Below are 57,671 nucleotides of genomic sequence, written 5' to 3'. Positions count from 1 at the left end.
GTGGTCGACGAGCTGGATGGTCAGGCCGCCCGCGCCGACCCGGACCATGGTGAGGCCGCCGGGCACCGGGTAGTACCGGGTGCCGGTGAGGGTCTTGGTCACCGTGTCGTAGGTGACCTCGTCACCGCCGAGGTTGATGGTGGTCCTGCCGGGGTTGCGCCGGATCAGCTGGTTGCCGTCGGCGTCGTAGACGTAGCTGGTGGCCTGGTTCGGGACGGTCCACTTCTGGCCGGCCGGCACGGGTGCCGTGCAGTCGCCCAGCACCAGGTCGGTGCCGTTGGTGGTGACGTCGCCGGGCACGGCCAGGCAGCGGGTGGCGGCCGGGTTGAGCACGGTGCCGTCCGCGCGGACCGTCCAGTTCTGGGCGGCGGTGCCGTCACAGGGCTGGAGCTGGACGAGCGAGCCCGCCGCGGTGCCCATCGCGGTGATGCACTTGTTGAACACCTTGAGCAGGCCGCCGTTGGTGGCGAAGCGCTGGCCGCCGCCCGAGTTGCAGGTGTAGATCTGCACCGGGGTGCCGTTGGCGGAGCTGCCGCCCTGCATGTCCAGGCACTTGCCGCCGATGCCGGTGATGGCGCCGGCCTGGGCGAGGGTGCCGAGCTTGCCCTCGCTGTTCCAGGTGAGGTCGGTGGTGCCGGTCTTGGAGGTGTACGTCGTGGTGGTGTTCCCGGCCGCGTCGAACCTGCTGCTGCCCGAGACCGTGGTCGCGGCGTTGACCTTCGTGGTGGTGCCCGTGAGGGCGTGCGGACCGCCGCTGCCGCCGCCGTTGTTGACGGTGCCGGCGCTCGGGAAGGTCTGCGTGGTGACGGCGTCCTTCGTGGTGTCGCCGCCGATGTCGTGCTGGACGAACCGGGTCCGGTTGCCCGTCACGTCGTAGCCGTACTCCTGCCAGTACGGGGTGCCGCCGCCGACGTTGGTCAGCGAGGGCGCGACCGCGCCGCTGGTGGGGCTGGTGTTGGTGCACCGTCCCTGGTCCTGGGTCTGGTGCTCCAGCGGGTCCGGGACGGTGACGTTCCCGGTGTCGGTCCATGCGGTGGTCAGCCGGCCGAGGCTGTCGTAGCCGAAGCACTGCAGGTCGCGGTTGGCCGGACTGTTGTCGGGGGTGCTGCTGATGGAGGTGACGCGGCCGGAGCCGTCGTAGGTGTAGCCGGTCTGCTGGACGGCGCCGACGGTGGAGGTCTGCTTGTCCAGGAACTGGTTGCGCAGCCGGCCGGTGGCCTGGTCGTAGTCGTTGGTGACGACCACCTGGGTGGCCCAGGGGTTGACGGTGGAGCGGATCACCCGGCCGAAGGCGTCGTACTCGGTCTGGGTGTCGTAGGTGGTGGCTCCGGCGTACTTGAACATCTGGCCGTAGTCGTTGTACGAGTACGCCATGTCGTCCACCGGAAGGCCGCCCAGGGCGGGCAGCAGCGTGGACTTCAGGTTTCCGGTGATCTTGTCGAAGGTGCTCGACACCGTGTACGTGAAGTTGCCGCTCGCCAGGCCGACCTCACTGCCCGGGATGGTGATGGTCATCCCGGTGGGGCGGTAGGCGTCGTCGTAGCCGGTCACGGCCGTGGTGTAGGCCTGGCCGGCGGCCCCGCCGACGTAGCGGGTGGCGGAGGCCGTCCTGCCCTTGGCCACCGTGTCGTAGGACCAGCCCGCGAGCTGGTTGGCCGGGGCCACGCTGCCCTCGTACACGCCGGTCTTGCGGCCGGTCAGGTCGTAGCTGAAGACGAGCTTGCGGCCACGGCTGTCGGTGGTGCTGGCCGGCCGGGAGGCCGCGTCGAAGGTCTGGACGACGGTGCCGGTGTCCGGGTCCGTCGCCGAGGTCTGCCGGTTGCGCTGGTCGTAGCCGTAGGACCAGCGGTTGCCGGCCGCGTCGGTGCGCGTCTGCGGTTTGCCGTCGGCGGTGTAGGTGTACCGGGAGATCACCGCGTCGGCCGGGTTGCCGGTCGCGGTGGCCGTGTTGTACTGCCAGCGCTCGACGGTGTGGTTCCGGGCGTCCGAGAGGGTGCTGGTCGGCCAGGTGCCGGCGGGCGGCAGCAGGTCGACCCGGTCGACGCCGGCGTAGACGGTGGTGGTGCGGTTCTGCTCGACCCCGAGGGACCAGGAGGCGACCGAGGTGGCCCGGCCCTGGCCGTCGTAGGTCGTGCGGGTCTGCGCCGGGATGGTCGAGTCGGCGGCCTGCACCAGGGTGGCGCTCGGCCCGGAGACGTTGTTGTACCAGGCGGCGTCGGACGTCTGGACCCGGCCCTGCGAGTCGTACCGCGAGTCGCTGATCATCCGGCCGGTGTAGGCCGGGTTGGCGGGCGAGGCCTGCGCCTGCCGGGTGCGGCCGAAGCCGTCCAGGATGTCGATCCGGCGGGTCTGGACCGGCATGGCCAGGTCCCGCTTGAGCACCGAGGTGGTCACCGAGGACGGCACCCCGGCCTGGTTCGACAGGTTGTAGGTGTACGAGACGTTGGCGTTGGCGTTGGCCGCCGGGGTGCGCCCGGCCAGCCAGACGCCGCTCAGCCGGCCGAGGGCGTCCCAGACCTGGGTGCTGGTCTTGTTGTTGGGGTCCTTGACGGTCAGCGTGTTCCCGCGCCGCGGGTCGATCGTGGTGACGGTGTCCCAGCTGCCGGTGGCGACGCCGGGGATCGGCGCCGAGGAGGTCAGCGTGGACGGGAGTTCGCCCGCCGCGGCCGCCGCGTAGCTGGTCCGGGTGGTCGCGCCGTTCGGGTGCTGGGTGTCCTTGACGGTGGCAGCGGTGACCGACTCGGTCCGCCCGTACCTGTCGAAGGTGGTGCTGGTCTTGGTGGTGAAGGTGGCGCTGCCGTCGCTCTCGTAGCGCTCCAGCTCCTGGGCGCCGGTCGGGTTGGCACTCGCCGCGGCCTGGCCGAAGGGCAGGTCGTCGTAGAGCACCCGGCTGCGGGAGGTGGTGTTGCCGGCGTCGGCGGTGGCGGTGCAGGCGCCCGGGCCGGAGACGTTCAGGGTCTCGGCGGCGAGGTCGGTGCGCTGCGGGTCGGGCCCGGCGGCGTAGGCGGTGCGCGTGCACAGGTCGGGCAGGCCGTCGGCCTGTTCGAGCGAGGTGACGACGCGGTTGGCCTTGTCCGGGTCGGTGACGGTGGTCTTGGTGGTGGTGCGCCAGGTCTGGTCGGCCTTGAGCCCCTGGGTGGTCACCGTCCGGGTGGTGGCGGTGTAGCGGGCGACCAGGTCGGGCAGGCCGCTGCCGCGCGGGTGGGTGGCGGTGGCGACCTCGCCGGAGGCACCGTTGACGGTCCGGGCGGTGACCTTGCCGTCGGCCTGATCGAAGGTCTCGGTCTGCAGGGCCTGGCCGGCCAGCCAGTCGGCGTCCACGACGTCCCGGCCGAGTGCGTCGGTCAGGTGGACGCTGCGGGCGCTGCCGTCCTTGCGGACGTCACCGTCCATGCCCTGGCGGTAGGTGGTGCGGGTCTGCGCCCTGGGGCCGTCGGTGCCGCTGCCCACGGTGGTGGTGACGGCCTTGAAGCCCCGGAAGTCACCCCAGGTGCGGGCCTTGGTCTCGGTCAGTTCAGCGTCGTCGCGGTGCCAGCCGGCCGACTCGTAGGTGTACTTGGTGATCTTCTGCGGGGCGTCGGTGGCGGTGTCGTTCTCGGTCAGCGAGGCGACGGTGTAGTGGTTGAACCAGTCCAGCACCGGGTCTGCGTCGGCCACCGAGCCGGGCGGCAGCCAGCGGACGGGGTAGCAGCCCGAGGTGTTGTCGTCCTCGGCGGCCGGCATCACCTTCTTGATCCGGGAGCAGGCCGGCAGGTTGTAGTCGACGTTGAGGACGCCGCCCATCTCGTTGTGGATCTGCTGGATGCGCGGGCGGTTCATCAACGGCGGCGCGGGCACCAGGTCGGTCCCGTCCACCCGGTTGGGCAGCATCACCGGGGTGAAGGTCACCGCGGGGGTGGCGAGTTCGGGGGTGGCCGTCTTGCCGGTGCGCTGGACGGAGTCCAGCCAGAGCGCCTTCTGGCTGGTGTTGTCGTTCGGGTTGGGGAAGGAGTGGCTGAGCTTGTAGGAGTCGACGTCCTTCCACGCGTTGTTGATCCGGACCTGGGTGGTGACGGTCGCCAGCCGCTTGGTGGTGAAGTAGCTCGGGCTGTAGTGGGTGCAGGTGCCGTCCTGCTTGCACTCCTGGTCGACCGGGACGTCCGGCCAGTTGTTCTTGTTCGCCACGGTGCGCTGGGCGGGGTCGCAGGTCGCGGTGTCCAGGCAGCGCTCGGCGGTGGTGAAGGCGATCCTGGCGGCAGGTTGCAGGGCGCCCTTGGCGGCCACCTGCTCGTCCAGGCGCTGACCGTACGCGATCGAGGCCGGCAGGTTGGCGCGGGTGTAGACGGTACGGGTGCCGTTGCCGTTGTTCTGGCCGCCGCCGCGGGCGTACCAGTTGGTCTCCGGCGCCCAGGTGTAGCTGGTCAGGTTGCCCTTCGGGTCCACCACGTAGTCCAGCGAGAGCCGCTGCCACATCTGGCACCAGGAGGCCTTGCCCTGCGCCGAGTCGTAGCAGGGGTCGCCACTGTTCGGTGAGTACACGGGGACGGTGGACACCGAGTTGGCGGCCGGGTCGCTCTTGTCACCGCCGGGCAGGTGGTTGAGCCCGAAGTAGTACACCGTGCCCGAGCTGTCGGTGACCTTGGCGTACGCGCCGTCCCGGGCGTCGTTGCCCGCGCCCGAGCCGAACTCGATCTTGGTCCCGTCGTCGTCCTTCGGGTGCCACACACCGGTGGCCGCGTCCGTGGTGGCGCCGGACGAGCCGGCGTTGCGGTCGCGGACCAGCTGGCCGGAGTGCGCGCCGAGCGAGAGCGTCGCGTTGAAGCCGCCCCAGCACTGGTCGCCGGAGCCGGTGATGCCGCTCTTGTCGCAGGGCTTGAAACTGCGCTCGATGAAGCCGGGGTTCAGCTCCCAGCCGTCGCCGGCCCAGGACGCCTGGGCGTTGGTGGCCGAGGTCTTGCCGTCCACCGACGAGGAGTTGTAGGAGAGTCCGACCGTCGGGGTCGCGCCACCGAGCGAGGGCGGCACCTGAACGGGGAAGCTGTACGTCAGCGCACCCGAGGCGCTGCCGGCGGCCCAGGCCGAGGAGGGCGAGAGCGTGGACGCGGCGTAGCTGCCGCCGCCGCCGGCCGGGCCGGTCTCGGCGGCCAGCAGCAGCGGCGCGGCCGCGGGCGCGGCGGTCTGCTGCGCACCGGCGGCGAACGCGGCCCGGACGGCGCCGGTGCGCGTGGGCGCGGCAGAATCGGCGGCGGACCGGGTGGTCGATTGAGCGGCGGGCAGCGGCACCTCGGCCACCATCCGTCCGGTGGCCTGTTCGTAATGGGCCGTCACGGGAGTGCGGACCTGGCAGGCGGGCGACTCTGGGGTGGTCGCGGCGCAGGCCGGCAGCGTCACCAGGCGCCCGCGGGAGGCGAATTCACCACCGGTGGCGGCATCGAGCGCGGCCACGTCCACGCCGACCAGCACCGGGGCGACAGCCGCCGGCTCCTGCGGCGTGCCGGGGGCCACGGAGGCCACGGGGGCTTCCTGCGGCTGCGCGGTCAGGGTGAAGAGCAGCCCGTTCACCCCGGCCGCGTGCGCGGCCTGCCCGTCGCCCTGGACGACCGTCACGGCCTGCGGCGCGGCGGGCACGCCGGGCTTGGGCGCCACCCAGACGGGCAGCTTCCCGGCCCGCGACGGCGATTCCGGTCGGGCACCGGACAGTTCGGCGGTGGCGGACTCACGCTGGACGGGCGCCGGGGCAGCCGTCTTGCCGGCCCGCGGGGGCACCGGATAGTGCGGCGCGATCGCGGTCGCCTTGGCCACGTCGGTGGCCTTCACCGGGGTGCTGCCCGGCAGCGGAGTGCCCGGAGGCTGCCAGACCTTGGAGAAGTCGGGGCCGGCCGCGGCCTGCGCCGCCGGACCGATCAGCGAGCCCGCGACCGCGAGGGCCACGGGCCCGACTATCCATCTCCAGGGAAATCCCGTACGGCTGGGTCTGTCCGGATTTGACACTCTGCCACCCCGTCGTCTGTGAAAGATATTTGATGATCATCAACACAATCGGACGGGAAACTAGCAGCCCCACCACGACGATGTCTGCACCGTGGGCGATCATCGCCCGGCGTGACACATCTCACAGGCCGTCCATTCGGTTTCTTTAGCGGCCATATCCGGACAACCGCGCTCCGGCCGCTTTGGAGACAGCCCGTCAGGACTGCCAGGGTGCCGCTGACCTCTGCACATCCGCATCGCGGAGCGCCAAACTTCGGGGAGCTCGATGCCCAGCACGCCCAGACCCGCCCGGCCTGCCAGACGGCCCGCATCGGTCGCGGTCTCATTCGTCCTCGCCACCGGCCTACTGACGGCCACTCCGCTCGCCGCGCACGCTGCCGCGGGCACGCCCGCCCCGGCCAGGCCGGCCGAGCAGCCGGCCGCCCCGCCCGTTCGGGACGCGGTCCAGCAGGCCCTCGCCCGGGCGAAGAGCGCGGGCAAGGACATACCCGTCCCCGAGCTCACCGACGAGTACACCACCGTGGTCGCGACCGCCGGCGGCAAGCTGCGCTCCGAGCAGCACCAGCAGGCCCAGCGCATCAAGCGCACCGACGGCTCCTGGGCCGCCCTCGACGACACCCTGGTCAAGCGCGCGGACGGCACCGTCTCGGCGAAGGCCTCCAGCGGCGACCTGGTCATCTCCGGCGGCGGCGACGGCCCGCTGGCCACCATGACCACCAAGGACGGCAAGCAACTCGCCGTCTCCTCGCCCTTCTCCGGCCCGCTCCCCGCCCCGAGGCTGAGCGGCAACGGAGCCCTGTTCACGGACGTGGCCCCGGACACCGACCTTCAGGTGACCGCCACCAAGTGGGGCGGCTACACGACGGTCGTCGTGCTGCGCACGCCTGCGGCGGCGGCCAACCCCGCGGTGCGGACCCTCGTCTTCCCCACCGTCACCAAGGGCCTGGAGCTCACAAAGAACGGCGAGGGCGCGCTGACCGCGACCGCCGACGGCGAGCCGGTGTTCACCGCCCCGGCCCCGCAGATGTGGTCCGCGGGTGAGGCCCGGACCCCGGCCGCCCGGGCCGCCGCGAAGTCCGCCGCACTGGACGCCCGGTACTCCGCGAAGTCCGCCACCCTGGACGCCGGGTTCTCCGCACCCGCGGCGCCGCAGGCCGCGGCGGCCGCGCCCGGCCAGGGCGACACCGGCGCAGCGACCCGGACGGCACCGGACGCGCCGAGCACCACCGCCGGCCCCGGCGGCCTGGCCACCGTCGCCACCATCCCCGTGGCCGAGGCGAAGGTCCAGGGCAACGGCGACCACAAGCAGGGGTCGATCGCCCTGACCCCGAGCCCGGATCTGCTCGACGGCGGCAACACCTCGTACCCGGTCTACGTCGACCCGTCCTGGTCGCAGGACGCCCGCGGCAAGCAGCACCACGCCTGGGTGATGCAGGCGCACAACACCACCGGCAACTTCGATCGCACCGGCTCCACCGACCGCGACCGGCCCGGCTCGGGCTTCCAGGGCTGGGAGAGCGCGACCGGGATCGAGCGGGCGCTGTTCGAGTTCAACCTCAACGGCTACGCCGGTGCCACCATCAACTACGCCAACCTGCGGATCAGCCAGTACATCTCCTCGGACCACTCCTGCACCACGACCTACCCGGTCAACCTCTACCGGGCGCGGGAGTTCGACTCGTCGGTCTCCTGGAACAACCACGAGGTCCGGGAGTGGCTCGACGGCAAGTCCGTGCCCGGCAACGGCACCCTGTCGCAGTGCTACAACGACATCCCGATCGACTTCAACATCACCAATGCCCTGCGTGACGGCATCCGCAACACCAACGTGCCGCTTGCCTTCGCCGTACTCGGCCAGGAGGGCAGCGGCCAGCGGATGGGCTTCAAGCGGTACTCCTACGACGCCACGCTGAGCAGCGAGTACGACTTCCCGCCCGGTGTGCCCGGCAACCCGCACACCGTCCCGGCCCCGCACCGGGTCACCACCGCCGACACCGACGCCTGCGCCAGCGTGCCGCTCTCCGCGTACGGCTACATCACCGGCACCACCACCACGCTCAGATCCACCGTCAACAGCCCCAACCAGGGCCAGTTGACCGAGTGGGTCAACGTCTGGGACAACACCACCGGCGGCAACTCCGTGCACACCGGCTGGTCGGGCTTCGTGGGCAGGGGCAGCGAGGCCTCCTACACCCTCCCGATGGGCACTCTCCAGGACGGCCACCACTACGGCTGGCAGGCCTCCGGCGACGACGGCCTGCTGCGCGGATCGCCCAGCGCCGTCTGCCACTTCGCGGTCGACGCCACCCCGCCGGTGCTCGCCTTCGGCGCCTTCACCGACCCGGCCACCCAGTTCCCGCCGTCCGGCAACGGCCAGACCACCAAGCTGCACCTGGGCGACACCGGCCACATCCCGGTGGTCGCCTCCGACCCGAGCCCGGGCGCCGGCCTGATCTCCTCCGGCCTGTCGTGCATCCACTGGAGTTTCGACCCGCAGATGTCGGGCTTCGAGCAGAAGTGCACGCCCACCTCGGGCACCCCGCTGGTGGTCGACGACCTCGCGGTCAAGCCGCCCCACTGGGGCACCAACACCCTCTACGCCCGGGTCTTCGACGAGGCCGGGAACTCCTCCCAGACCGTCTCGTACTCCTTCTACGTGCCGTGGGCGGAGGGCCCGATCGCGTTCGGCGACACCACCGGCGACGCCCGCCCCGACATCCTGGTCGCGGACCAGGCCGGCAACCTGGTCACCCACGGCCGCGCCACCGACCCGGGCAACACCAGCGTGCCGCCGACCGGTACGGCCGCTGCCGCCGCCCAGGCGCCCGGCGCCGACTCCCCGACCAGCCCCCGCACCTGGAAGGACTACCGGGTCACGCACCGCGGCGCGCTCGACCCCACCACCAATCTCGACGACCTGTTCGTCCACAAGGACCCGAGCAGCCCCGGCGCCTCCGACGGCGACGACGCGCTCTACTACTACTCCGACACGCTCTCCGACCCGGGCCGCTTCACCCGCGGCACGATGACGCCGATCGACCGGCCGGACTGCGACACCGCCTTCGCCACCTCCTGCGCCGGCCACCACGACGGCGGATCCTGGGCGCAGGCCCGCCAGATCACCCCGATCGGCTCGGCCAAGGACACCCGTACCCCGAGCCGCCAGGTCACCGACGCGACCGGTGTCTTCGCCATCGACTCGGGCAACCTCTGGTACTACCCGGTCAAGACCAACCACACCCTGGCGCCGCCCGCCCTGGTCTCGGCCGGTGGCTGGGACGACAAGGACCTGATGGTCCCGGGCAACACGCTGGCCATCGGCGCCACCACCGCCACGACACCCGCTCTCTGGGTGCGCAACCGGACCAACGGCGACATCTTCCAGTACGCGCTGACCACCGCCACCCGGCCCGACACCTCGACCGAGGTCAGGGGGATAGCCGTCAATCCTGTCGCCAAGATCGGCGGTGGCGTCACCGCGACGGCCTTCCCGACGGTCGGCGCGGACGGCGACCTCACCGGTGACGACGTGCCCGACCTCTGGGCCACCGACGCCTCCGGCAACCTCCACGTCTGGCCGGCGGCCGTCACCGGCACGAAGGTCACCGGCTTCGCGGGCGACCACTTCCGCGGCACCACCCAGGCCCCGTACGTCCAGTGGCCGCTCACCGGCGACGCCAAGGCCAACCCGGTCGCGTACAACGGCACCGCCTCGAACGTCACCTGGAACGAGGAGACCGTCGACGGCCGCAAGACCAAGGTCGCGGTGTTCGACGGCACCGTCAAGTCCACCATCACCAGCACCAAGGGCGTGGTCGACACCCGTAAGAGCTTCACCGTCAGCACCTGGGCCTACCTGGCCAAGGACGACGCGGGCATGGTGGTCAGCCAGGAGACCGTGAACGGCAGCTCGTTCATGATCTACGCCGACCACGGCACCTGGAAGTTCGCCATCGCCCGGGGCGACGCCGACAACGACTGGCCGTACGACTACTCCGGTGCGACCGGCCCCGCCGCGGCGTACCAGCTCAACACCTGGACCCAGCTGACCGCCAGCTACAACGCGGACACCGGCCAGATGAACCTGTACGTCAACGGCTCCCTGGCCGGCACCGGGCAGCACGCCGCCTCGGCCGGCCCCACCGCGGGCGGCACCCTGGTCCTCGGCCGGTACCGGAACAACAACACCCCGAGCAACTACCTGAGCGGCCGGGTCAGCAACCTCGCCGTCTACAACACCGCCGTCGCGGCGACCACCAGCAACGGCCCGATCCGCTACTCGGCCCACGTCGGGCGCTGCATGGACACGCCGAACGGCAACACCGGCAACGGCATGCACCCCCAGCTCTGGGACTGCAACAGCACCGACGCCCAGCGCTGGAGCATCAACGCCAACGGCACCCTCACCATCGGCGGCCAGTGCCTGGCGGCCAGCGGCAACGGCACCGCCTCGGGCACCGCCATCATCCTGTGGAACTGCCTGGCCGAGGGCGGCCAGCAGTGGCGTGCCCGCGCCGACGGCACGCTCTACAACCCGCAGTCCGACAAGTGCCTGGACGTCCCGTGGGCCAACAGCGACTCGGGCACCGTGCTCCAGCTCTTCACGTGCAACGGCAGCGCCGCGCAGCGCTGGAGCATCCCGACCCTGAACACCCCCGTCCTGCCGGTCAACCCGTAGCCGCCTTCGCGGAACGGTGAAGGGCCTGCGGCGCGCCACGCGCCGCAGGCCTTTCGCATGCCCGGGCACAGGCCCTCGGGCCGGACCGGGTACGGGCCGAGTCCGGGCCGCGGCCCAGCCGTGATCGAGTCGGGATCTCCCGAATGGGTCCGATCGGACGCCGCGCCCGTCGAATGGTCTGAGCGCCCGGACCCGGGCGCCGGAGCAGGGACGTGGGGAGGGCTCGGTCATGCCGGGAGGACGAGGTGGAGCAGGGGTGCTGGCGGCCGGGGCGGTCGCGGTGGCGGTGCTGGTCGGGGGGTGCGGCGCCTCCGCGGGAGACGCGGTGAAGAACAGCGACGGCGTCGCCCAGGTACCGCCCGCGCCGGCCGCGGCGGCCGACGGAGCGGCGGCGAGCGCGGGCGACGGCAAGGCCGCGGTGGGCGGGGCCGCGGTTCCCGCCCTGCCGGGGACGGGGGCGCCGCCCCCGCCGGCACCCTCGGCCGTGCCGACCGCGGACACCCGGATGATCGCGTACACCGCCCAGGTGACGCTGCGCTCGGACGACGTGGCGAAGACGCTGGCCGAGGCGCGAACGCTGGCCGAGGCGGCTGGCGGGTACGTCAGCAAGGAGTCGGCCAACGGCACGGGCGGGGCTCCCGGCGGGGCCGGCGGAGCCGGCGCCGAGCAGGGCCGGGGGCCGAACAGCGGGCAGATCGTCCTGAAGGTGCCCTCCGCCGCGTACCAGCGGACGGTGGAGCAGCTGGCCGGGCTCGGCGAGGTGCTGTCGCGCAACAGCCAGGCCGACGACCTGACCCAGCAGGTGGTCGACGTGGCCAGCCGGGTCCAGAGTCAGCAGGCGAGCGTCGAGCGGGTACGGGCGCTGATGGCGCAGGCGAAGTCGCTGGCTGACATCGTCTCGCTGGAGGGCGAGCTGAGCCGGCGGCAGGCGGATCTGGAGTCGCTGCTGAAGCAGCAGCAGGAGCTGACGGCCCGGACCTCGCTGTCCACCGTCACGCTGGACGTCCGGAGTAAGGCCGCGCCCGCGCCGCCGGAGCCCGGGAAGAAGAAGGAGGGCTTCTGGGCGGCGGTCGGCTCGGCGCTCGGCGGCGGCTGGCACGTGCTGACGGCCATCGTCCGGGGGCTGCTGATCGCGCTCGCGGCGATCATGCCGTTCCTGCTGGTGCTGGCACCGGCGGGCGGGCTGTTCTGGCTCCTGACCCGGCGGCGGGCGGCACTGCGGCCCGCCGTCCCCGGCCCCGGGTCCGGCCCCGACGCCGACCTCACCGAGGAGCTCGGCCCGCAGGAGCCGGGCGGGGACGAGCGACGCGAGGCCGAGCCGGACGCCCAGGAGTGACGGCGCACCGGGCGGCCCGGCCTTCGGGCCGCCCGCCCGGCGTGGTCGGCGAGATCAGCGGGCGCTGGTCTCGTGGACGAACTCCACCAGCCGGCTGAGCGCGTCCGGGTCCATGCTCGGCATCACGCCGTGGCCGAGGTTGAAGATGTGGCCGCTGGTGCCGAGCGCCTGCGCGGCGTGCAGCACCTCGCGGGCCTTGCTCTCGACGGCGTGGGTCGGCGCGTAGAGGACGGCCGGGTCCAGGTTGCCCTGCAGCGCCTTGCCGTGGCCGACCCGCTCGGCGGCGACGTTCAGCGGCACCCGCCAGTCGACGCCGACGACGTCCGCGCCGGCCTGGCCCATCAGCCCGAGCAGCTCACCGGTGCCGACCCCGAAGTGGATGCGCGGCACGCCGTAGCCGGCGACGGCGTCGAAGACCTTGGTGCTGGCCGGCATCACCGAGCGGCGGTAGTCGTCCGGCGCCAGCGAGCCGACCCAGGAGTCGAACAGCTGGACGGCCGAGACACCGGCCTCGATCTGCACCTTGAGGAAGGCCGCCGTGATGTCGGCGAGCCGGTCCACGAGCCGGGCCCACAGCTCCGGCTGGCCGTACATCATGGCCTTGGTGTTCTCGTGGTTCTTGGACGGGCCGCCCTCGACCAGGTAGCTGGCCAGTGTGTACGGCGCGCCGGCGAAGCCGATCAGCGGCGTGCTGCCCAGCTCCTCGACCAGCAGGCCGACCGCCTCGGTGATGTACGGGACGTCGTCCGGCTCCAGGTCCCGCAGCCGCTGGAGGTCCTCGGGGGTGCGGATCGGGTCGGCGATGACCGGGCCGATGCCCGGCTTGATGTCGACGTCGATGCCGATCGCCTTGAGCGGGACGACGATGTCACTGAAGAAGATCGCCGCGTCCACCTTGTGCCGGCGCACCGGCTGGAGGGTGATCTCCTTGACCAGCTCGGGCCGCATGCAGGACTCCAGCATGGGAATGCCCTCGCGGACCTTGAGGTACTCGGGCAGCGAGCGCCCGGCCTGGCGCATGAACCACACGGGGGTGTGCGGCACCGGCTCGTGCCGGCAGGCGCGCAGGAACGCGGAGTCGTACGCGGCGCCGCGGCGCGCGGGGGGCTGCTGACCGGTGCTGTCTGCCGTTGTCTCACTCACGGTTCAAATCTTCGCATGCGCCCCGGGCCGCCCTTCCCTCGCCCGCTGGTGGATTCCTCCAAGATCTGGCCCGGACCGGGCCTTCGGCACGCCGCTCAAGCAGAAGTTGCAGGAATTGCGCCGCCGCTCGACCTAGTCTTCGAGGCATGGCAGCGGTCGGCGGGCACCCCGCACAAGGTGGCGGAACGGGTGGCGGAACGAGCAAGGAGTCGGCGCCGAGTGAGTTCCGCGCCGCGGTCGAGGCACTGAGCGGCGCGAGACTCCGCCCCGAGGTGCTGCTCTCCCCCACCCCGGCGCCGCGCAGGCTGGCGCCGTACGCCTTCGCCCTGAGCGCCTCGGTGGAGGTCGAAGGCGAGGAGCTGGCGGACGGCCGGCTGGTGCTGCTGCACGACCCGGCCGGGCAGGAGCCGTGGAACGGCGACTTCCGTGTGGTCACCCTCACCACCGCCGAGCTGGAGCCGGAGATGGCTGGCGATCCGATGGTCTCGGAGGTCGGCTGGGCCTGGCTGCTGGACTCCCTCCAGGCGCACGGCGCCGGGTACGGCCAGCCCAGCGGCACGGTCAGCATCAGCGCCTCGCACTTCTTCGGCGGCCTGGCCGAACGGGCGCCGTCCACCGAGATCGAGATCCGGGCCTCCTGGACCCCGGCCGACGGCCGCTTCGAGCGGCACCTTGCGGCCTGGGGCGACCTGCTGTGCATCAGTGCCGGGCTGCCCCCGGCCGCGCCCGCCCAGCAGCCGTTGCAGGACGCGCCGTCACTCGGTGGAGTGGTCCCGATGCCCGCGCGCCGTCGTCCGCGCTCGCACTGAAGGGTGGCGGTGGCCCGGCCGGGGCGGCACCACCCCCAGGGCTGACGGAGTGTGACTTCACCTCCGCTCTCCGTCAATTCACCGACCAGAACTGATCGATCAGTGTCGCATCTGATCGATTCTGTGCGATTCCCCGAGCATGTCTCGTCAGTCATCTGCTCGATTTGTCCGTATTGTTACTCACTAGATCGTGATCATTCGCTAAAGCCGGGCACGGTTACTGCCGAAGCAGACTGTGACCCTTTCCAAACGCGGAACACTCCGACCGCCCCCATCGGGGTTCCGTCCGCCACTCCCCGCAGGAGGCCTGGTGTCGGTCCTTCTTGAGCACCCCGCAAACGTGGTCGCCTACCGCCCGACGAAGCCCACCGCCATGGTGGTCATCGCTGACCCCCGAGTCCGAAACACCGTCACCCGCCACCTGTGGGCGCTCGGCGTCCGCGACGTCATCGAGGTCTCCTCGATCGCGGAGGCCCGCCCACGGGTCTCCACCCCACGCGACATCTGCGTCGCCGACGTACACCTCCCGGACGGCTCCGGGCTGACCATCCTGGCCGAGACCCGCGCCGCGGGCTGGCCCAACGGCCTGGCGCTCTCCGCCGCCGACGACATCGGCGCGGTCCGCAGCGCGCTGGCCGGCGGCGTCAAGGGCTACGTGGTCACCGGGACCCGCACCAATGTCGCCATGCCTGGCCGGCCAGGCCTCCCGCTCGGCGCCGGTGGCCTGGCCGGCCGGATGCGCCGCCCCGGCATGCCCGGTATGCCCGGCACCGCTGGGGCTCCCGGGGCCCCAGGTGCGCCCGGGGCCCCGGGAGTCCAGCAGTCCGCCTACCGGGAGCTCTCCGGCCGCGAGGTCGAGGTGCTCCGGCTGGTCGCCGAGGGCCAGTCCAACAAGGCGATCGGCGTGGCCATGGGCCTGTCCGCACTCACCGTGAAGAGCCACCTCGCCCGGATCGCCCGCAAGCTGGGCACCGGAGACCGCGCGGGCATGGTCGCGGTCGCACTGCGCACCGGAATCATTCACTGAACAGCCCTCGATACCGCTGAGGCGGCCCGGAGGAACGTTTCCTCCGGGCCGCCTCATCTTGTTTGGGGCGCCCGCTCGCCTCCGGGGCGCTCCTCTCTTTGGGGCGCCCGCTCACCTCCGGGGCGCTCCTCTCTTTGGGGCGCCCGCTCACCTCCGGGGCGCTCCTGTCCGGTGCCGACGGTCGTCACTCCCGCGCTCCCTCGTACCTCGGTCGCTTCCTCGCTCCTCCCTTTCGGCACCGGCGCGCCCCTTCGGCTCGGGGCGGGGCCGGCGGGGGCGGGGGGCTCGCGCGGCGCCTTGGCTCGGGCCCGGTCGGCCGAGGTTCGGGGGTGGTGGGGGTGGGTCCGGTTACCGGTGGCACATCCGCTGACCCGGTCTGACCAGTCCGACAACACTCCCGGGTTGGGGTGCCGTCGTACCCTTGGGGGGTGACCGAAGCCGTAGCAGCCATCCCAGAAGAGACAGCCCCGGTCCCGCTCCTCGAACCGCGGGAGGGAATCCCCCCGGTCGTGGCGGACGAGCGGGCGCTCGCCGCCACCATCGCCGCGTTCGCGGCGGGCAGCGGGCCGGTCGCCGTCGACGCCGAGCGAGCCTCCGGCTACCGCTACGGGCAGCGTGCGTACCTGATCCAGTTGCGGCGGGAGGGCGCGGGAACCGCGCTGATCGACCCGATCGCCTGCCCCGACCTCGGTGCGCTGGGCGCGGCCCTGGCCGACACGGAATGGGTGGTGCACGCGGCCACCCAGGATCTGCCGTGCCTGGCCGAGGTCGGGATGCGTCCCGAGCGGCTGTTCGACACCGAGCTGGCCGGCCGGATCGCCGGGTTCGCCCGGGTGGGTCTGGGCCCGATGACCGAGAACGTGCTCGGGCTGACCCTGGCGAAGGAGCACTCGGCGGTGGACTGGTCCACCCGCCCGCTGCCCGAGCCGTGGCTTCGCTACGCCGCTCTGGACGTCGAGGTGCTGGTCGAGCTGCGGAACGCACTCGAACAGGAGCTGGACGCCCAGGGCAAGCTGGGCTGGGCGCTGGAGGAGTTCGCCGCGATCGCCGCCGCGCCCAAGCCCGCCCCGCGGGTCGACCCCTGGCGCCGGACCTCCCAGCTCCACAAGGTCCGCCGGCGCCGCCAGCTGGCCGTCGTCCGGGAGCTGTGGCTGGCCCGGGACCGGATCGCGCAGGACCGTGACGTCTCGCCGGGCCGGGTGCTGTCCGACATCGCGATCGTGAACGCGGCGCTGGCCGTGCCGACCAGCCTGGCCGCGTTGCAGGCCCTCCAGGGCTTCGGCCCGCGGATCCACCGCCGGCAGTTGGAGCAGTGGCTGGCCGCCGTGCAGCGCGCCCGGGAGATCCCGGAGGCGCAGCTGCCGCCGTCCGCCGCGCCGCACGAGGGCCCGCCACCGCCGCGCGCCTGGGCCGAGAAGGATCCGGTGGCGGCCGCCCGGCTGTCCGGGGCGCGGGCCGCGGTAAGTGAGCTGGCCGAGGAGCACAACGTGCCGGCCGAGAACCTGATCACCCCGGACCTGGTCCGCCGGGTGTCCTGGGAGCCGCCGGCCGACGCCTCGGCGCCGAACGTGGCGGCCGCGCTGCGCCGCCTCGGCGCCCGGCAGTGGCAGGTCGACCTGGTGGCACCGGTGGTCGCGGCCGCCTTCGCCAAGGCCGCCACGGCGACACCGCAGGACTGACGCCCCAGGGCGAGTGCGAACGAGGGCCACGGCCCGGGCACCCGCCCTGACCGTGGCCTTCGTCGTCGCGGGCCGTCCGGCGGGCCTGGTGGGCACGTGTCGGGGGACACATCCGTTGATCCACCCACCGGGCCTGGGCAAGTTAGTTACCGGCGGGTAGCATGGCCGTGAGGCAGCGCTGCTCCACCCGTGGGCGGCGGTCTGCGCATAACGTCCTGTTGGTCCCTGGGAGGAGAGCCCCCGTGCCTCGTACCGCGAGGGACGTCGTCTTTGTCGATGGCGTCCGCACCCCGTTCGGCAAGGCCGGCCCGAAGGGCATCTACCACGAGACGCGAGCCGACGACCTGGTCGTCAAGTGCATCCGGGAGCTCGTGCGTCGTAACCCGAACCTGCCCGTCGAGCGCATCGACGAGGTCGCCATCGCGGCCACCACGCAGATCGGCGACCAGGGTCTGACGATCGGCCGTACCGCCGCGCTGCTGTCCGGCCTGCCGAAGTCCGTCCCCGGCTACTCGATCGACCGCATGTGTGCCGGCGCGCTGACCGCCGTCACCGCGACCGCGGGCGGCATCGCCTTCGGTGCGTACGACGTGGTCGTGGCCGGTGGCGTCGAGCACATGGGCCGCCACCCGATGGGTGAGGGCGTCGACCCGAACCGGCGCTTCGTCTCCGAGAAGCTCGTCGACGAGTCGGCCCTGTTCATGGGCATGACGGCGGAGAACCTGCACGACCGGTTCCCGCACATCACCAAGGAGCGCTGCGACGCGTACGCGGTGCGCTCGCAGGAGAAGGCCGCCAAGGCCTACGCCAACGGCGACATCCAGCCGGACCTGGTGCCGGTCTCGATCCGCAACACCAACCCCGACGCCGGCGAGACCGGCTGGGGCCTGGCGACCACGGACGAGCCGATGCGCCCGGGCACCACCATGGAGTCCCTGGCGAACCTGAAGACCCCGTTCCGCCCGCACGGCAACATCACCGCGGGCAACTCGGCCGGTCTCAACGACGGCGCCACCGCCTCGCTGCTCGCCGCCGAGGACGTGGCCGAGGAGCTCGGCCTCCCGGTCAAGATGCGCCTGGTCTCGTACGCCTTCGCGGGCGTCGAGCCCGAGGTGATGGGCATCGGCCCGGTGCCGGCGACCGAGAAGGCGCTGGCCAAGGCCGGCCTGACGATCGACGACATCCAGGCCTTCGAGGTCAACGAGGCCTTCGCCGTCCAGGTGCTGGCCTTCCTCGACCACTACGGCATCGCGGACGACGACGAGCGGGTCAACCCGTTCGGTGGCGCGATCGCCTTCGGCCACCCGCTGGCCTCCTCGGGCGTGCGCCTGATGAACCAGCTGGCCCGCCGCTTCGAGCAGCGCCCCGACGTCCGGTACGGCCTGACCACTATGTGCATCGGCTTCGGCATGGGCGCGACCGTCATCTGGGAGAACCCGCACTTCGAGGGTGGTAAGTGACCATGAGCACCACTGAGCTGCTGAAGCGCGCCGCCGAGCTGTTCCCCGGCGAGGTCGTCACCACCGCGCACGTACGGCACCTGGACCTGCCCCTGCAGGCCGGCAAGCTGGCGCTGATCACCCTGGACAACGGCTTCGACCACACCAAGCCGACCACCTTCGGCCCGGGTTCGCTGGCCAAGCTGTCCGAGGCGCTGGACCAGGTCGAGGCCGAGGCCGCCGAGGGCAAGATCGTCGCGGTCGCCATCACCGGCAAGCCCTTCATCTTCGCGGTCGGCGCCGACCTCAAGGGTGTCGAGGTGCTCAAGGAGCACAGCGACGCGCTGGCCATCGGCAAGGGCGGCCACGACGTCTTCAAGCGGATCGCCGCGCTGCCCGTCCCCAGCTTCGCCTTCTACAACGGCGCGGCGATGGGCGGCGGTGTCGAGGTCGGCCTGCACGCCACCTACCGCACGGTCAGCACGGGCGTCCCGGCGTTCTCGCTGCCGGAGGTCTTCCTGGGCCTGGTCCCGGGCTGGGGCGGCTGCACCATCCTGCCGAACCTGATCGGCCCGTCCAAGGCGATCAAGGTCATCATCGAGAACTCGATGAGCCAGAACAAGCAGCTGCGCGGCAAGGACGTCTTCGAGCTCGGCATCGCGGACGCGATCTTCGAGCCGGCCGACTTCCTGGAGCAGTCGCTGCTGTGGGCCTCCAAGGTCCTCAAGGGCGAGACCGTCGTCGAGCGCGAGGCGATCGACCGTGGCAAGGCCTGGGACGACGCCGTCGCCTGGGGCCGCCTGGTCGCCGACAGCAAGGTGCACGGCGCCGCCCCGGCCGCCTACAAGGCGCTGGACATCATCGCCCAGGTCAAGGACAACGACCTCCAGGCGGGCTTCGCCGCCGAGGACGCCGCGCTGGCCGACCTCATCATGAGCGGCGAGCTGCGCGCGGGCCTGTACGCCTTCAACCTGGTGCAGCGCCGTGCCAAGCGTCCGTTCGGTGCGCCGGACAAGTCGCTGGCCCGCCCGGTCACCAAGGTCGGCGTCGTCGGCGCGGGCCTGATGGCCTCGCAGCTGGCGCTGCTGTTCGCCCGCCGGATGGAGGTGCCGGTGGTCCTCACCGACATCGACCAGGCGCGCGTGGACAAGGGTGTCGGCTACGTCCACGCCGAGATCGACAAGCTGCTCGACAAGGGCCGCATCGGCCAGGACAAGGCCAACCGCCTCAAGGGCCTGGTCACCGGCTCGCTCGACAAGGCCGCGGCCTTCGGCGACGCCGACTTCGTGATCGAGGCCGTGTTCGAGGAGATGGGCGTCAAGCAGAACGTCTTCGCGGACCTGGAGAACGTGGTCTCGCCGACCTGCGTGCTGGCGACCAACACCTCCTCCCTCTCGGTCACCGAGATGGCCTCGAAGCTGAAGCACCCGGAGCGGGTCGTCGGCTTCCACTTCTTCAACCCGGTCGCGATCCTCCCGCTGCTGGAGATCGTCCGCGGCGAGCAGACCGACGACGCCTCGCTGGCGACCGCCTTCGGTGTCTCGAAGAAGCTGAAGAAGACGTCCGTCCTGGTCAAGGACGCCCCGGCGTTCGTGGTGAACCGGATCCTGACCCGCTTCATGGGTGAGATCCAGAGCATCATCGACGAGGGCACCCCGATCGCGACCGTCGAGGCGGGCGTCGAACCGCTCGGCCTGCCGATGTCCCCGATCGTGCTCCTGGAGCTGGTCGGCCCGGCCATCGCGCAGCACGTCTCGGAGACCCTGCACGGGGCCTTCCCGGAGCGCTTCAGCGTCTCCGAGAACCTCGGCCGGGTGGTCAAGGCCGGCAAGCGCGGCTTCTACACCTGGGTGGACGGCAAGCAGATCCTCGACCCCGAGGTGCTGGAGCTGCTGACCCTCGGCGACACCGTCCTCACCGAGGAGCAGGTCCGCGCCCGCGCGCTGGACGCCGTCGCGCAGGAGATCGGCCTGATGCTGGAGGAGGGTGTCGTCGCCGAGGCGCAGGACATCGACCTCTGCATGATCACCGGTGCCGGCTGGCCCTTCCACCTGGGCGGGATCACCCCGTACCTGGACCGTGAGGGCGTCTCGGAGCGGGTGAACGGCAAGAAGTTCCTCGCCCCCGGCGTGGCCTCCATCCCGGCCTGAGCCTGAGCACACCGCAGCGCCGGTGACCACCCCCCGAGGGCGGTCACCGGCGCTGTCGCGTTGTCCGGGCGAGCGGGCGCCCGACACCCGCACGACGACCCGACCCCGACCCCTGCCCCGGCGCTCTGACGTTCACCCCTCGCCGGCCGCGCCCCGAGCCGAAGGGGCGCGCCGGTGCCGAAAGGGAGAAGCGACAAGCGAGCGAAGCGAGCGCCGGAGCGCCGACCGTCGGCACCGGACCAGAGCGCCCGGAGGCGAGCGGGCGCCCCAAAAGTGATCAGTGCTTGAGGCGGTACACCACGGTGTCGGTGAAGACGCCGACCATCTCGTAGTGGGTGTCCAGCAGGGCCTCGATCCTGGGGACCAGGTCGGGCTGGTACGGCGCGCGTCCCGAGTCGTCCACGACGACCTCGGGCAGGCCCTTGTCCAGCTCCTTGTCGAAGGTCTGCCAGGCGTCGGTGACGCTGTACTGCTCGCCGACGTTCGGGCTGCCGTCCTTGCCGCCGCTGTAGTTGGTCAGGAAGCCGGCCGTGAGGTAGCGGGTGGCGGGCTTGCGGTCGGCGAGCCAGTACAGCTCGGGGTGCATGCCCCAGACCAGCACGGTGTCCTTGGGCGTGGTCTGCGCGGCGACGGCGGTGGCGACCTCGGTGGTGCGGTCCAGCCGCTCGCCCGGCCAGGCCATCGCCAGCACCCAGAAGACGGTGGCGGCCGCCGTGCTGTAGACCAGGACGGGCTTCCAGCGGATCGCCGAGGTGCAGACCGCGCCGACGCCCAGCAGCACCAGCGGGGGCATCAGCTGGAGGTAGTAGTGGCCGAAGAAGTGGAAGCCGACGCTGACCGCGACCACCGAGGAGAGCAGCCAGATCCAGAGGTCGGTGCTGGAGCCGCGCTCGACGCCGGCGGCGGGCAGTGGGCGCCCGCGGTACCTGAGCCAGAGCCGGTGGCCCAGCGGTACCAGGAAGCCGAGCCCTGCGCCGAGCAGGATCGCCGAGTTGCCCAGCGCCCGGCCGGTCATCTGCAGCCAGGCGCCGCCCAGCGAGGCGTAGTCGCCGCTGCCGGTGACCACCCAGAACAGGAAGCCCTTGGGCTTGGTGAGGATCACCGCGACCAGCGCTATCGGCAGGACGAACCCGAAGCCGATCTTGAAGAGCGGGGGCAGCCAGCGCACCCCGCGCCGGCGGGCGTCCTGGAGCAGCATCCAGAGCACCGGCAGCAGCACCGCGCCGCCGGTCTGCTTGGTCAGCGAGCAGAGTGCCACCGCGATGCCCGCGGCCAGCCAGCGGCGGCGCTCGGCGTACCGGAAGGCCGCCACCATGGCCGGGAGCATGAAGACCTCGAAGGTCGCCGCCTGGGTGTCCTCCGGGGAGAGCCCGATGGAGACCAGCAGGTACAGCGCGCCGGTTGCGGCGCCGGCGCGGTTGCCCCAGCGGCCGCGCGCGATCGAGGCGAGCAGGATCGCGGTGGTGAGGTGGGCGACGATCGCCAGGGTGCGCAGCGGCCACAGCGAGGTGGAGCCGAAGAGCGTGAAGCAGGCCTCGTACAGCCAGGGCAGCAGGGGGGGCTTGCGGTCGACCACGGTGTCGTAGAGGACGCCGCCGTCGGAGAGCATCCGGGCCTGGGTGGCGAGGAAGCCCTCGTCGGGGCTCCACACCTGCCGGGTGAAGGACGGGATGTGGGTGAGGACGGCCAGCAACGCCAGCACCGGGACCACTCTCGTCCAGTAGCCCGTGCGGATGCGCGCGGGCAGACGCTCGGTGAGCGCGGCGAGTCTGTGATCGGTGGGGGTGGGCACGAGTGACAACCTACCGGGCGGGACCGGCACCGGACGCGCCGGTCCCGCCTTTAGGTGCGATTATCGGGCTTGCCTGTGACGAGCTGTTACAGAACTGCTGCGAACGGCCGGGACGGCCCGGGCCCGGGCACTCAGGCCTGGACGGTCGCGAGGTCCAGCCGGGAGACCAGCGCGGTGACCTTACGGGCGATGTCGGCCGCGGTCAGGCCGATCTCGGCGAGGATCTCGGCGCGCGAGGCGTGGTCCAGGAATTCCTGGCGGATGCCGAAGTCCCGCAGCGGCACGTCCACGTCCGCGTCGCGCAGGGCCTGGGCGATCGCCGAGCCGACGCCGCCGGCCCGGCCGTTGTCCTCGACCGTGACGACCACCCGGTGCTCCGCCGCCAGGCCCGGCAGGGCCGGGTCCACGGGCTTGACCCAGCGCGGGTCGACCACGGTGCTGGTGATGCCCTGCGCGGCGAGCAGGTCGGCCGCCTCCAGGCAGGTGGTGGCCATCGCGCCGACCGAGACGATCAGGACGTCCGCGCGGCGCTCGCCCGAGGGCTCCTGGGCCTCGCGCAGCACGTCCATGCCGCCGATGGTGCCCAGCGCCGGGACGGCGGGGCCGACGGTGCCCTTGGAGTAGCGGACCACCGTCGGCGCGTCCTTGACCTGGACGGCCTCGCGCAGCTGGGCGCGCAGCTGGTCGGCGTCGCGCGGGGCGGCCAGCCGCAGCCCGGGGACGACCTGGAGGATCGACATGTCCCACATGCCGTTGTGCGAGGCGCCGTCGGTGCCGGTGACGCCCGCGCGGTCCAGGACGAAGGTGACGCCCAGCTTGTGCAGCGCGACGTCCATCAGGACCTGGTCGAAGGCCCGGTTGAGGAAGGTCGCGTAGACCGCGACGACCGGGTGCAGCCCGCCGGTGGCCAGGCCCGCGGCGGAGACGGCCGCGTGCTGCTCGGCGATGCCCACGTCGAAGATCCGCTCCGGGAAGGCCTTGGCGAACGGCGCCAGACCCACGGGGTGGAGCATCGCGGCGGTGATGCCGACGATGTCCTCGCGCTCGCGGCCGAGCGCCACCATCTCCTCGCCGAAGACGGAGGTCCAGTCCTTGCCGGCCGACTTGATCGGCAGGCCGGTCTCCGGGTGGATCACCCCGACCGCGTGGAAGCGGTCCTCCTCGTTCTGCTCGGCGGCGCGGTAGCCGCGGCCCTTCTCGGTGAGGCAGTGCACGATCACCGGGCCGCCGAAGCCGCGCGCCTTGGTGAGCGCGGACTCCAGGGCGATGAGGTCGTGGCCGTCGATCGGACCGATGTACTTGAGGCCGAGGTCCTCGAACATGCCCTGCGGGGCGATGAAGTCCTTGAGGCCCTTCTTGGCGCCGTGCAGGGTCTCGAAGAGCTGCTGGCCGACCACCGGGGTGCGCTGGAGCGCGTCCTTGCCCCAGGACAGGAAGCGCTCGTAGCCCTGGGTGGTGCGCAGGGTGGCGAGGTGGTTGGCCATCCCGCCGATCGTCGGGGAGTAGGAACGCTCGTTGTCGTTGACGACGATGACCAGCGGACGGTCCTTGGCGTCGGCGATGTTGTTCAGCGCCTCCCAGGCCATACCGCCGGTGAGGGCTCCGTCACCGATCACCGCGACCACCGGGCGGTCGTGGTGGCCCTGGAGCTGGTTGGCCTTGGCCAGGCCGTCGGCGTAGCCGAGCACGGTGGAGGCGTGCGAGTTCTCGATCACGTCGTGCTCGGACTCGGCGCGCGAGGGGTACCCGGACAGGCCGCCCTTGAGGCGCAGCCGGGAGAAGTCCTGGCGGCCGGTGAGCAGCTTGTGGACGTAGCTCTGGTGGCCGGTGTCGAAGAGGATGCGGTCGCGCGGCGAGTCGAAGACCCGGTGCAGCGCGATCGTGAGCTCCACCACGCCGAGGTTGGGACCGAGGTGGCCGCCCGTCTTGGAGACCTCGGTTACCAGGAAGCTGCGGATCTCCTCTGCCAGGACGGCCAGCTGTCCGGGCGTGAGCCGGTCGAGATCGCGCGGTCCCCGAATGCGGGTCAGCAGGGCCACCCGTTCCTCCTCGTGCAGTGTTGTGTCCTCGCGGACCCGGACCGAACCTCGGCCCGGCGGGCTTCGCTGCCCACGGTGGCCGGGGCGATCCGACGGCGTCGGTCCGGCCCGGCTGGTCGAGTCTAATGTCCGGCCGGTGGACACCTGGCGGCGCGCCCCGGTTTCCGGGGCCTGTCCCCGGGCAGGACGCGGCCCGGCACCCGAGTGGTTCGGGTGCCGGGCATCACATCGCTCGCGGGTCGCGTCAGCCGCGTCCGGAGGACTTCTGGGTCCTGCGGGAGACGGAGTCGAGCACGACGGCGGCGAGCAGCACCGCGCCGGTGATCATGTACTGGATGGCCTGGTCGACGTGGACCAGGTCGAGACCGGTGATGATCGACTGGATCACCAGGATGCCGAGCAGGGCCGACCAGGTCTTGCCCCGGCCGCCGAACAGGCTGGTGCCGCCGATCACCGCGGCCGCGATGGAGTTCATCAGCACGTTGCCGCCGCCGAGCGCCTTATCGGCCGAACCCTGCTGGGACATGATGAACAGCCCGCCGAGCGCGGCCATGCCCGCGGAGATCATGAAGACCGAGATGCGGACCCAGGCGACGTTGATACCGGCGCGCCGGGCGGCCTCGATGCCACCGCCGACCGCGAAGATCTGCCGGCCGTAGGTGGTGCGGCGGAGCACGAAGTCGGTGATCGCGACCACGGCGAGGAAGATCACCAGCGGCAGCGGCAGGCCCTGGCTCTGGTTGAGCATGTAGGCCGCGGTGAGCGCGACGATCGCCAGGGCGCCGGTGCGCAGCGCGATCTCGGCCATCGGGCGGGCCGGCAGGGCGGCGGCGCTGCGGCGCTTGCTGTCCAGCAGCTGGCCGGCCAGGAAGAGGCCTACCCCCAGGACGGCGAACGCCCAGGTGAAGGCGACGTCGCCGTCACCGACGAAGTAGTGGTCGAGGTCGGCGACGACGCCCTCGTTGACCACGTTGGCGGTGCCCTTGTCGCCGAGCACGTACTGCTGGAGGCCGCTCCAGGCGAGGAGGCCGGCCAGGGTGACGACGAACGCGGGGACGCCGATCTTGGCGAAGAAGAAGCCGTGCAGCGCGCCCATCGCCATACCGGTCGCCAGCGCGATCAGGATGGCGAGCCACTCGTTGAGGCCCTGGCGGGCCGAGAGCACGCCGGCGATGGCGGCGGAGACACCGGCCACCGAGCCGAGCGAGAGGTCGATCTCGCCGAGCAGCAGCACGAACACGATGCCGACCGCGATCAGGCCGGGGCCCGCGATCCACTGCGTGATGTGGGTCAGGTTGTCGGCGTTGAGGAACTTGCCGGTCAGGCCCTGGAAGATGGCCGCGATCAGGATCAGGCCGAGGACGACCGGCACCGAGCCGAGGTCGCCGCTCTTCATCTTGCGGCGGAAGTCGGCGATGTAGCCGGCGAAGCCCTCCTCGCGCACCAGCAGGCGCGGGTCGACCACGGCGGTGGCGGCGGCGGCCGGTGCCTCGGTGGCCTCGGCGGCGGGCGCGGCCTCCTCGGGGGCGGGCCCGGTGGTGTCGGTCTTCTGGTCGGTGCTCACTTCGCAACCTCCGCGATGCGTGCCTGACGCCGGGTCACGGCGTTCTCCGTGGCTCCGGTGATGGCGGAGATGATCTCTTCGTGGGTGGTGGTGGCGACGTCGAACACGCCGTTGTTGCGGCCCAGGCGCAGCACCGCGACGGTGTCGGCCACCGCCTTGACGTCGGCCATGTTGTGGCTGATCAGGATGACGCCGAGGCCGCGCTCGCGCAGCCGCTCGACCAGGTCGAGCACCTGGGCGGTCTGCTCGACGCCGAGGGCCGCGGTGGGCTCGTCCAGGATGACGATCTTCGGGTCGCCGACCAGGGCGCGGGCGATCGCCACGACCTGGCGCTGGCCGCCGGAGAGCGCGGCGATCGGGATGCGGACGCTGGGGATGCGGATCGACAGCGTGTCGAGCAGCTCCTTGGCGCGCTTCTCCATCGCGACCTCGTCGAGCGTGCCGAAGCGGCGCAGCTCGCGGCCGAGGAAGAGGTTGCCGACCACGTCGAGGTTGTCGCAGAGCGCGAGGTCCTGGTAGACCGTCGCGACGCCCAGGCCCTGGGCGTCCTGCGGGCGGTTGATGCGGACCTCGCGGCCCTCCCACTCGATCGACCCCTCGTCGATCGGGTGGACGCCGGCGATCGTCTTCACCAGGGTGGACTTGCCGGCGCCGTTGTCGCCGACCAGTGCGACGACCTCCCCGGCGTGGACCTCCAGGTGCACGTCGGTGAGTGCCTGGACGGCGCCGAAGCGCTTGGAGACCCCGCGCAACGCCAGTACGGGTGCGCCTGTCAACTGAACCATCTCCTTCTTCCCGTCAGGCCTCGCTGTGCGGGGGCCCGTACGGCCGACGCGCGCCGACCCGGGCGCGAAGGGGTAGTGCGAGAAAGGGGGTGCGCGGTGGGGTGCGCGCGCGAGAGCGGCGGCCCCCGGGTGGGGCGGGGGCCGCCGCGCGTGGTGTTACTGGAGGCCGGCAGCCGTGCAGGCGGCGGCGAAGTCGGCGGTGCAGATGTCCGCGGGCTTGTACAGGCCGTCGGCGATGACCGTGTCCTTGACGTTGGCCTTGGTGACGATCTTCGGCTCCAGCAGCTTGGCCGGGATGCCCTTGTCGGTGGCGCTGTCGATGGTGGACGCGGCGACGGCCTTGACGTCCTTGCCCTGGAGCAGGTTGACGGCCAGTTCGGCGGCGCTGTCGGCGAGCGGCTTGTACGCCTTGTAGATGGTGTAGGCCTGGTCGCCCGCGACGATCCGCTGGACGGCGTCGATGCCGGCGTCCTGACCGCCGACCGGGACGCTGATGCCGGCGGCCTTCAGCTGGGTGATGATGGCGGCGGCCATGCCGTCGTTGGCGGAGTAGACGGCCTGGAAGCCGTCCTTGCCCAGGCTGGTGATCGCGGTGCCGATCTTCTGGCCCGCGACGGTGGGCTTCCACTCGCCGGAGGCCTCGTAGACGACCTTCTTGATCTTGCCATCGAGGGCCTTCTTGGCACCCGACTTGAAGAACGCGGCGTTGGGGTCGGCCTCGTCACCGTTGATCATGACGACGTTGGCGTCGGCGGCCTTGGCGCCCAGCGCCTCGACCAGCGCCTGGCCCTGGAGCTCGCCGACCTTCTCGTTGTCGAAGGAGACGTAGGCGGAGACCGGGCCGGTGGCCAGGCGGTCGTACGCCACGACCTTGACGCCCTTGGCGGCGGCCTCCTTGACCCAGGACTGCGTCGAGGTGGCGTCGAAGGCGTCGAGGATGATCACCTTCACACCCTCGGTGATCAGGGTGTCGAACTGCTGCTTCTGCTTCGAGGCGCTGCCCTCGGCGTTGCTGTACTTGACGGTGCAGTCACCGCACAGCGCCTTGACCTTGGCCTCGATGAACGGCTTGTCGAAGGACTCGTAACGCGTGGACGAGGCGTTCTCGGGGAGCAGCAGGCCGATGGACTTGGTGTCCCCGGAGCTCGCACTGTCCTTCTTGTCGCCACCGGCCTTGCCACAGGCGGCCATGGAGAGAGCCATCGAGACCGCGGCAGTGCCGATGACGGCGCGACGCATCATTGCGTTCATGGTGGGGGTGCCTCCCTGACATTGCCGCAACGCTGCGGCGAGGTGGGAGGGAGTCAACCCGTACCGGTCACTTGTCGTCAAGAAGTAAATCCAAGGTCGAAAGGATCCAAACCCTTTCGTTATCTTTGTGAAGGCTAAACGGACACCAGTGACGGATGGGAACACTCAGGCCCGGGTGGTCGAACCCTGCCCCATACGCCCCAGTGCGCCCGATTCGCCCATCTCGCTCATCACCAACGCCAGTGCCCCCAGCACCTCCGCACGACCACCCAGCGTGCCCGGAACGACCGACAGCTGGCGGGCCGCGCTGGGGATCGCATAGCGCGCCACGGAGTCCCGGATCGGGGAAAGTACCAGCTCACCGGCCTCGGCGAGGTCGCCACCGAGGATCACCCGGCGGGGGTTGAGCAGGTTGCAGAGAGTGGCCACCCCCGTGCCGATCTGCCGACCGGCGTCGGCGATCACCCGACGGCAGCCCAGATCACCCTGCTGGGCGAGCTGGACCACCTTGGAGAGGGTCAGGTCGCCGCCGAGGTTGGCGTTCAAGAGATTGAGCAGGTAGCGCGAGCCGACGAAGGTCTCCAGGCAGCCCCGGTTGCCGCAGCGGCAGACCGGCCCGGCCTCGTCCAGGGTGATGTGCCCGATCTCCCCCGCGGTGCCGCCGGGCCCCCGGTAGATCTGGCCGTTTATCACCAGCCCGGAGCCCACGCCGCTGGCCACCTTGATGTACGCCAGGTCGCTCAGCCCGCGGCCCGCGCCCCACACCAGCTCGCCCAGCGCGCCCAGATTGGCGTCGTTGTCCACGTACACCGGCATGCCGAGCCGGGCGGCCAGCTCACGGCCGGGCGCGATGCCCGTCCAGCCGGGCAGGATCGCGGTGGAACCGAGCGCGCCCGTCTCCACGTCGATCGGCCCCGGCACGCCGAGGCCCACGCCGATCACCTTGTCCGGACGGAACCCTGCCTGCCGCAGCAGCTGGTCGACCAGCGCCTCGGCCCGGTCGAAGCCCTGGGCCGCGGAGACGTCCACGTCGATCGGCTCGCTCTCCTCGGCGAGCACCCGGTGCGCCAGGTTGCCGACCGCGACCCTGAGGTGGGTGTGGCCGAAGTCGATCCCGACCACGATCCCGGCGTCGCCGCTGAGCGAGACGCTGCGCGCCCGGCGCCCGCCCGAGGAGGTGTCGGCGACCACGACGGTGCCGCTCTCCTTGAGCTCCCGGACGATGTTGGACACCGTGGCCGCCGAGAGTCCGGTACTGCGGGCGATCTCCGCCTGCGTCAGCGAGCCGGCCATTCTGACCGCCCGCAGCACCCGTTCGAGATTCGCCCGGTGCAGTGAGGACTGCGATCCCGGTGTGTCCGTCGACATGATTAACCCTCCCAAGGGCGCGTGGACCCGACCGTCCTCGCCCCTTGCCGCGCCATTGCGGCGGAGTCCGTGGCGACACACAGGGTCGGGGGCCACCTCACGGTGTTGGTACCTCAACCATATGTTCACCTTCAACTTCTGAACTCTAAGCTCAGCCAACCCCCGAACGCCGCGTCAAGGCCGAACGGGGATCGTTGCCAAACCTCCGCCAGATGCAGGCCCGACGCTCCCCTTACGCCCACCTGCCACCGCCGCCGAACCTCGCCCCCTTACGATGTCCTCTATCTCACCCGTCCCACCGGCCTCGGACACCTCCGGCCGCGGGCGGGACAAATACAGACATGACGGGGCATCAGATGGCAGGGGACAACCCGACCGCGGGGGCGGACGACGCTTCCGGCGGCGGTCAGGAGTACCGGGGCGTCTCGCTCGGGCGAAAGCCCGGCGGGGTCGATCCGGCGGCGGTGGCGGACCAGATGACACAGCTCGACGGCGCGCCCGTCGTGCCGGCTCAGATGACGCAGCTGGACGGCGCACCCGTGGTGCCGGCCCAGGCCGCGCCGCCCGCGCCCGCGGCGCCGCCCGCATCGACGCCGGCACCGGGCGGCGAGTACGCCTACCAGCCGACCGCGGCGGCCTTCCCCGCCCAGAGCGCCCCGCCGGCCCAGCCGCCCGTGCCGCCCGCCCAGGGGGCCCCGGTCGGCCCGTTCGACCCCTCCGCCCAGGCGTACCCGACCCAGGCCCCGCCGCCGGCCGGCGGCACCTACGGCGGCGGCTACCCGGCGCAGGCGCCCGGCTACGGCTACCCGCAGCAGCCCGGCTTCGACTACCCGGGCCCGGCGGTCACCCCGCCCAAGCAGCGCAACCCGGTCCTGCTCTTCGGTGGGATCATCGGCGGCGTGCTGGCGATCGCCATCGTGATCGGCCTGGTCGTGCTGTTCAAGGGCGACCCCAACAAGCCGGGTGGCAGCACCGGCGGCAGCGGCAACACCGTCGCCAACGCCCCCGCCGGCTCCATGGCGGTCACCTGGAACGCCCCCAAGGCCGCCGGCAACGACTCGACCCGGCTGATCGGCGTCTGGGCCACCGACAAGTACGTGGTCCGCGGTGACAAGGCCGGCATCAGGGCGTACAACCTCAGTGACGGCCAGGAGGCCTGGAGCCTGCTGCCGCCCACCGGGGCCAAGGAGTTCTGCACGATGTCCGTCGCGCCGAACAAGAACAACATCGGCGCGATCTCGCTCAATGTCGGCGACGGCGACTGCGCCACCGTCGCCGCCCTGGACTCCGCCACCGGCAAGCTGCTCTGGAAGGCCGGCAAGCCGGGCGAGCACAAGTCCTTCGACCCCACGCTGTCCGTCACCGACAAGGTGGTCTCGGTCGGCTCCTCCACCCAGATCGGCGCCCTCAACATCAGCGACGGCTCGGTGGCCTGGGAGTACAAGCCCCGGGACAAGAGCTGCACCCTGTACGGGAAGGCCGCCGGGCACGTCGTGGTGGTCAGCGACCGCTGCTACAACGACAGCACGCCCAAGCAGCAGCTCCAGGTGATGGCCGCGGACACCGGCAAGAGCCAGGGCGGGTACACGCTGGAGACCAACCTGGACGGCGTCGACGGGGTGATCTCCGCCGACCCGCTGGTCCTGGACATGTCGGGCGGCTCCGGCTCGGACGGCTACGTGCTGTCCTTCGACTCCACCAGCGGCAAGGCGCTGCCCAAGCTTCCGGTCAAGCAGCCGGGCGCGGACAGCCTGCGCTTCTCCGACGCGACCGAGCCCTTCACCCGCAACACGGTGGTCGGCACCACCCTGTACGTCGAGACCCGCCAGGACAGCAAGCAGTCCATCGCGGCCTTCGACCTGGCCCAGGGCAAGAAGCTCTGGGAGACCAACGGCAGCGCCGACCAGGGCCTGCGCCTGGTCTCCGGCGTCGACGACGACAAGGTCCGGGCGATCGCCATGAACGGCTACGGCAAGGCCCCCACCCTGGTGAGGCTCAGCCCGACCGACGGCGCCGTCACCCAGATCGCGCCGATCAGCCTGCCCAAGGCCAGCATGCTGTCGTTCTCCGACACCGAGATCATCGCCGACGGCTCGGACTGGATGCTCGCCGTCCCCGAGAACCCGATGGACAGCCCGCTCACCAAGCTCGTCAAGAAGTGATCCGACAGAAGTGACCTGACGCAGCAGGGTGGGGGCGGGTCGTAACAGCCCGCCCCCACCCGCGTTTATTACCCCGCAGGCCGCTCCGACCATGGGAGGATGCCAAGCATCCATGCCTGAAGAAGGAGTCCTGCGAGTGCCCGGCACCAACTTGACCCGTGAGGAGGCCCGCACCCGGGCCCAGCTCCTCCACGTGGACGCGTACGACATCGAGCTTGACCTGAGCTCGGCCCGCGAGGGAGGCACCTTCCGGTCCACCACCGTGGTCCGGTTCACCGCCAGCACCCCCGGCGCCGCCACCTTCATCGACCTGGTCGCCCCGGGCGTCAGCGAGATCGTGCTGAACGGTGAGACCCTGCCGGTCGCCAACTTCGCCGACAGCCGGATCACCCTGCCCGAGCTCTTGGACGTCAACGAGCTGCGCGTGGTCGCCGACTGCGCCTACACCAACACCGGTGAGGGCCTGCACCGCTTCGTCGACCCGGTCGACGGCGAGACCTACCTCTACACCCAGTTCGAGGTCCCCGACGCCCGCCGGGTGTTCGCCTCCTTCGAACAGCCCGACCTCAAGGCCTCGTTCACCTTCACCGTGACCGCCCCGAACGGCTGGGTCGTGGTCTCCAACTCCCCCACCCCCACGCCCGAGGGCGAGGGGGACACCCGGGTCTGGAAGTTCGAGCCCACCGGCCGGATCTCCAGCTACATCACCGCGCTGATCGCCGGCCCGTACGTCGGCGTGTTCGACAGCTACGAGAACGGCTCGCAGAAGGTGCCGCTGGGCGTCTACTGCCGCCCGTCGCTGCGTGAGTTCCTGGACGCCGACGCCGTCTTCGAGGTCACCAAGCAGGGGTTCGACTACTTCCAGGAGAAGTTCGACTACGCCTACCCCTTCCCGAAGTACGACCAGCTCTTCGTCCCGGAGTTCAACGCCGGCGCGATGGAGAACGCGGGCGCCGTCACCCTGCGCGACCAGTACGTGTTCCGCTCCAAGGTGACGGACGCCGCGTACGAGGCGCGCGCCGCGACCATCCTGCACGAGCTGGCCCACATGTGGTTCGGCGACCTGGTCACCATGGAGTGGTGGAACGACCTCTGGCTGAACGAGTCCTTCGCGACCTTCGCCGAGGCCGTCTGCCAGGCCGAGGCGCCCGGCTCCAAGTGGCCCAACTCCTGGACCACCTTCGCCAACCAGATGAAGACCTGGGCGTACCGGCAGGACCAGCTGCCCTCCACCCACCCGATCATGGCGGAGATCAACGACCTGGAGGACGTCCAGGTCAACTTCGACGGCATCACCTACGCCAAGGGCGCCTCGGTGCTCAAGCAGCTGGTGGCGTACGTCGGCCAGGACGCCTTCTTCCAGGGCGTCCAGGCGTACTTCAAGCGCCACGCCTGGGGCAACACCCGCCTGGGCGACCTGCTCGGAGCCCTGGAGGAGGCCAGCGGCCGCGACCTCAAGACCTGGTCCAAGGCCTGGCTGGAGACGGCCGGCATCAACATCCTGCGCCCCGAGCTCACCGTCGCCGCGGACGGCACCATCGAGTCGCTGACGGTGCTCCAGGAGGCCCCCGCGCTGCCCGCCGGCGCCAAGGGCGAGGCCGTGCTGCGCCCGCACCGGATCGCCATCGGCGCGTACGAGCTCCAGGACGGCAAGCTGGTGCGCACCGAGCGGATCGAGCTGGACGTCGACGGCGAGCGCACCCGCGTCCCCGCGCTGGAGGGCCGCAAGCGGCCGACCGTGCTGCTGCTCAACGACGACGACCTCTCCTACGCCAAGGTCCGCCTGGACGAGGCCTCACTGGCCGCCGTCACCGAGCACCTGGGCGCCTTCACCGACGCGCTGCCGCGCGCCCTGTGCTGGGCCTCCGCCTGGGACATGACCCGCGACGGCGAGCTGGCCACCCGCGACTACCTGGCGCTGGCGCTCTCCGGCCTGACCCGGGAGTCCGACATCGGCGTCGTCCAGTCGGTACAGCGCCAGGTCAAGGCCGCACTCGACCTCTACACCGACCCCGCCTGGCGTGAGGAGGGCCTCGGCCGCTGGGCCGCCGCAGCCGAGGAGCGGCTGCGCGCCGCCGAGCCCGGCAGCGACCACCAGCTCGCCTGGGCCCGCACGCTGGCCTCCGTCGCCCGGACGGACACTCAGCTCGGCCTGCTCGCCGGCCTGCTGGACGGCTCGGTCGAGCTCAAGGGCCTGGCCGTGGACACCGAGCTGCGCTGGACGCTGCTCGCCCGCCTGGCCGCCACCGGCCGCGCGGACGACCAGGCCATCGCCGCGGAGCTGGATCGCGACAAGACCGCCGCCGGCGAGGAGCACGCCGCCAGCTGCCGCGCCGCCCGCCCGACGGCCGAGGCCAAGGCCGAGGCCTGGGCGTCGGTGGTGGAGTCCGACAAGCTCACCAACTACGTCCAGGAGGCGGTGATCTCCGGCTTCGTCCAGTCCGACCAGCGGGAGCTGCTCGCCCCCTTCACCGCGAAGTACTTCGCGGCCGTCAAGGGCATCTACGAGACCCGCAGCCACGAGATCTCGCAGCAGATCATCGGCGGGCTCTACCCGGCGCTCCAGGTCGAGCAGGCCACCCTGGACGCCACCGACGCCTGGCTGGCCTCGGCCGAGCCGGCCCCGGCGCTGCGCCGGCAGGTCGTCGAGGCCCGCGCGGGCGTCGAGCGGGCGCTGAAGGCGCAGACCGCCGACCGCGCGGCCGGCGCGCGGGCGCTGGGGCACTGACGCCGCGGCGGCCGACGCCGCGGCGCTGAAGCGCGGTCGAAGGGGCGGGCTCCTGCGGGAGTCCGCCCCTTCGGCGTGCGGCCGTCCTGCTCCGATCGAGTGGCAGGACTCAAGCTCCGGATCTCCACAGACGAAGGATCAGGTGATCGTACTTACGGGGCTGCCCCTGCCCCGGACGGCCACCCCCTCGTCCCGAACGGAGCCTCACATGCGACTGTCCGCGCGCCGCACGTCCGCCGCTCTCCTCCTGATCGTCCCGCTCGCCGCCGCGCCGGCCGCCGCGGCCACCGGCAGCCCGTCACCCCAGCGGGCCAGCCCGGCCCCCCTGCACAGATCGGCGAACGCCGTACCCGGCCAGTACATCGTCACCCTGAAGAAGGACGTCGACCCCGCCGCCACCGCGCAGCAGGCGCTACCGGGCGTCGAGCCGCTCTTCACCTACTCGTCCGTGCTGAACGGCTTCGCGGCCCAGCTCACCCCGGACCAGCTGACCGCGGTGCGGAACCTGCCCGACGTCGAGGCCGTCGAGGAGGACGGCGTGGCCTCCGCCACCCCGGCCACCGAGACCGCGCCCACCACCGCCCGGGGCCGGCGGGTGGCCGCGGCCAGCTGGGGCCTGGACCGGATCGACCAGCCGTACCTGCCGCTGAACCAGCAGTTCAACGTCGCCGGCACCGGCAAGGGCGCCACGGTCTACGTGGTCGACACCGGCATCGACTACGCGCACAGCGAGTTCGGCGGCCGGGCCGCCTTCGGGTACGACGCGATGAGCGACGGACGCAAGGGCGCGGACTGCAACGGGCACGGCACCCACGTCGCGGGCACGGTGGGCGGCGCCAACTACGGCGTGGCGCGCGAGGCGTCCCTGGTCAGCGTCCGGGTGCTGGGCTGTGACGGCAGGGGCACCTGGTCCGGGATCATCGCCGGTCTCGACTGGGTCGGGCAGAACGCCAAGGCGGGCTCCGTGCTCAACGGCTCGCTCGGCGGCTCGAAGAACCTGGCCGTGAACGCGGCGGCCAACGCGGTGTCGGACAAGGGCGTCGTGCCCGCGATCGCGGCCGGCAACGACGCCGTCGACGCCTGCGGCGTCTCCCCCGCCAGCGCCGAGCGCGTGGTGACCGTCGGTGCGACCGACAGGTTCGACCAGGAGACCGACTTCAGCAACTACGGCACCTGCCTGCGGCTCTACGCCCCGGGCAAGGCCATCGTCTCGGCGAAGCTCGGCGGCGGCGGCACCGCCCTGGACGGCACCTCGATGGCCAGCCCGCACGTGGCCGGCGTCGCGGCGCTCTATAAGGCCAAGAACCCGAACGCCAGCTCCGAGCAGGTCGCCACCTGGCTCGCCGAGCAGGCCACCAAGGACGTCCTCAAGGTCTCCAAGGGCTCGCCCAACCTGCTGCTCCACACCGGCGGCCTCTAACCACCGGCGCACACACCGCTGCCCCGCCGGCCTTCGTGGCCGGCGGGGCAGCGGTGTGAGGCGACGGGCCCGCAGGCCCCTAGCTCTTCTTGTCCTTGCCGATCCACGACGGCAGCATGACCAGGCCGGCGATGATCAGGAACGAGGCGACCGGGATCCCGACGTAGAGACCGAGCGTCTGGGCGACGGTCAGGCCGGGGCCCGGGTCGTCGCCGTCGTCACTGATCAGGGCCATGGCGGGCGACGTCATCAGCATCATCAGCGTGGCCGCTGCGGTGACCGCACCAGCGCGCAAAGCGTTCCTCTTGTCCACGTTTCCCAAGGTACCGGCCCCTTAGCTGCCGCCGCGCGCCGGGGTCGGCCTTTCGGGCCGGTCCGCGGGCCGCTCCGTCTCCCGCCCCGCCGCCCGCCCGGCCGGCAGCCCCGCCGAGAGGTCCGCCAGCAGCCCGGCCAGCCGTGCGGCGCCCGGGGCGGCGGCGACCTGGTCCAGGGTGACGGGTTCGCCGGTGCCGTCCGCCACCGGCAGCCGCCAGTTCGGGTACTGGTCCCAGGTGCCCGGCAGGTTCTGCGGGCGCGGGTCACCGACCGTGTCGGGCAGCCAGACGCCGACCAGCTCGGCCGGGGTCGCCAGCAGGAAGCGGTGCAGCGCCCGCTCGTCCAGCGGCTCGCCCGGCGCCAGCAGGCCCAGCCTGGCCAGCTCGGCGCGCCAGTCGGCCAGCTCGGCGGCGGCCTCCGCCTGCTCCTCGCCCAGTGCCCGGGCCAGCAGGCCGAGCCGGTGGCGCAGCTCGACGTGCTCACCGGTCAGCCGGGCGGCCGTGCTGGGCAGGTCGTGGGTGGTGAGGGTGGCCAGGCACCGGGCCCGCCAGCGCTCGGGCGGCAGGATCTCGCCCTTCGCCTGCCAGTCCCGCTCGAACCAGAGCACCGAGGTGCCGAGGATCCCCCGGGCGGCCAGCTCCTCGCGCACCCCGGGCTCGACGGTGCCGAGATCCTCACCGATCACCACCGTGCCCGCCCGGTGCGCCTCCAGTGCCAGCACCCCGAGCATCGCCTCCGCGTCGTAGCGCACGTACGCGCCTTCGGTGGGCGGGTGGCCGGCCGGCACCCACCAGAGCCGGAACAGGCCCATCACGTGGTCGATCCGGATCGCCCCGGCGTGCCGCGCGGCCGAACGCAGCAGTTCGGCGTACGGCGCGTAGCCGGCGACGGCGAGGGCGTCGGGGCGCCAGGGTGGCAGGCCCCAGTCCTGGCCGTGGGCGTTGAAGGCGTCGGGCGGGGCGCCGACGGCGATGCCGGTGGCGAGGACGTCCTGGAGTGCCCAGGCGTCGGCGCCGTGCGGGTGGGCGCCGACGGCGAGGTCGTGGATCAGGCCGACGGGCATGCCCGCCCGCTCGGCGGCGAGCTGGGCCTGCCCGAGCTGCTCGTCCACCTGCCAGGCCAGCCAGCGGTGGAACTCGATCCGCTCCGCCAGGTCGGCCTTGGCGCCGGCGACATGCGGGCTGTCGGGGCGGCGCAGGCCCTTGGGCCAGCTGTGCCAGTCGCTGCCGTGCTGCTCGGCCAGCGCCGACCAGACGGCGTGCCGCTCCAGCCAGGCGCCCTCGCGGCGCACGTACGCCCGGTACACGGCCTCGCGCCCCGGTCCGCGCGGGACGAGGTGCAGCACCTTCAGCGCCTCGCGCTTGAGCGCCCAGACGGCGTCCCGGTCGATCAGGCCGTCGTGGTGCAGCACCTCCTCGCGCAGCAGGGCCGCCCGGCGGGCGCACTCCTGCACCCGCTCACGCTGCTCCGGCGCGAGGTAGGCGTACTCGGGGACGGCCTCGATCCGCAGGTGCACCGGGTCGGCGAAGCGGCGCGAGGAGGGACGGTAGGGGGAAGGGTCCGAGGGCACTCCGGGCAGCCCGGCGTGCAGCGGGTTGATCTGGACGAAGCCCGCCCCGAGCTCGGCGCCCGCCCACTGGGCCAGCTCGGCGAGGTCCCCGAGGTCGCCCATCCCCCAGGATCGTTCGGACAGCACGGAGTACAGCTGCGCGAGGAAGCCCCAGCTGCGGCCCTGGAGACCGGGCAGCCGGGCGGGCGCGACGATCAGCGGGGCCTCGGCCGAACGCTCACCGGCCGTCACCCGCAGCCGGTGGCGGCCCAGCGGCAGGTCCGCGGGCAGCCAGTGCGAGCGGGCCGGCGCCAGCTCCCAGACGCCCCCGTCCTCCAGCTCCACGCTCAGGCGGGCGTCGCCCGGGATGTCCAGCGCCGTGCGCCGCCCGGCCCGGACCACCACGCACGGGGGCAGCAACCGCGCCGCCGTCTCGGCCCGGTGACGCTCCAGCGACGCCCGGACGGCCTGCGGCGTCGTGGCGTCCACCCCGAGCGCGGCGAGCACCGCGACCAGTGTGTGCGCGCCCACCGGGACGGGCCCGCTGCCGGGGTCGTAGCTGCTGTCCACCCCGTGCGCGTGCGCCAGCGCCACCAACTCCGGTGGCGGCGGCGGGGCGTCCTGCGCCGGCACCTGCCGGCTGCCTGCTTCATCACGGTCCAGGTATGCGGCCACTCGCGGCTCCTGCGCTCTCGACGACGCCCAACGCGACAGCCACAGTCCTACCCGCGCCCGCCACCCCCGACCCCGCACGACACGACCCCACCACCCCGGTGCCCCGGTACGGGTGAAGCACCCGCATCCGGGACGACGGGCTCCCGGCCGCTCACGACGGCGCACAGAACGCCCAAGCCGCCCCCGAGCACGAACTCGGGGGCGGCTTCTACGGGTGAGCGCCGGCGACTACCACGGTGGGCAAGGCAGGCCCGCCTTCTGTCTGGGCTCTAGGAACTCCTCCCGGAAGATCTCCGTGGAAGCCCTGAGCAGAGGGATCTCGACCTCCGGACCGAGGGTGCTCAGGCAAGCCGAGTGAGCGTAAAGCCTGAACTCCAGAAGGCGCTCGCCACGCACGCCGTCGATCGTCTCGACGACTTCCATGGCGTCAAAGTCGTTGTAGTCACTCAAGATGATCAGAGCAGCGAACGTGCGGCCTTGAACAGAGAAAGATCTCATAGCCACCCAGGTCCAGGAGTACTTCCCCGAGAGCCGGCAGTACAACAGCACGTCGTACAACCAGGACAAGCCGGCCGCCGGCTACTGCGGGTACATCAACTCGGCCAACCCGTGCCCGGAGACGGGCCGCACCCGAGCGTACTTCCAGGTCGGCATCAACTCCCAGATCTGGAACACCACCGTTCTCGGTGCGAAGCTGTACGCCAACATCGTCTCGTCCTCCAGCCCGTCGACCTCCACGCCGATGGGCCTGTACTGGACGGGGACCTCGGCCAACCCGGACATCAACACGTGGACCCGGTGGAACGCCCAGCCCTGTGGCACCGGCTCCACCATGCAGGGCTGCGCCAAGATCGGCGGCAACTGGGTCGCGGGCACCGGTGGCATCGAGTACGACGTCACAAGCCAGATGCGCGACGCGGCGTCCGGGCACTGGGGTTCCTTCACCTTCGGCTTCGCCCCTGACGACGAGCAGAACAAGTACTACCGCCAGCGGTTCGCCAACAACCCGCACGTCGTGGTGACCTACGACATCGCCCCGGGCACCTGGTGGCCGCGCGCCAACCCCGCTCCTGCCTTCGCCAGGGACGGCTCGTACAACCCCTGTTCCACGCCCGGCACCACCAATCCGTGGGACAACCCCGGCTGGATCGGCGTCAACACCGACATCACCCTGACCGCGCGGACCAACTCGCCGACCGGCGAGCAACTCTGGACCACCTTCAAGCTCTGGGACGACGACAACGGTGGCCAGTCGCAGTACTTCCAGCCCGGCTGGGGCAGCAGCTCCGGTGATGTCACGGCCAGCGTCGGTCCCCTGATCGACGGTCACCAGTACGGCTGGACGGCCAGCACCAGCGACGGCACCCTCGGCAGCCCGTCCACCGAGATGTGCTTCCTGCGCATCGACCGGACCCCGCCGACCGCCCGGGTCACCTCGGCGGACTTCCCTGAGTCCGGCACCCTCGGGGGCCACCCGAAGTTCGAGAACGAGGAGGGGACCTTCACCCTCACCGGCACCGACCCGGCGCCGGCCACCGGTGGCCGTTCCTCCGGCCTCGCCTGCGCCCGCTGGACCACCGACCCGATCCAGGCGGCGGCCACCGGCTGGCACTGCACCGACACCGACAGCCACATCGTCCGGATCGACAACGGATCCGTGGACGTGAAGATCGCACCGGCGCACTGGGGCACCAACTTCCTCTTCCTGCAGACCCAGGACAACGCCGGGAACATGTCCCAGCCGGTCTCCTACAGCTACTACGCGCCGTCCAACCCCAACGGCCCGAAGCCGATCCTCGGTGACATCACCGGCGACAGGAAGTCGGACATCCTGCTTCCCGACGGCTCTGGCAACCTGCGGCTGATCGGCGGCGGCAGCGACCCGTACACGGCGCCCAACGCCCGGATCTCGTCGGCGCCCGGGGGGAACGGCTGGAGCAACGTCCAGATCACCCACCGCGGTTCGCTGAGCGAGGCGACGGTCGACGACCTGGTCGCCCACCAGCGGCTGGCCGACGGCACGTACGCGCCGGAGCTCTACCTGTACGTCAACGACCGCAACGGACGCTTCGACAGCCAGGCCGCGGTCTCCGTCGACAAGCCGGCGAGCTGTCTGAAGTCCGACTTCACCGAGATCAGCTGCGCCGACTACGGCTACCGCGACGCCGACTGGTCCAAGGTCAGCCAGATCGCCGCCCTCGGCTCGTACTCCGGTGACTCGGCCATCAAGACCGGCGCCGGGACCTACGGGCTTCCCCGCACCTCGCTGCTCTTCATCGAGAACGGCAGGCTCTGGCTGGGCACCTCGACCAGCCCGAAGAAGCTCGACGGTCCCGCCGTCCTGCTGTCCGGCAACGACCAGCTCTGGAACTCCTACGACCTGATCACCCCCGGCCCGACGAAGGGCACCGATCAGCCGAGCGTCTGGGCCCGCTCGAAGCAGGACGGCAGCGTGCACGCCTTCGCGATCACGGGCACCGCCACCGCACCCGACCTGTCCGGCTTCACCGATCCGACCAAGGGCTCGATCGCGGGCGGCGTGGACCCCCGGCTCTACCCCACCGTCGGTTCCGTCGGTGACACCACCGGCGACGGCGTGCCCGACCTGTGGGGCGTCGACTCCGGCAGCCAGCTCGTGTCCTGGACCGGTATCGGGACCAAGGCGCCCGAGGGCACCGCGACCGGAGCGACCGTCACGGGACTCGCGGCTCAGCCGGCCCTGCTGAGCAACCTCAACCGGCCCACCGCCTCCTGGCTGGCCGCCCCGGACGGCGGCAACACCGTCGCCGACGACCAGGGCCGGTTCGCCGGCACCGCCTCCGGTGTCAGCTGGACCTCGGACTCCCCCGGCGGCAAGGCAGCCACCGTGGCCACGTTCTCCCCGGGTAGCGGCTCCGTCATCACCATGAACAACCCGGTGATCGACACCCGGAAGAGCTTCACCATCTCGACGTGGGTCAAGACGGGTGCCGCCGGCGGTGTGGTCGCCAGCCAGCAGGGCAACCGGGGCAGCGACTTCATCCTCTACAACGACGGCGGCGGCAAGGCCTGGCGCTTCGCGCTGAGCTACGCCGACGACGACGGCTGGTCATACCAGTACACCGACCTCATCAACCCGAACTCCGCCTCCCGGGTGGGTGTCTGGACCCAGGTCACCGCCTCCTACAACGCGCTCAGCGGGTTGATGGCCCTGTATGTCGACGGCATTCTCGCCGGCACGGGCTACCACACCGCCGCCCAGAGCAGCGCCCCCACACACGCCTTCGAACTGGGCCGCTACCGGTACCAGGGCGCCGCGTCCTCGTCGTTCGACGGCAGCGTGAGCGCCACCACCGTCTATCCGTTCGCGGTCTCCCCGACCGCGAACGGCACCACCGGGACCATCGCCTCGGGCGTGAACCAAGGGATGTGTGTCGACGACAACGGCTTCGGCACCGCCGACGGCACCGCGATCCAGCTCTGGGCCTGCCACGGCGACACGTCGCAGCAGTTCTCGCTGGCGGGAGACGGCACCGTCCGGGTCCTCGGCGGCTGCCTCACAGCGCAGAACTCGGGCACCGGCAACGGGACGCCGACGGAGTACCACTCCTGCAACGGCAGCACGTCCCAGATGTGGGTTCCGACCGCCGCCGGCTGGATCTACAACCCGGCTTCGGGGCGCTGTCTCGACCTGCCCGGCTGGAACGCGACCAACGGCAACCGGCTCCAGCTGTGGGACTGCCACTCCGGCGCTTCCCAGCAGTGGATCATCCCGAATCTGCGGACCGCCCCCATCCCGGCACCGGTCAGGTGACGCGCTCCGCGCACTGAGCAGTTCCTCCTGGTGATCCGGGGCCCGTCGCGTGAATCATTCGCGGCGGGCCCCGTGCCGTGCTCCGCGGTACGGGAACCGCACAGCGGTTGACGGCGTGTTGGCGGGTGGGAGTCAACCTCTCGGCCAAAGACCAACAAATGGGGCATTCACGCCACCGGCGTTGACACCGGAAGTCCCAGCTGGTGGGCTTTGGCGGCGATGTGGCATCGCGGGTGGCGGGGCGCGGTACCCCGGTCTGTCGCAGCTCGTGGAGACACCCGCGCGTCCGGCCCGTTGACCTGGGCAACCATCCGCGAGGAGGCCCTGTGCAAGCCCGTGTTTCCGTAGCCGCCGGCCGACGGCTCAGGCAGCAGTTGGAGCAGAGCCCGGCACTGCGCGAGGTGCTCCAGCACCCGGCGGCGCTCACCGCCCGGCGTGCCACCGCCCGGACGGCGCGTCAGCTGGCGCCCCGTACCGCCGACCGGCTGATAGCGGACCTCAAGGGCACCGAGCCGCTGCTGCCGTCGGTGCGGGCCGAGCGGCTGGCGCCGCCGGCGCCCCGGCGCCGGACGCTGCAGATCGCGGCGACGCTGTCGGCGGCCGCCGTGGTCGGCGGGCTGCTGGTGAGCTCTCCCTCGTACGCGACCGGGGCACCGGCCGCCGACGTGGTGAGCAGCGCGCCGCAGACGCCGCTGGGCAGTGTCAGCAACCCGCAGGTGTTCCCGCGGCCGCAGGAGCAGACCGTGGCCGGGCGGCCGGTGACGGTGCCCGCCGCGGTGACCCTGGTGGTCGCGCCGAAGGCGGACATCGGCGCCGTGGACGCCGTGCGCGAGGTGCTGGCCGTCGCCGGCGCCACCGACGTCGTCCCCGCGCCGCAGGCCACCGCTCCGGCCGCCGGCTCGCTGGTGGTGTACATCGGCGGGCCCGGCGAGGACGCGGACGCCTCCTTCGACCAGACGCTGCGCGACCTCACCGTCGCCGCGGGCGGCAAGGCCGAGGCGGCGCCGTCGCCGAGCGGGCTGAAGGCCGGCGGGTACGTGCTGTCGGCCGGCCAGCTGCCCGCGCAGGGCGGCGGGACGTACGGCGCGGTGGTGCTCGCGGGCGTGGACCCGGCCGGCACCTACTACGCGGCGCAGAGCATGCGCCAGCTGCTGGCCGCCGTCCCGGCCGGCCAGGGGCAGACGGCGCAGCCGGTGCCGGAGCAGAACGCGGGGAGCCTGGGCCTGCCCGGCATCACCCTGCGCGACTGGCCCTCCGGCGCACCGGTGCGCGGCACCGCCGAGGCCTTCTACGGCACCCCGTGGACCCAGCAGCAGCGGCTCGACCAGCTGGACTTCCTCGGCAGCACCAAGCAGAACCTCTACCTCTACGCGCCGGGTGACGACGCGTACCGCCTCTCCCGCTGGCGGGAGGCCTACCCCGCCGCGAGGGCCGCCGACCTGCGCGCGCTCGGCGACCGGGCCCGGGAGAACCACATCACGCTGGGCTACGCGATCGACCCGGGCCAGTCCTTCTGCTTCAGCTCCGACAAGGACGCGGACGCGCTGGTCGCCAAGCTGGACGGGCTCCGGGCGCTGGGCTTCGGCGCCTTCCAGCTCCAGTTCCTGGACGTCTCCTACGACGAGTGGCACTGCGACGGCGACAGGAAGGTGTACGGCAGCGGCCCGGCCGCCGCCGCCAAGGCGCAGGCCGAACTGGCCGCCAAGGTGCAGCAGCGGCTGATCGCCAAGCACCCGGGCCTGGCGCCGCTGACCGTCGTCCCGACCGAGTACCACCAGCAGGGCTCCACGCCGTACCGCAAGGCGCTGGCCGCCGCGCTGCCGACGTCCGTGCAGGTGGCATGGAGTGGGGTCGGGGTGATCCCGGAGAAGATCACGGGGGCTCAGACCGCCGACACCGGCGCGCTGTACGGGCACCCGCTGGTCACCATGGACAACTACCCGGTCAACGACTCCACCCCGGACCGGCTCTACCTCGGCGCCTACGCCGGCCGTGACCCGGAGGTCGCGACCCGCTCCGCCGTGCTGCTGACCGGCGCCATGCAGCAGCCGGTCGCCTCCCGGGTCGCGCTCGCCACGGCCGGTGACTTCGGCTGGAACCCGGCCGGCTACCGGCCGGAGGAGTCCTGGCAGGCCGCGCTGCGCTCGCTGGCGGGCCCGACCGCGGGCTCGGCGGCCGGCCCGGACGCCGCACTCGCCGCCGTCACCGCGCTGGCCGGCAACAGCTCCTCCTCCCCGCTGGCCAAGCAGGAGTCCGGCTATCTGGCCCCGCTGCTGGACAGGTTCTGGGCCGCGGTCGAGCCGACCTCGGGCAGCGCGCCCGACGTCGCCAGGCTGGTGGAGGCAGCGGCGCCGCTGCGCGAGGCGTTCGCGGCGATGGCGGCGGCCTCGCAGACCCTGTCGGCGAACCGGGCGACCTCCTCGCTGGCCACCGAGACGGCGCCCTGGCTGGCGCCGCTGCGCGAGTACGGCCTGGCCGGGCAGTCCGCGATCGACATGCTGCTCGCCCAGCGCGGCGGCGACGGCGCGGCCGCGTGGAAGGCCCGGATCGAGCTGGGCAAGCTGCGCGAGCAGGTCGGGCAGAGCCCGGCGACGGTCGGCGCGGGCGTGCTCGGCCCGTTCCTGGAGCGCGCGGTGCGCACCGCCGACGGCTGGGCCGGGGTGAACGTCGTCGGCGTCACGCCCACCAGCACGCTGGGCACCGCCAACGACCACCTGCCCGCGCTGATGACCGACGGCGCGGCCGAGACCTTCTACTGGAGCTCGGCCCCGCCGCAGCCCGGCGATGCGGTGGGCCTGGACCTCGGCGCGGGCCGCGCGGTGGGCACCGTGACGGTCCTGATGGGCTCCTGGGGCAACGGCCCCGACAGTGCCAGCGCGGCGGACGACTTCATCCGCGACGGCGTGCTGGAGTACTCCACCGGCGAGGGCGGCTGGAGGGAACTGGCCAAGGTCAGGAACCAGAAGACGATCTCGGCCCAGGTGCCCGCCGGCACCGTGGTGCGCGCGGTCCGGCTGCGCGTCACCTCGGCGCAGAAGACCGCGGTCGCGGTGCGGGAGTTCACCGTCTCGGCGCCCGACGACGCCCCGGCCAGCATCTCCGGCGGCCCCGCGCCCGCGCCCGGTTCCTCGGCCGACGCCGTCCTGGACGGCAGCCCCGACCACCCCTACCGTGCCGCCAAGGCGCCTGCCGCAGGCGACGAACCGATGACCGTCGAGCTCGGCGCGGCCCGGCCGCTGGACCGGCTGACGGTGCTGACCGACCCGAACGTCCGGGCCAGCGCCGCCGTCCAGGTCCGCCGCCAGGACGGCGGCTGGGCCGACATCGGCACCGTCCAGCCCGGCTACAACGAGCTGCCCGCGGGCGGCCTGCCCGCCGACGCGATCCGGCTGGCCTGGAAGCCCGGAGGGGAGCCGCCGGTCGTCAACCAGGTGATCCCCTGGTACGCGGACACCCCGGTGGCCAGGCTGACGATGTCCGACACCACACTGGACGCGGTTGCCGGTGCCACCGTCCCGGCGCAGGTCAAGGCGATAGTCGAGGCGGTCAGGCCGGATGGCGCCAACGGCGAGCTGAAGACCGAGGTCCCCGCGGTCGCCAAGGGCCTGACCGTCACCCCGACCGCCCCCGTCACCGTGCCGCGCGGCGGCCGGGTGGGCATACCGCTGCTGGTCACCGCCTCCGCCGAGACCCCCACCGGGACGTACGAGGTGCCGGTGACGCTCACCGTGGGCGGCGCGAGCCTGCGCCAGGTGGTCCAGGTGCACGTGGTGCCGCCCACCGGCGGCGCCGACCTCACCGCGGGCGCCACCGCGAGCTCCTCCGCCGACGAGACGCCGGCCTTCCCGGCCAAGGCGGTCGCCGACGGCGACCCGAAGAGCCGCTGGTCCTCCCCGGCGGTGGACGGCGCCTGGGTGCAGCTGGAGCTGCCGCAGGCCACCCGCCTCGGCGCGGCGGTGCTCCACTGGCAGAGCGCGTACGCCTCCTCCTACCGGCTGCAGACCTCGGCGGACGGGGTGACCTGGACGACGGTGGCCACCGTGGACGACGGCAAGGGCGGCACCGAGACGGTGCGCTTCGACGCGCCGGGGGCGAAGTTCCTGCGGATGCAGGGCGTCTCCCGGGCGACCAAGTTCGGGTACTCGCTCTACGGCATCGAGACGTACGCCGTCACCGCGGCGCCCGCACCTCCCGGCCAGGGCGGTCAGGGCGGTGCGGGCGCGACCTCGCCCTCGGGCCAGCCGACGCCCCCCGCGGCGCCGGCGCCCACGCCCGGCAGCACCGCGCCCGCGGCGCCCGCCGCGTCCGCGCCCGCCGCGCCGCAGCCGCCGCACTGACCGGCGGCAGACGGCGGGCCGCCGGCGCTCCCGCTACGGGGTGCGCCGGCGGCCCATGAGGCGTACCGGGATATGACGGGCAAGCCCTTGTGGAGTCTGGTCAGGCGGAGAGCGGTTCCGGGTGCTCACCGCGGCGGACGGGGGCGGGGTGGACGGCGTGCGTCCGTACCGGCGGGGCCTGGTGGTTGCCCAGGACGTCGGTATGGTCATGGTGCTCGTACTCGCCCCACTGCGGGTTACGCAGCAGGTCGGTGCCACCGTACGGCTCCAGGTAGGGCCGCCAGCGCGGATCCCTGATCCCGGTGCCGATGATGCGCCAGGCCAGGCCGCTGGGCGGCGCGGGCGGGCGCTTCATCCGCCAGCCGAGCTCGGTCAGGTGGCGGTCGGCCTTGGTGTGATTGCAGCGACGGCAGGCCGCGACCACGTTGTCCCACCGGTGCTGGCCGCCCCGGCTGCGCGGAATGACGTGGTCGACGCTGGTCGCGGCGGCCCCGCAGTAGACGCAGCGCCCGTGGTCGCGGGCGAACAGGGCGCGGCGGGTGAGCGGGACGGGCCCGCAGAAGGGAACCCGGACGAAGCGGGTCAGGCGGACGACGGACGGCGCCGGAAGGGCGCTGGTGGCGCTGTGCAGAGTGACTCCCGAGTCCTCCAGGCTGACGGCCTTGTGGTTGAGGACCAGGATGAGTGCGCGGCGCATCGATACGACGCCGAGCGGCTCGTAGGACGCGTTGAGGACCAGGACATGCGGCACGGATGCCTCCTTGGACGCCTGCGGCGCGTGGCTCGCGCCGGGACGAGCGGTTCGACCACGCAGCGGGTGCGTGATCTCCCCCAGTGTCGCCTTACGCCTTTGTACGGCGCCACCACTCCTGTGTAACGGACCTGACGTGACTTCCGGGTGTGGGGTCTGTCATACCCGATATGCCCAGGCGATGGCCGTAATGCACACGTCGGGACGGGTTCATGGCCAGGTCGGCCCATCGCGTGCCGCCCGTCGCCTGGTCGGAGCAGCAGTCCCGGGGGCCTGACGAGGTGTCCGGAGGGGTCCGCGAGGGCCGCTACGCTGGTCCGGACGGTCCGCAGGCCACGGGCGACCACCTCCCGGGGCGCCGGCGGGCTCCGCCACGCTCCCTGCAGGAAGGTCCCGCACGTGTCCCGGTCCGCTGCCTCCGGTCTCCTAGCCGACGCCTCCCCCGCGGTGACGCCAGGCCCGACGACGGCCCCGGGGTCGGGTTCGCTGCCCTCGCTCGACCTCCGGATCCCCACCAGCACGGACGAGGTCACCTCCACCACCAAGGAGGCCGCGACCTGGCTGGACGCGCACTGGCAGGACTGGGTCGCGGGCGGCGTGCGGATCATCTTCATCGTGGTGCTGGCCCTGGTGCTGCGGGCCGCCGTCCGCAAGCTGATCACGCAGTTGATAGCGCGGATGAGCAAGCCGGCCGAGAGCGAGGCGGCGGAGCCGGGCCGGCTCGGCGGGCTGCTGGCGAACAGCGGGGTGGTCAACACCGAGCGGCGCCAGCAGCGCTCGGAGGCGATCGGCTCGGTGCTGCGCAGCGTGGCCTCGTTCACCATTCTGGGGACGGCGGCGCTGATGGTGCTGTCAGCCCTCGGGGTGAATCTCGCCCCGCTGCTGGCCAGCGCCGGTGTCGCCGGTGTGGCGATCGGTTTCGGCGCACGCAATCTGGTGACGGACTTCCTCTCCGGGGTCTTCATGATCATGGAGGACCAGTACGGCGTCGGGGACGAGATCGACACCGGTGTGGCCACCGGCACGGTGCTGGAGGTGGGCCTTCGGGTGACCAAGCTGCGCGGCGCAGGCGGCGAGATCTGGTACATCCGCAACGGCGAGGTGAAGCGGATCGCCAACATGAGCCAGGGCTGGTCGACGGCCTCGGTGGACGTCCAGATCGGCTACAAGGAGGACCTGGAGCGGGTCGAGGCGCTGATCCACGAGACGGCGCAGGCCCTGGCCAAGGAGGCGCCGTTCGACGAGCTGGTCTGGGCACCGGTGACGGTGCTCGGCATGGAGTCGGTGGCGGCCGACTCGGTGGTGCTGCGGATCGAGGCGCGGACGGCCCCGGGCAAGGCGTCGCTGGTCGGCCGCACGCTGCGGCAGCGACTGAAGGCGGCCTTCGACCTCTCGGGCATCAAGCTCAAGGAAGAGGCACTGCCGACGGTGGCGGCCGTCCCGGTGTCGGCGCTGCTGGACATCGCTCCCCCGTCGGTGCTGGCCGATCCCACCTCGGCGCGCTCGCTGGCGACGCCGATACCGGCTCAGGGCGCCGCCGGCGAGGACGCCGGCGCCACGACCAGGATCCTCTGACCCCGGCGCTGCGCCCGGTCCGAGGCTCCCGCAGGCCCCCGAGGCCCCGCTCTCCCGTGGTGGAGGGCGGGGCCTCGTGCTGTCCGGCCGAGCCCTCGCGGCTGCTCTCCGGTAACGCTTCGGCATCCACCGGCGGGCTCGCCATTGACACCCTCCGGAGGCTGGTTCTACCGTCCTTCCCAGTGACTGGAAAGTTTCCTAACAGTTCACGAGGACACTCCCCGGGCATCGCCCGGGGCACCGGAGAGGGGAGGATCGACGCCGTGACCGACAACACCACCGCCCGTACGCCCCTCGCCGGCACCCCGAGCCTGCTACGCGCCATCAACGACCGCGCGGCCCTCGAACTCCTGCTGGAGAACGGCCCGCTCTCCCGCACCCAGATCGGCACCCTCACCGGCCTCTCCAAGCCCACCGCCTCCCAGCTGCTGGCCCGGCTGGAGGCGGCCGGCCTGGTCCTGCCGGTCGGCACCACCGCGGGCGGGCCCGGCCCCAACGCGCAGCTGTACCAGGTCAACCCGGCCGCCGGGTACGTCGCCGGGCTGGACGTCACCACCAGCGAGGTCCGGGTCGCGGTCGCCGACATCACCGGGCAGTTCCTGGCCGAGCACCGCGCCCCCACCAAGGGCTGGCCGGCCGCCGCGACCGTCGGCAAGGTCGCCGGGACGGTCGCCGAGACCCTGACGCAGGCCGGCCTGCCCGCCGGCGCGCTGCGCGAGGTCGTGATCGGCGTCGGCGGCGCGCCCGACCCCGTCACCGGCAAGCTGCGCTACGCCTCCCACCTGCCCGGCTGGCACTCCCCGGGCCTGCTCCGCGAGCTCTCCACCGCGCTGGACGCCCCCGTCAGCATCGAGAACGACGTCAACCTGGCGGCCGTCGCCGAGCAGTCCTCGGGTGCGGCACAGGGCTGCGAGGACTTCGTACTGCTCTGGGCGGGGGACGGCATCGGCGCCGCGATCGTGATCGCGGGCCGCCTCCACCGGGGCTTCACCGGCGGCGCCGGGGAGGTCGGCTACATGCCGGTGCCCGGCGTGCCGGTGATCCAGGACGTCCGCCGGAAGAACTCCGGCGGGTTCCAGCGGCTCACCGGCGCTCCGGCGGTCCGGCTGCTGGCCCGGGAGTACGGGCTCACCGCACCCTCCGCCGAGGAGGTGATCGCACTGGCCCTGGCGACCCCCGGCGCCGGCGACGACTTCCTCACCGCGCTGGCCGGCCGCCTGGCCGTCGGCCTGGCCGTGATCGTCGCCGTGGTCGACCCGCAGCTGGTGGTCGTCTCCGGCGGCATCCCGACCGCTGGCGGCGAACGGCTGCGCGCGCTGATCGAGGAGGAGCTGGCCCGGATCTCGATCGCCCGGCCGGAGGTCCGCAGCAGCGCGCTGCCCGGCTCACCCGTTCTGCACGGCGCGCTGCGCCGCGCGCTGGCCGCCGCGCGCGAGGCGGTCTTCTCCACCCACTGACCCTGACCCCCGAACCCTCACCGCCGAACCCTCATCAGCCGCCCCGACCCGCCCCGACGACAGCCGTGCCGGCCGGCTCCGCTCCCTGCACAACCTTCTCCCCCAGCCCCCAACGCGGGCCACGAGGCGATGACGCCTGCCCGCGTACCCCCAGGAGGACCTCGAAGTGCACGCCACCACCTCCCGCAGAGGCCGCCGCACGATCGCCGCCTTCACCGGCAGCGCCGTTCTCGCCCTGCTCGCCACCGCCTGCACCGGCACCAACGACGCCGGCGGCGCCGACGATTCGGCCGGCGGCAAGGACGTCACCATCACCTTCTGGCACGGTTGGAGCCAGGACAGCGAGACCAAGGCGATCAACGACAACGTCGCCGCCTTCGAGAAGGCCCACCCGAACATCCACGTCAAGACCGTCGGCAACATCGCCGACGACAAGATCAACCAGTCGCTGCGGGCCGGTGGCGACGACGCCCCCGACGTGGTCTCCTCTTTCACCACCAACAACGTCGGCCTGTTCTGCTCCTCCAAGGTCTTCACCGACCTGAACCCGCTGCTGCAGAAGGACGGGATCGACCCGGCCAGGACCTTCCCGGCGCCGATGCTCAAGTACACGCGGTTCCAGGGCAACCAGTGCTCGCTGCCGCTGCTCGGCGACGCCTTCGGGCTGTACTACAACAAGAAGGCCTTCGCCGCGGCCGGCATCACCGCCCCGCCGAAGACGCTCGGCGAGTTCGCCGAGGACGCCGCCAAGCTGACCGTCGCCGACGGCGAGGGCTACAAGCAGCTGGGCTTCATGCCCAATTACCACGGCTACGAGTCCACCACCGAGCACTTCCTCGGCCAGTTCGGCCCGGGCTACTTCGGCCCGGACGGCAAGTCCTCCATCGCCTCCGACCAGGCCGTCGCCTCGATGCTCAGCTGGCAGAAGGGCCTGGTGGACAAGCTGGGCGGCTTCGACAAGCTGGAGAAGTACCGGGCCGGCTTCGGCGACGAGTTCAGCGCCAAGAACCCCTTCCACACCGGCCAGGTGGCGATGGCGATCGACGGCGAGTGGCGGACGGCCTCGCTCGCCGAGGACAAGCCGGACTTCGAGTGGGCCACCGCGCCGTTCCCGGTGCCGGACGACCAGGCGGCCACCTACGGGCGCGGCTACCAGACCGGCACCGTCGTCGGCATCGCGCGCAGCAGCAAGAAGCAGACCGCCGCCTGGGAGCTGGTCAAGTACCTGACCACGAACACCGACGCGCTGGTGAGCTTCGCCAACGCGATCCACAACGTGCCCAGCACCTTCGCCGCACTGGAGTCGCCGAAGCTGGACGCCGACGCCAACTTCAAGACCTTCCTGGAGATCGCCAAGAACCCCGCCTCCGGCACCACGCCCGCCAGCGTCAACGGCGGCGCGTACCTCGTGTCGCTGCAGAACCTGGGCTACGACTACGAGTCCGGCAAGCAGACCGATCTGGCGGCCGGCCTCGCGGCCACCGCCAAGGAGATCGACGCCGCCATCGCGCAGGCGAAGTAGCGGCAGGCGGAGCACAGATGGCAATCACGTTCGGCTCCCGCACCCCGGGCAGCGGACCGACCGACCCGGCGGCGCTCTCCTCGCAGCACGCACTGCGCGGGAAGCGCCGCCGGGAGGCGGCCCGCAACCTGGCCTTCCTCTCCCCCTGGCTGATCGGCTTCGGCGTCTTCTTCGCCTACCCGCTGATCTCCACCGTCTACTTCTCCTTCATGAAGTACGACGGCTTCTCGGCCCCCGTCTTCACCGGCCTGAGGAACTGGGACTACGTCCTCAACCACTACCCGTTCTTCTGGCAGGGGCTGCGCAACACCCTCTGGCTGGTCGCGGTGATGGTCACCCTTCGGGTGGTCTTCGGGCTCGGCATCGGCCTGCTGATCACCAAGGTGAAGACCGGCGCGGGCTTCTTCCGGACCGCGTTCTACCTGCCGTTCCTGGCCCCGCCGGTGGCGGCCACGGTGGCCTTCGCCTTCCTGCTCAACCCCGGCACCGGGCCGGTCGACCACCTGCTGGGCGGGCTCGGCCTGCCGCAGCCCGGCTGGTTCACCGATCCCGGCTGGTCGAAGCCGGCCCTGACGATGCTCGCCATGTGGGGTATCGGCGACCTGATGGTGATCTTCATGGCCGCCCTGCTGGACGTCCCCAAGGAGCAGTACGAGGCCGCCGAGCTGGACGGCGCGAGCGCCCTCCAGCGGTTCCGCTTCGTCACCCTCCCGAACATCTCGCCGATCGTGATGTTCGCGGTGGTCACCGGGGTGATCCAGACCATGCAGTACTACACCCAGGCGATCGTCGCGGGGAAGGTCGCCAGCGGCATCATCGGCGGCTCCGGCCAGCCGTTCGAACCCGGGTACCCGCAGGGCTCCACCTGGACGCTGCCGCAGATGGTCTACAACCTCGGCTTCCAGCGCTTCGACACCGGCTCGGCGTGTGTGATCGCCGTGATCCTGTTCGCGATCTCGATGGCCTTCACCTCGATCCTCCTGCGCCGCAGGTCCGGCTTCCTGGCGAATGAGGACTGACCCATGACTCTCGGCTCCACCACGCTCCGCGCGCCGGCGCCCGCCGCCGCCCCCGCCCCCACGTCCGCCGCCGCCCGGACCGCCCGCCGCCGCGCCCTGCTGCACTGGGTGGCCGTGCACTCGCTGGCCATCGCCGCCGCGCTGTTCTTCCTGCTCCCGTTCGTCTTCGTGTTCCTCACCTCGGTGATGACCGACCGCCAGGCGCTGACCGGCGACCTCTGGCCCACCTCCTGGGAGTGGGGCAACTACCTGTTGGTCTGGCGGGCGCCCGGCTTCCTCACCTGGTGGCGCAACACCCTGCTCTACGCGGGCCTGGGCACCCTGCTGACGGTCGTCTCCAGCCTGCCGGTGGCGTACGCACTGGCCAAGTTCCGCTTCCGGGGCCGCAACCTCGCCCTGATGGCGGTCATCTCGATGATGATGCTGCCGCCGCAGGTCACCGTCATCCCGATGTACCTGTTCTGGGCGAAGCAGCTGCACCTCAGCGGCGGCCTCTGGCCGCTGATCATCCCGATGGCCTTCGGTGACGCCTTCTCCATCTTCCTGCTGCGGCAGTTCCTGCTGACCATCCCCAAGGAGTACGTCGAGGCCGCCAAGCTCGACGGCTGCGGGGACTTCGGGACGCTGCTCAAGGTGGTGCTCCCGATGGCCAGGCCCGCCGTCGCGGCGGTGGGCCTGTTCCAGTTCTTCTACGCCTGGAACGACTACTTCGGCCCGCAGATCTACGCCAGCGAGAACCCCGGCGCCTGGACCCTCTCGTACGGCCTGGAGTCCTTCAAGGGCGCCCACCACACCAACTGGAACCTCACCATGGCGGCCACCCTGCTGGTGATGGCGCCGGTGATCATCCTCTTCTTCTTCGCGCAGAAGGCCTTCATCGAAGGCGTGACACTGACAGGGGTCAAGGGCTGATGCCGATCAACTTGAAGCTCGCCATCGTCGGCGGTGGCTCCACCTACACCCCCGAACTCATCGACGGCTTCGCCCGGCTGCGCGACACCCTGCCGGTCGGCGAGCTCGTCCTGATCGACCCGGCGGCGGACCGGCTGGAGCTGATCGGCGGCCTGGCCCGGCGGATCTTCGCCCGGCAGGGCCACGGCGCGCGGGTCACCACCACCACCGACGTCGCGGCGGGCGTCCCGGACGCGGACGCCGTACTGCTCCAGCTGCGGGTCGGCGGGCAGGCCGCGCGCGACCGGGACGAGACCTGGCCGCTGGAGTGCGGCTGCGTCGGCCAGGAGACCACCGGCGCCGGCGGGCTGGCCAAGGCGCTGCGGACCGTCCCGGTGGTGCTGGACATCGCCGAGCAGGTACGCCGCAGCAGCCCGGACGCATGGATCGTCGACTTCACCAACCCCGTCGGCATCGTCACCCGGGCGCTGCAGAACGCCGGGCACAAGGCCGTGGGCCTGTGCAACGTGGCGATCGGCTTCCAGCGCAAGTTCGCCCGGCACCTCGGCGTCGCCCCCGAGCTGGTCCGGCTGGACCACGTCGGGCTCAACCACCTCACCTGGGAGCGCGGTGTCACCCTGCTCGACGCCCCCGGCGCGGCGGGCGGGCGCGAGGTGCTGCCGGAGCTGCTGGCCGGCTTCGGCAAGGAGATCGCCGAGGACCTGCACCTGCCGCTGCCCGTCATCCAGCGGCTCGGCGTCGTCCCCTCGTACTACCTGCGGTACTTCTACCAGCACGACGAGGTGGTGGCGGAGCTGAGGGCCGGCGGCTCGCGGGCCGCCGCGGTCGCCGCGATCGAGCGACGGCTGCTGGAGATGTACGCCGACCCCACCCTGGACACCAAGCCGGAGCTCCTCGGCGAGCGCGGCGGCGCCTTCTACTCGGAGGCCGCCGTCCAGCTGATCGCCTCGCTGCTGGGCACCGACGGCGGCACCGGCGTGCAGGTCGTCAACACCCGCAACGACGGCATCCTGCCCTTCCTGCCGGACGACGCCGTGATCGAGGTGCCGGCCGAGGTGGACGCCACCGGCGTACGCCCGCTGCCCCAGCGCCCCGTCGAGCCGCTGTACGCCGGACTGATCGCCGGCGTGACGGCCTACGAGCAGCTCGCGCTGGACGCCGCGCTCCGGGGCGGCCGCGACCGGGTCTTCGACGCCCTGCTCGCGCACCCGCTGGTCGGGCAGCTCGACCTGGCGGACCGGCTCACGGACCGGCTGATCGCGCACAACCGCGAGCACCTCGCCTGGGCCTGAGGCCGGCCGCGTGGGCGGGCGGGCGCCCGTGGGCGGCGGGCCGGGCGCCTGCGGGCCGGGCGCTGCGCGGCTCGCGGCGCCCGCCCGGCCGAGAACGCCGAGAGCGAAGCAGCACCCTCAACCCGGTCGGGACGACGCCCGGGACACGTACGAGCGCGGGGATCCGATGACCCACCAGAGCGAACCACACCTGCCGGGCGTCCTGGCGATCGACGCCGGGAACAGCAAGACCGACGTCGCCCTGGTGAGAGCCGACGGCGCCGTCCTCGGCACCGCCCGCGGCGGTGGCTTCGAGCCCCACCGGACCGGCGGCCCGGCGGCCGTCGCGGGCCTGGCGCCGCTGGTCGAGGCCGTCGCCGCGCAGGCCGGACTCACCCTCGGATCGGTCCTCACCAGCCATGTCAGCGCCTGCCTGGCCAACGCCGACCTGCCGGTGGAGGAGCGGCTGCTGCGCGCCGCGATCCAGGACCGGTCATGGGGCCTGAGCACCACCGTCGCCAACGACACCTTCGGCCTGCTGCGGGCCGGCACCGACGGGCCGCGCGGCGTCGCGGTCGTCTGCGGCGCCGGGATCAACTGCGTGGGCCTGCTCCCCGACGGACGCACCGCGCGCTTCCCCGCCCTCGGTGAGCTCACCGGCGACTGGGGCGGCGGGCACGGCCTGGCCACCGCCGCCATGTGGCACGCCGTCCGCGCCGAGGACGGCCGGGGCCCCGCCACCGCCCTGGCCGGTGCCATCGCCGGGCACTTCGGCCTGCCCGCCGCGAGCGCCGTCGCCGAAGCGATGCACCTCGGCTCGATCGAGCGCGCCCGGCTGCACGAGATCGTCCGGGTGCTGTTCGCCACCGCAGAGGCGGGGGACGCCCGGGCGCAGAGCCTGATCGACCGCCAGGCCGACGAGATCACCCGGCTCGCCGTCGTCGCCCTCACCCGCCTGGACCTGCTGGAGGAACCGACCCCGGTGGTGCTCGGCGGGGGCGTGCTGGCCTCCCGGCAGCCGCTGCTGATCGACAACGTCACCGCCCGGCTGCGGGCCGCCGCGCCGCGCGCCGAGCCGCGCGTCGTCGTCGCGCCGCCCGTGCTCGGCGCCGCCCTGCTCGGCCTGGACCACCTGGCCGGCCTCGGCCTCGGCGGCGGCCCCCGGGCCCAGGCCCGACTGCGCGACACCTACGCCATGCCCCATCCGGTGGCCGCCTGACGCCGCGCCACCACCCCTGGACCATCGGCCGGACGGGCCCGCACGCCCGTCCGGCCGGTGCACACCATGGTGGCACCGATGCACCTGAGGTCTCCACGCCCCGCCTGACGCCGCCGCCCCCGTGGACGCCTGCACGGCCAGAGGCATCTGACGCCGTATCATCTCGTGGCATGGCATCCGCTGAGCTGATCCGTATCGTCTCCCGTTCCTCGCCGATGGCGCTCGCGCAGGTGGAGCGGGTCCGTGCCGAGCTGGGGGCGTCGCATCCGGGGGTACGCACGGAGGTGGTGCCGGTCACGACGTCCGGTGACCGGTGGATGGGGGATCTCGCCGCGCTCGGCGGGAAGGGGGCGTTCACCAAGGAGGTGGATGCCGCGCTGCTGGCGGGCGAGGCGGACCTCGCGGTGCACTGCCTCAAGGACGTGCCGGCCGACCGGCCGCTGCCCGCCGGGACGGTGTTCGCCGCGTACCTGCGCCGGGACGACATCAGGGACGCCGTCGTCCACCCCGGGGGCCTGACCCTGGACGAACTGCCGGCCGGGGCCCGGATCGGCACCTCCTCGGTGCGCCGGATCGCCCAACTGGCCGCCTCCCACCCGCACCTGGCGTGCGTCCCGATCCGGGGCAACGCCAACAGCCGGCTCGCCAAGCTGGCCGCCGGGGAGGCGGATGCGCTGCTGCTGGCCGTCTCCGGACTGGAGCGGATCGGCGAGAGTGGGCGGATCACGGAGATCCTGCCGCTGGAGAGCATGTGCCCGCCGATCGGCGCCGGCATCCTGGCCCTGCAGTGCCGCGAGGACGACGCCGCCACCATCGCGGCGGTGTCGGGCCTCGGCCACCCCGGCACCTGGCGCGAGGCCACGGCGGAGCGGATGTTCCTGCACGTCCTGCAGGGCCACTGCAACTCGCCGATCGCCGGCTACGCGAGCGCCGAGCCGGACGGGCGGCTGTCGCTGCGCGGGCGGGTGTTCTCCCCGGACGGCAAGCGGGTGCTGGACGCCCATGAGTGGGCGGGCGCGCTCAGCCCCGAGGACCTCGGCACCTCCACCGCGCTCGCACTCAAGCGCCAGGGCGCGCAGGAGCTGATCGCCGCCATCCCGCACTGACCCCGATCGGCTCGGCCCCGGCTCACCCGCGGCCAACGGAATTCGATTGCCCCGCGCCTGCCGGGCGGGGTATTCAGAGCCTCATGATTCAAGGCGGCAAGGTCGGGCTGAGGGCCCGGCAGGAGAGCGACGTCCCCGTCCTCCACGGCGAGCTGTACAACGACGTCCGCACCCGCTCGCGGGGTGACTCCCGGCCCTGGGTGCCCATCGCACCCGACGCCACGGAGTCCCCGTTCGCGATCGGCGCGCCGTCACCGGAGGCGGCGCTCTTCTCGGTGGTCGAACTGGAGACGCAGGAGCTGGCCGGCGAGGCCCTGCTGTGGGGTATCGACACCCACAACCGCACCGCGCACCTGGGCATGTCTCTGCGTCCCGCGTTCCGGGGCCGCGGCCTCGGCGGCGACGTGGTGCGGGTCCTGTGCGAGTACGGCTTCGCGGTGCGCGGCCTTCAGCGGCTGCAACTGGAGACGCTCGCCGACAACACCCCGATGATCGCCGGCGCGACCGGCGCCGGCTTCACCCTGGAGGGCACCCTGCGCCGCGCCGCCTGGGTGTACGGGGAGTTCGTCGACGAGGTCATCCTCGGCCTGCTCGCGCAGGAGTGGACGGCCCGGGGCAAGGGCTGACCCCGCACCGCCGACCCACGCCACCGGCCGCCGCAGGGGCGGTGACAGGAGAGTTCTGTCGGGCGAGCCACCGGCCGGAGCTCGGGCTCCCGCACCGCGCCTGCCTCGCCTCCGTCAAGGGATCAGCACGCGCTTCAGGCGTTCGAGTTCGACCAGGATCCGGCGCCCCTGCGGGCCGATGCCCCGCACCACGTCCCGGGCCAG

34 protein-coding genes and 1 pseudogene (2 of these 35 cut by a window edge) are annotated in these 57,671 nt (G+C 72.2%); 21 read left to right on the top strand and 14 right to left on the bottom strand.

What is annotated here, in order from left to right; all coding sequences use genetic code 11:
• Nucleotides 1–5,910, bottom strand: partial view of a ricin-type beta-trefoil lectin domain protein gene (locus tag ACIBH3_RS11260; RefSeq protein WP_396311676.1) — the 5' portion only. Its footprint begins 1,152 nt before the window's first position; 5,910 of the gene's 7,062 nt are visible here — the first part of the coding sequence; its start codon is at nucleotides 5,908–5,910; its stop codon lies beyond the left edge, outside the window.
• Between the two features lie 325 nt (nucleotides 5,911–6,235).
• Between ACIBH3_RS11260 and ACIBH3_RS11255 the strand changes: the two genes are divergently transcribed.
• Nucleotides 6,236–10,648, top strand: coding sequence for a ricin-type beta-trefoil lectin domain protein (locus ACIBH3_RS11255; protein WP_396311675.1), 4,413 nt, complete (start codon nucleotides 6,236–6,238; stop codon nucleotides 10,646–10,648).
• 229 nt (nucleotides 10,649–10,877) lie between these two features.
• The gene (locus ACIBH3_RS11250) at nucleotides 10,878–11,984 is read left to right on the top strand and encodes a DUF4349 domain-containing protein (protein WP_396311674.1); all 1,107 of its coding nucleotides are present in this window, start codon (nucleotides 10,878–10,880) and stop codon (nucleotides 11,982–11,984) included.
• A 54-nt stretch (nucleotides 11,985–12,038) separates the two neighbouring features.
• Here ACIBH3_RS11250 and hemE read toward each other — a convergent pair whose 3' ends face one another.
• The gene (hemE, locus tag ACIBH3_RS11245) at nucleotides 12,039–13,127 is read right to left on the bottom strand and encodes a uroporphyrinogen decarboxylase (protein ID WP_396311673.1); all 1,089 of its coding nucleotides are present in this window, start codon (nucleotides 13,125–13,127) and stop codon (nucleotides 12,039–12,041) included.
• A 146-nt stretch (nucleotides 13,128–13,273) separates the two neighbouring features.
• On the opposite strand from hemE, the gene ACIBH3_RS11240 reads away from it, so the two are divergent.
• The 5 genes from ACIBH3_RS11240 to ACIBH3_RS11220 all read left to right on the top strand — a co-directional run bounded on the left by ACIBH3_RS11240 (nucleotide 13,274) and on the right by ACIBH3_RS11220 (nucleotide 20,231).
• Nucleotides 13,274–13,936 carry a DUF3000 domain-containing protein gene (locus tag ACIBH3_RS11240; RefSeq protein ID WP_396311672.1) on the top strand — a complete coding sequence of 221 codons (663 nt, stop codon included), beginning with the start codon at nucleotides 13,274–13,276 and terminating at the stop codon, nucleotides 13,934–13,936.
• Between the two features lie 310 nt (nucleotides 13,937–14,246).
• Nucleotides 14,247–14,963, top strand: a complete 717-nt coding sequence (locus tag ACIBH3_RS11235; RefSeq protein WP_396311671.1) for a LuxR C-terminal-related transcriptional regulator — start codon at nucleotides 14,247–14,249, stop codon at nucleotides 14,961–14,963.
• 428 nt (nucleotides 14,964–15,391) lie between these two features.
• Nucleotides 15,392–16,642 (top strand): HRDC domain-containing protein, encoded by a 1,251-nt coding sequence (locus ACIBH3_RS11230; protein WP_396311670.1) that lies wholly within the window; start codon nucleotides 15,392–15,394, stop codon nucleotides 16,640–16,642.
• Nucleotides 16,643–16,884: 242 nt separating this feature from the next.
• Nucleotides 16,885–18,102 carry a thiolase family protein gene (locus tag ACIBH3_RS11225; protein ID WP_396311669.1) on the top strand — a complete coding sequence of 406 codons (1,218 nt, stop codon included), beginning with the start codon at nucleotides 16,885–16,887 and terminating at the stop codon, nucleotides 18,100–18,102.
• A 2-nt stretch (nucleotides 18,103–18,104) separates the two neighbouring features.
• Nucleotides 18,105–20,231: a 3-hydroxyacyl-CoA dehydrogenase NAD-binding domain-containing protein gene (locus ACIBH3_RS11220; protein WP_396311668.1), complete on the top strand. Its 2,127-nt coding sequence runs from the start codon at nucleotides 18,105–18,107 to the stop codon at nucleotides 20,229–20,231.
• Nucleotides 20,232–20,508: 277 nt separating this feature from the next.
• Here the strand turns inward: ACIBH3_RS11220 and ACIBH3_RS11215 are convergent, their stop codons facing one another.
• From ACIBH3_RS11215 to ACIBH3_RS11190, 6 genes are all read right to left on the bottom strand, one after another.
• Nucleotides 20,509–22,023: an ArnT family glycosyltransferase gene (locus tag ACIBH3_RS11215; RefSeq protein ID WP_396311667.1), complete on the bottom strand. Its 1,515-nt coding sequence runs from the start codon at nucleotides 22,021–22,023 to the stop codon at nucleotides 20,509–20,511.
• Nucleotides 22,024–22,154: 131 nt separating this feature from the next.
• Nucleotides 22,155–24,062 (bottom strand): 1-deoxy-D-xylulose-5-phosphate synthase, encoded by a 1,908-nt coding sequence (gene dxs / locus ACIBH3_RS11210; RefSeq protein ID WP_396311666.1) that lies wholly within the window; start codon nucleotides 24,060–24,062, stop codon nucleotides 22,155–22,157.
• Nucleotides 24,063–24,306: 244 nt separating this feature from the next.
• On the bottom strand, nucleotides 24,307–25,626 hold the full coding sequence (locus ACIBH3_RS11205) for a sugar ABC transporter permease (RefSeq protein ID WP_396311665.1): 1,320 nt from the start codon (nucleotides 25,624–25,626) through the stop codon (nucleotides 24,307–24,309).
• The gene (locus ACIBH3_RS11200) at nucleotides 25,623–26,411 is read right to left on the bottom strand and encodes an ATP-binding cassette domain-containing protein (RefSeq protein ID WP_396311664.1); all 789 of its coding nucleotides are present in this window, start codon (nucleotides 26,409–26,411) and stop codon (nucleotides 25,623–25,625) included. The genes ACIBH3_RS11205 and ACIBH3_RS11200 overlap by 4 nt, the downstream gene beginning before the upstream one ends.
• A gap of 156 nt (nucleotides 26,412–26,567) precedes the next feature.
• The gene (locus tag ACIBH3_RS11195; RefSeq protein WP_396311663.1) at nucleotides 26,568–27,662 is read right to left on the bottom strand and encodes a sugar ABC transporter substrate-binding protein; all 1,095 of its coding nucleotides are present in this window, start codon (nucleotides 27,660–27,662) and stop codon (nucleotides 26,568–26,570) included.
• Between the two features lie 165 nt (nucleotides 27,663–27,827).
• Entirely contained in the window at nucleotides 27,828–29,030 is a 1,203-nt protein-coding gene (locus tag ACIBH3_RS11190; protein ID WP_396311662.1) for an ROK family protein, read from the bottom strand.
• 341 nt (nucleotides 29,031–29,371) lie between these two features.
• On the opposite strand from ACIBH3_RS11190, the gene ACIBH3_RS11185 reads away from it, so the two are divergent.
• The 3 genes from ACIBH3_RS11185 to ACIBH3_RS11175 all read left to right on the top strand — a co-directional run bounded on the left by ACIBH3_RS11185 (nucleotide 29,372) and on the right by ACIBH3_RS11175 (nucleotide 35,340).
• Nucleotides 29,372–31,192: a PQQ-binding-like beta-propeller repeat protein gene (locus ACIBH3_RS11185; protein WP_396311661.1), complete on the top strand. Its 1,821-nt coding sequence runs from the start codon at nucleotides 29,372–29,374 to the stop codon at nucleotides 31,190–31,192.
• A gap of 136 nt (nucleotides 31,193–31,328) precedes the next feature.
• The gene (gene pepN / locus ACIBH3_RS11180; RefSeq protein WP_396311660.1) at nucleotides 31,329–33,920 is read left to right on the top strand and encodes an aminopeptidase N; all 2,592 of its coding nucleotides are present in this window, start codon (nucleotides 31,329–31,331) and stop codon (nucleotides 33,918–33,920) included.
• 208 nt (nucleotides 33,921–34,128) lie between these two features.
• Nucleotides 34,129–35,340 carry a S8 family peptidase gene (locus ACIBH3_RS11175; protein ID WP_396311659.1) on the top strand — a complete coding sequence of 404 codons (1,212 nt, stop codon included), beginning with the start codon at nucleotides 34,129–34,131 and terminating at the stop codon, nucleotides 35,338–35,340.
• A gap of 79 nt (nucleotides 35,341–35,419) precedes the next feature.
• On the opposite strand, the gene ACIBH3_RS11170 is transcribed toward ACIBH3_RS11175, so the two are convergent.
• The 4 genes from ACIBH3_RS11170 to ACIBH3_RS11155 all read right to left on the bottom strand — a co-directional run bounded on the left by ACIBH3_RS11170 (nucleotide 35,420) and on the right by ACIBH3_RS11155 (nucleotide 38,617).
• Nucleotides 35,420–35,653, bottom strand: coding sequence for a hypothetical protein (locus ACIBH3_RS11170; protein ID WP_396311658.1), 234 nt, complete (start codon nucleotides 35,651–35,653; stop codon nucleotides 35,420–35,422).
• A 21-nt stretch (nucleotides 35,654–35,674) separates the two neighbouring features.
• Entirely contained in the window at nucleotides 35,675–37,837 is a 2,163-nt protein-coding gene (gene malQ / locus ACIBH3_RS11165; RefSeq protein WP_396311842.1) for a 4-alpha-glucanotransferase, read from the bottom strand.
• Nucleotides 37,838–38,107: 270 nt separating this feature from the next.
• Entirely contained in the window at nucleotides 38,108–38,437 is a 330-nt protein-coding gene (locus ACIBH3_RS11160) for a hypothetical protein (protein WP_396311657.1), read from the bottom strand.
• 21 nt (nucleotides 38,438–38,458) lie between these two features.
• Nucleotides 38,459–38,617: a hypothetical protein gene (locus ACIBH3_RS11155; RefSeq protein WP_396311656.1), complete on the bottom strand. Its 159-nt coding sequence runs from the start codon at nucleotides 38,615–38,617 to the stop codon at nucleotides 38,459–38,461.
• A gap of 4 nt (nucleotides 38,618–38,621) precedes the next feature.
• On the opposite strand from ACIBH3_RS11155, the gene ACIBH3_RS11150 reads away from it, so the two are divergent.
• Nucleotides 38,622–41,672, top strand: coding sequence for a ricin-type beta-trefoil lectin domain protein (locus ACIBH3_RS11150; RefSeq protein WP_396311655.1), 3,051 nt, complete (start codon nucleotides 38,622–38,624; stop codon nucleotides 41,670–41,672).
• 326 nt (nucleotides 41,673–41,998) lie between these two features.
• Entirely contained in the window at nucleotides 41,999–46,009 is a 4,011-nt protein-coding gene (locus ACIBH3_RS11145; protein WP_396311654.1) for a beta-N-acetylglucosaminidase domain-containing protein, read from the top strand.
• Between the two features lie 241 nt (nucleotides 46,010–46,250).
• Here the strand turns inward: ACIBH3_RS11145 and ACIBH3_RS11140 are convergent.
• Nucleotides 46,251–46,760 (bottom strand): annotated as a pseudogene (locus ACIBH3_RS11140) (HNH endonuclease); the annotation flags it as partial.
• A gap of 399 nt (nucleotides 46,761–47,159) precedes the next feature.
• Here ACIBH3_RS11140 and ACIBH3_RS11135 point away from each other — a divergent pair.
• The 9 genes from ACIBH3_RS11135 (at nucleotide 47,160) to ACIBH3_RS11095 (ending at nucleotide 57,467) form a co-directional block, all read left to right on the top strand.
• On the top strand, nucleotides 47,160–48,335 hold the full coding sequence (locus ACIBH3_RS11135) for a mechanosensitive ion channel family protein (RefSeq protein ID WP_396311653.1): 1,176 nt from the start codon (nucleotides 47,160–47,162) through the stop codon (nucleotides 48,333–48,335).
• A gap of 263 nt (nucleotides 48,336–48,598) precedes the next feature.
• Nucleotides 48,599–49,792, top strand: a complete 1,194-nt coding sequence (locus ACIBH3_RS11130; RefSeq protein ID WP_396311652.1) for an ROK family protein — start codon at nucleotides 48,599–48,601, stop codon at nucleotides 49,790–49,792.
• Between the two features lie 166 nt (nucleotides 49,793–49,958).
• Nucleotides 49,959–51,314 carry an ABC transporter substrate-binding protein gene (locus ACIBH3_RS11125; protein ID WP_396311651.1) on the top strand — a complete coding sequence of 452 codons (1,356 nt, stop codon included), beginning with the start codon at nucleotides 49,959–49,961 and terminating at the stop codon, nucleotides 51,312–51,314.
• A gap of 17 nt (nucleotides 51,315–51,331) precedes the next feature.
• On the top strand, nucleotides 51,332–52,333 hold the full coding sequence (locus ACIBH3_RS11120) for a carbohydrate ABC transporter permease (RefSeq protein WP_396311650.1): 1,002 nt from the start codon (nucleotides 51,332–51,334) through the stop codon (nucleotides 52,331–52,333).
• A gap of 3 nt (nucleotides 52,334–52,336) precedes the next feature.
• Nucleotides 52,337–53,245, top strand: coding sequence for a carbohydrate ABC transporter permease (locus ACIBH3_RS11115; RefSeq protein ID WP_396311649.1), 909 nt, complete (start codon nucleotides 52,337–52,339; stop codon nucleotides 53,243–53,245).
• A gap of 11 nt (nucleotides 53,246–53,256) precedes the next feature.
• Complete coding sequence (locus ACIBH3_RS11110) at nucleotides 53,257–54,537, top strand: 6-phospho-beta-glucosidase (protein WP_396311841.1); 1,281 nt, start codon at nucleotides 53,257–53,259, stop codon at nucleotides 54,535–54,537.
• Nucleotides 54,538–54,703: 166 nt separating this feature from the next.
• On the top strand, nucleotides 54,704–55,735 hold the full coding sequence (locus tag ACIBH3_RS11105; protein WP_396311648.1) for an N-acetylglucosamine kinase: 1,032 nt from the start codon (nucleotides 54,704–54,706) through the stop codon (nucleotides 55,733–55,735).
• Between the two features lie 170 nt (nucleotides 55,736–55,905).
• On the top strand, nucleotides 55,906–56,841 hold the full coding sequence (gene hemC / locus ACIBH3_RS11100) for a hydroxymethylbilane synthase (protein ID WP_396311647.1): 936 nt from the start codon (nucleotides 55,906–55,908) through the stop codon (nucleotides 56,839–56,841).
• A gap of 83 nt (nucleotides 56,842–56,924) precedes the next feature.
• Nucleotides 56,925–57,467 carry a GNAT family N-acetyltransferase gene (locus tag ACIBH3_RS11095; protein WP_396311646.1) on the top strand — a complete coding sequence of 181 codons (543 nt, stop codon included), beginning with the start codon at nucleotides 56,925–56,927 and terminating at the stop codon, nucleotides 57,465–57,467.
• Between the two features lie 114 nt (nucleotides 57,468–57,581).
• Here ACIBH3_RS11095 and ACIBH3_RS11090 read toward each other — a convergent pair whose 3' ends face one another.
• On the bottom strand, nucleotides 57,582–57,671 hold the 3' end of the coding sequence (locus ACIBH3_RS11090; protein WP_396311645.1) for a histidine kinase. The gene runs 663 nt beyond the window's last position; only the last 90 of its 753 coding nucleotides appear in the window; the start codon falls outside the window, past its right edge; its stop codon occupies nucleotides 57,582–57,584.

The sequence above is a fragment of the Kitasatospora sp. NPDC050543 genome, assembly GCF_044457565.1.
GTDB lineage: Bacteria > Actinomycetota > Actinomycetes > Streptomycetales > Streptomycetaceae > Kitasatospora.
The sequence above is the reverse complement of the archived record's forward strand: the minus strand, read 5'-3'. Positions and strand labels throughout refer to the sequence as shown.

Bases quoted from the DNA above. Each gene is read 5' to 3' on its own strand.
- ACIBH3_RS11105 (WP_396311648.1), top strand. From the start codon at position 54,704: ATGACCCACCAGAGCGAACCACACCTGCCGGGCGTCCTGGCGATCGAC.
- ACIBH3_RS11195 (WP_396311663.1), bottom strand. From the start codon at position 27,662: ATGAACGCAATGATGCGTCGCGCCGTCATCGGCACTGCCGCGGTCTCG.
- ACIBH3_RS11200 (WP_396311664.1), bottom strand. From the start codon at position 26,411: ATGGTTCAGTTGACAGGCGCACCCGTACTGGCGTTGCGCGGGGTCTCC.
- ACIBH3_RS11120 (WP_396311650.1), top strand. From the start codon at position 51,332: ATGGCAATCACGTTCGGCTCCCGCACCCCGGGCAGCGGACCGACCGAC.
- ACIBH3_RS11175 (WP_396311659.1), top strand. From the start codon at position 34,129: ATGCGACTGTCCGCGCGCCGCACGTCCGCCGCTCTCCTCCTGATCGTC.
- ACIBH3_RS11255 (WP_396311675.1), top strand. From the start codon at position 6,236: ATGCCCAGCACGCCCAGACCCGCCCGGCCTGCCAGACGGCCCGCATCG.
- ACIBH3_RS11185 (WP_396311661.1), top strand. From the start codon at position 29,372: ATGACGGGGCATCAGATGGCAGGGGACAACCCGACCGCGGGGGCGGAC.
- ACIBH3_RS11250 (WP_396311674.1), top strand. From the start codon at position 10,878: ATGCCGGGAGGACGAGGTGGAGCAGGGGTGCTGGCGGCCGGGGCGGTC.
- ACIBH3_RS11095 (WP_396311646.1), top strand. From the start codon at position 56,925: ATGATTCAAGGCGGCAAGGTCGGGCTGAGGGCCCGGCAGGAGAGCGAC.
- ACIBH3_RS11240 (WP_396311672.1), top strand. From the start codon at position 13,274: ATGGCAGCGGTCGGCGGGCACCCCGCACAAGGTGGCGGAACGGGTGGC.
- ACIBH3_RS11190 (WP_396311662.1), bottom strand. From the start codon at position 29,030: ATGTCGACGGACACACCGGGATCGCAGTCCTCACTGCACCGGGCGAAT.
- ACIBH3_RS11150 (WP_396311655.1), top strand. From the start codon at position 38,622: ATGGGCCTGTACTGGACGGGGACCTCGGCCAACCCGGACATCAACACG.
- ACIBH3_RS11220 (WP_396311668.1), top strand. From the start codon at position 18,105: ATGAGCACCACTGAGCTGCTGAAGCGCGCCGCCGAGCTGTTCCCCGGC.
- hemC (WP_396311647.1), top strand. From the start codon at position 55,906: ATGGCATCCGCTGAGCTGATCCGTATCGTCTCCCGTTCCTCGCCGATG.
- ACIBH3_RS11115 (WP_396311649.1), top strand. From the start codon at position 52,337: ATGACTCTCGGCTCCACCACGCTCCGCGCGCCGGCGCCCGCCGCCGCC.